Source organism: Streptomyces sp. AV19, assembly GCF_015999245.1.
GTDB lineage: Bacteria > Actinomycetota > Actinomycetes > Streptomycetales > Streptomycetaceae > Streptomyces.
The window spans coordinates 688,331-736,097 of record NZ_JAEAMR010000022.1 but is presented as its reverse complement, the minus strand read 5'-3'; the positions used below and the strand labels follow the sequence as shown (position 1 = coordinate 736,097).

Here is a 47,767-nt window from a genome sequence, read left to right as displayed (position 1 = left end):
TGGTACTGCATGGGGGACCGTGTGGGAGAGTAGGACGCCGCCGAACTATCATTCAAAAAAGCTCTGGTGTTTGAACTACGGTTCAGACGCCGGGGCTTTTTTGTTTTTGTTATGCAGTACGGAGCGTTACGTCGGGTTAACCTTTCGCGTCCACCATCCGCAGATATGGGGACACAGGAACTGCTGTTGGCGGCCGGCGTCGGCCTCGGTGACGAGGTCGTCGTGCCGTCGTACGCAACGGCCGCTGCCGCGGAGGCCGTTCGATCCGTCGGCGCGACACCGGTGTTCGCGGACATCGATGCCGCGAGCTACTGCCTCGCCCCCGCCTCGGTCGCCGCCGTGATCACTGCCCGTACCGCCGTCATCGTCGTCGCCGAGCTCTTCGGGCACCCAGCCGACCTGGCCGCCCTCCGCCTGGTCACCGCTGCCTGTCCCCTGCCTGTCATCAACCACGTCGAGCCGCTCGATGCCGGTTCGACGGCCGATCGCGATGCCGCCCGTCGGCGTCGGGCCAACGCCGCCTACCTCGACGCCCGGTTGACCGGCGTCCTGACACCCGTCGTCCCGGGGGGAGTTGAGCACCGCTATCACTCCTACGTCGTGCGTGTCCCCGGCAACGGGAGGCCCGACCGGGACGCCTTCGCGCGGGCGTTGCGTTCCAGGGGAGTGCGGTGCCACGTGCCCGTGAAGGCCCCGGTGCACCGGATGCCGCCTTACCGGCGGGAGTTGAGGCTGCCCCAGACCGAGCGGGCGGTCGACGAATGCCTCGCCCTGCCGGTGGACGCGGGCATGACGCGGCGTGAACTCCACCGGGTCGTCTCGGCGTGCAATTCCCTGGGCGGGCTCCTGCCGTACGGCGCTGCGGCCTAGCGCGGTCCGGCCGGGCAAAAGTACGTCCGAACATCAGGTATGCTTTATCTCGTTGCCGGCCCCAATAGCTCAGTCGGCAGAGCGTCTCCATGGTAAGGAGAAGGTCAACGGTTCGATTCCGTTTTGGGGCTCTGTGAAGAAAGGCCCCCGCCGAATGGCGGGGGCCTTTTTCGTATCTCTACGATCAGTCGTCCCGCGGCTCCGGGACCCGCATGGCGAGGATCGCCATGTCGTCGGAGGCCGGTTCCGCCGCGAAGCGTTCGACGGCGCGGAGGATGCGGGCGGAGACGGCGCCGGCCGTCAGGCCCGTGCACGTGGTGAGGACGTCGGCCAGGCCGTCGTCCCCCAGCATGCGGGTGCCCTCGCGGCGCTCGGTGACGCCGTCCGTGACGCAGAGCAGGACGTCGCCGGGGTTCAGGGTGACCGTCTGCTCGTACAGTTCGAGGTCCTCCATGACGCCCAGCAGCGGCTGGGGGTCGGCGGCCGCCTCCACCGTGCCGTTCTGGCGCAGTCGCAGCGGGAGCGGGTGCCCGGCGCAGACGACCTTGAGCAGGGCGCTGCCGTTCTCCTGGGGCCAGAGCTCTCCGTAGAGGAGGGTGAGGAAGCGGCTGCGGGCACCCTCGTCGAGGATCGCCGCGTTGAGCCGCTCCAGCACCGCCGGGCCGCCGAAGCCCTCGCGGGCGAGCAGGCGCAGGGCGTGCCGGGCGAGGCCGGTGACGGCGGCGGCCTCCGGGCCCGTGCCGCAGACGTCGCCGATGGCGAAGCCGTAGGCGCCGTCGCGGATGGGGAAGAGGTCGTAGAAGTCACCGCCGACCTCGTTGCCCTCGCCGGCCGCCCGGTAGATGACGTCGACCTCCACGCCGGGCACGTCCGGCAGGCCGGGCGGGAGCAGGCTGCGCTGGAGGCTCTGGCTGATGGCGGTGCGCTCGCTGTAGAGGCGGGCGTTGTCCAGGGCGAGGGCGGCGCGGCGGGAGAGGTCCTCGGCGAGTTCGAGGATCTCCTGGCGGAAGTGGTCGTCGGTGGGCTTGCCGAGGGTCAGCATGCCGATGACGCGGTTGCGGGCGACGAGGGGCAGGACGACCGTCTCGCCGCCCACCGCGGCCGCCGTCGCCAGCGAGATGCCGGGCCCGGGGGAGTGCTCCGCGTCGCCGGCCAGGCCGACGGTGCGCAGGGAGGTGCGCAGTGCGCCCCGGTGCGCGGCCTGGGAGGGGGCGGGCCAGGGGCGCGCGCCCGGGGTGGGGACGGGGTCCGGCGGGGCGACCTTGACCAGGAGCGCCTTGAGGCCGTCGATCAGGTCCTCGTCCTCGTGCAGCACATAGGAGAGCTCGGGCTCGGAGGACTGGTCGGCGATCGTGTAGACGGCGCACCAGGTGGCGAGGGTGGGGACGGTCATCTGGGCCATGAGGGCCAGCGTCTGGTCCCGGTCGAGGGTGCCGGCCAGCAGGTCGGAGGCCTCGACGAGGAAGGAGAGGGAGCCGCGGCGCAGCCGTTCCAGCTCGCCGAGGCGGGCGGACTCGACGGCGAGGGCGATGCGGTCGGCGGCGAACTGGAGGCGCAGGGCCTCCTCGTTGCCGTACCGGTGCGGGGCCTCTGCGGCGACGCCGAGCGAGCCGGTGAGGCGGCCCTCCACCTTGAGGGGGACGGTGACGACGGAGCGCATCCCGGTGTCGGTCAGCAGGGGAACGGCGCCGGGAACCGCGTTGAGGTCGTCGTGGACCGAGGGCATGCGGGCGGAGCCGTAGCGGCCGGTGCCGGCCTCGACGGGGACGCGGGCGAAGCGCTGGCGGGCGGAGGGCAGGCCGGTGGAGGCGCGGACCTCCAGTTCGGTCTCGTCGTCGGTGGCGAGGAGGAGGTAGGCGGAGTCGCCGTCGAGCATGTCGCGGGCGCGTTCGACGGTGCGCTGGAGGAGGCCGTCGAGGTCGTCGGGGGCGGGGGAGCCGATGAAGACCTCGAAGGGGTCGGCCGAGCCGGCGCGGTCGGTGCCGGAGTCGCCGCCGGTGGTGCGCGGCGGGCTCTGCAGCACGGCGCGCTCGGCGTCGCGTACCAGCAGGCAGACGGTCGAGGGGGCGCCGCCGGTGTCGCGGACGCGCAGGTGGGAGGCGTAGACGGGGATGACGCGGCCGTCGGCGCCCCTTATACCGTACGACCCCTCCCAGCGGGAGAGCCGCAGGGCCTCCGCGATGCCGGTGGAGGTGCCGGGGGTGTGCGGCCAGGCGGCGAGGTCGGCGAGGGGCTTGCCGGTGACCTGCTCCGCGCCGTAGCCGAAGATATGCTCCGCGTCCTCGTTCCAGACGCTGATGTGTCCGGTGCCGTCGATCTGGATGACGGCGACGCGCACCCGGGGGTCGGCGAGCGGGAGGGCGGCCACGGGGAGGGCCGGGCCGGCCGAGCGGGTGCCGGCGGGGCGGTCGTCGAGGTCGAGTCGGAACCACACCTTCTTGTGGGTGGAGCCGTACTCGACGCCCCAGCGGGCGGCGAGGGCCGTGCAGAGCATCAGTCCCCGGCCGCCCTCGCGGTCGATGCCGCCGAACTGCCGGGCCGGGGACTGGAGCGGCAGCTCCCGCTCGGGATAGCGGTCGCTGACCTCGATGCGGACCCCGGAGTCGGTGCGGACGCAGAGCACCTCGGCGGAGGTGCCGGCGTGGACGACGGCGTTGGTGACCAGTTCGCTGGTCAGGACGACGGCGTCGTCGATGATGTCGGGAAATCCCCACCCCTGCAGTGTGTCGCGGACGAAGGCACGGGCCGCGGCGACGGATCGCCCGACCGGCTCGAAGGTGGCGGTTGCCCGCGCGGTGATCACAGCACTCCCCATTGGCCTCTCATCGCTCCCCCGAGTCCTGTGCCCGATTCTCATGACGGCGATTCGTCCGCCAGGCTAAACCGTCGGCAGGGGCGATGGGGAACGGAGCCGGGTACTGCATTTCCCTGGGGGACACCGCACCCATAGCAACTGTGCTGCGGGCACGTACCCCGGCCGGGAGTGAATGCGGGGACACGGCCGTACGCGCTTTCCGCCCGTAATGCCGGGGGAGAAGGGGGCCGCCGGGGTCCGAGGAAGCCGGCGGATGTGGGGTGGTCCGCGGTGTCGTGTCCTGTGGGTCCGGGGAGTGCCGCCGGGATGTGCGGCTCATGGAGGGGCGCCGGGCAGGTTATCTGTTCGGCTTTAACGAGTCGCCTGCCAGCTGGTTACGCTCTGACGGGCAGCCGCTCCGGTGCGCTCGGGTGAAACACTGGGAAAGCTGGAAGCGAAAACCCGACGAGGATCAGCGACCCTGCGGGAGGGACACGGTGGAGTCTGGCGGAGCGACGCGGGGCACGAGCGCGCGCGCGAAGGGCGGACGGTCCCGGCCCAATGGGACGACCGAGGTGGACACGGCGGCCCTGCACCGGCTGCTGTCGGCACTGGAGGCGATGCGGGACGGAAACTTCCGCAAGCGGCTGACGGTCTCGGGTGACGGGGTGTTGTCGGAGGTCGCGGCGGTCTTCAACGAGGTCGCCGACCGCAACCTCCAGCTGACCGGGGAGCTGGCGCGGGTGCGCCGGGTCGTCGGGCGGGAGGGCAAGCTCACCGAGCGGCTGGAGGTCGGCGGGTGCGAAGGGGCCTGGGCGGCGGCGATCGACGCGTCGAACGCCCTGGTCGACGACCTGGTGCGGCCGGTCTCCGAGGTCGGCCGGGTGCTGTCGGCGGTTGCCGAGGGCGACCTGGAGCAGCGGATGGACCTGCGCTCCCAGGCGGCGGACGGGACGGCGCACCCGCTGCGCGGTGAGTTCCTCAAGGTGGGGCGGACGGTCAACGGGCTGGTGGACCAGCTCTCGGCGTTCACCGACGAGGTGACGCGGGTGGCCAGCGAGGTCGGCACCGAGGGGAAGCTCGGCGGGCAGGCCCGAGTACGTGGAATGTCGGGTTCGTGGAAGGATCTCACGGACTCCGTCAACACGATGGCCTCGCGACTCACCGCTCAGGTGCGTGATATCGCGTTGGTGACGACGGCGGTGGCGAAGGGTGATCTGTCCCGGAAGGTCACGGTTCATGTGGCCGGGGAGATGCTGGAGCTGAAGAACACCGTCAACACGATGGTCGACCAGCTCTCCTCCTTCGCCTCGGAAGTGACACGGGTGGCCCGGGAGGTCGGTACCGAGGGCGAGCTCGGCGGGCAGGCCCGGGTGCCGGGTGTGGCCGGCGTCTGGAAGGACCTCACCGATTCCGTCAATCTCATGGCCGGGAACCTCACCGCCCAGGTGCGGGGGATCGCGGAGGTGACGACGGCGGTCGCCAACGGAGATCTGTCGCGGAAGGTCACGGTGAGCGCGCGGGGCGAGATCGCCCAGCTCGCCGAGACGATCAACCAGATGACCGAGACGCTGCGTACCTTCGCCGACGAGGTGACGCGGGTGGCCAGCGAGATCGGCGCCGAGGGGCGGCTGGGCGAGCAGGCGCAGGTGCCGGGCGCGGCGGGGACGTGGAAGGACCTCACGGATTCGGTCAACAACGCGTTCCGCAACCTCACCGCCCAGGTGCGGGACATCGCCCAGGTGACCACGGCCGTCGCCAATGGCGATCTGGGGCAGAAGGTCACCGTCGATGTCTCCGGCGAAATGCTGGAGTTGAAGAACACCGTCAACTCGATGGTGGACCAGCTCCAGTCGTTCAGCGCCGAAGTGACGCGGGTGGCACGGGAGATCGGCGTCGAGGGCGAACTCGGCGGCCAGGCCGCGGTGGCGGGCGCGGCGGGCACGTGGAAGGACCTCACCGATTCCGTCAACACGGCCTTCCGCAACCTCACCGGGCAGGTGCGCAACATCGCCCAGGTGACGACGGCGGTGGCCAACGGTGATCTGGGGCAGAAGGTCACCGTCGAAGTGTCCGGCGAGATGCTCCAGTTGAAGAACACCGTCAACACCATGGTCGATCAGCTGTCGGCCTTCGCCGACCAGGTCACGCGCATGGCACGGGACGTGGGCACGGAGGGCCGACTGGGCGGGCAGGCCCGGGTGCCCGGCGTCAGCGGCACCTGGAAGGAGCTGACCGACTCGGTCAACTTCATGGCGGGCAACCTCACCTCGCAGGTGCGGCAGATCGCCCAGGTGACGACCGCGGTGGCGCGCGGTGACCTGTCGCAGAAGATCGACGTGGATGCCCGGGGCGAGATCCTGGAGCTGAAGAACACCATCAACACGATGGTCGACCAGCTGTCGGCCTTCGCCGAGCAGGTCACCCGCGTGGCCCGGGAGGTCGGCACCGACGGCCGGCTGGGCGGCCAGGCGCAGGTACCCGGCGTCGCGGGCGTCTGGCGCGACCTGACCGATTCCGTCAACGGCATGGCGGGCAACCTGACGGCCCAGGTCCGCAACATCGCGCAAGTCGCCACGGCGGTGGCGCGGGGCGATCTGTCGCAGAAGATCGACGTGGATGCCCGGGGCGAGATCCTGGAGCTGAAGAACACCCTCAACACCATGGTCGACCAGTTGTCCTCGTTCGCCGAGCAGGTCACGCGGGTGGCCCGCGAGGTGGGCACCGAGGGCATCCTGGGCGGTCAGGCGGAGGTGCAGGGTGTCTCGGGCACCTGGAAGGACCTCACCCAGTCCGTCAACTTCATGGCGAACAACCTGACTTCCCAGGTGCGCAACATCGCCGAGGTCACCACCGCGGTCGCCATGGGCGACCTCTCCAAGAAGATCACGGTGGACGCCAAGGGCGAGATCCTCGAACTGGTCACCACCGTGAACACGATGGTCGACCAGCTCTCGGACTTCGCGGAACAGGTGACCCGGGTGGCCCGCGAGGTGGGCACCGAGGGGCAGCTGGGCGGCCAGGCGCGGGTGCGCGACGCCACCGGCATCTGGAAGGACCTCAGCGACAACGTCAACCTGATGGCCACCAACTTGACCAGCCAGGTGCGGAGCATCTCCCAGGTGGCCGGCGCGGTCGCCAACGGCGACCTGACCAAGAAGGTCACCGTCGAGGCCAGGGGCGAGGTCGCGCAGCTCGCCGACACCGTCAACACCATGGTGACCACGCTGTCGTCGTTCGCCGACGAGGTCACGCGGGTGGCCCGGGAGGTCGGCACCGACGGCATCCTGGGCGGCCAGGCCCGGGTGCCCGGGGCCAGCGGCACCTGGAAGGACCTCACCGAGTCGGTGAACTCGATGGCGTCCAACCTGACCGGCCAGGTCCGCAACATCGCGATGGTCACCACCGCCATCGCGCAGGGCGACCTCACCAAGAAGATCGACATCGATGCCCGCGGTGAGATCCTCCAGCTCAAGACGACCATCAACACGATGGTGGACCAGCTGTCCTCCTTCGCCGACCAAGTGACGCGGGTGGCCCGCGAGGTGGGGACGGAGGGCCAGCTGGGCGGCCAGGCGCGGGTGCGCGACGTGGACGGCGTCTGGCGCGACCTGACCGAGTCCGTCAACGAGATGGCCGGCAACCTCACCCGTCAGGTGCGGGCCATCGCCGAGGTCGCCACGGCGGTGACCCGCGGCGACCTCAACCTGCGGATCGACGTCGCCGCGGCCGGCGAGATCCTGGAACTCCAGGACAACATCAACACGATGATCGCCAACCTGCGCGAGACCACGCTCGCCAACAAGGAACAGGACTGGCTCAAGGGCAACCTGGCCCGCATCTCCGGACTGATGCAGGGCCGCCGCGACCTGGAGGACGTCGCCCAGCTCATCATGAGCGAGCTGACCCCGGTCGTCTCGGCGCAGCACGGGGCGTTCTTCCTGGCCATGCCGACCGCGGGGCAGGACGGCGGCAGCGGGGAGGACGCGTACGAGCTGCGGATGCTCGGTTCGTACGGCTACTCCATGGGCTCGATGCCCACCTCCTTCCGGCCGGGCGAGTCGCTGATCGGCACGGCGGCCAAGGAGAAGCGCACGATCCTCGTGGAGAACGTGCCCACCGGCTACCTGAAGATCGCCTCCGGGCTGGGGGAGGCGCCGCCGGCGCACGTCATCGTGCTGCCGGTGCTGTTCGAGGGGCAGGTGCTCGGCGTCATCGAGCTGGCGTCCTTCCAGCAGTTCGCGCAGATCCAGAAGGACTTCCTCAGCCAGATCGCCGAGATGATCGGCACCAGCGTCAACACCATCAGCGTCAACACCAAGACGGAGATGCTGCTCAAGCAGTCGCAGGAGCTGACCGAGCAGTTGCGGGAGCGGTCGGCCGAGCTGGAGAACCGGCAGAAGGCACTGGAGATCTCCAACGCCGAGCTGGAGGAGAAGTCCGAGCGGCTGGCCCGGCAGAACCGGGACATCGAGGTCAAGAACACCGAGATCGAAGAGGCCCGGCAGGTGCTGGAGGAGCGCGCCGAGCAGCTCGCCGTCTCGATGCGCTACAAGTCCGAGTTCCTGGCCAACATGTCGCACGAGCTGCGCACGCCGCTCAACTCGCTGCTGATCCTGGCGAAGTTGCTCGCGGACAACGCGGACGGCAACCTCTCGCCGAAGCAGGTCGAGTTCGCCGAGACGATCCACGGGGCCGGCTCCGACCTGCTCCAGCTGATCAACGACATCCTGGACCTGTCGAAGGTCGAGGCGGGCAAGATGGACGTCAGCCCGACCCGCATCGCCCTGGTGCAGCTGGTCGACTACGTGGAGGCCACGTTCCGGCCGCTGACCGCGGAGAAGGGCCTGGACTTCTCCGTCCGGGTCTCGCCGGAGCTGCCCGCCACCCTGCACACCGACGAGCAGCGGCTGCTCCAGGTGCTGCGCAACCTGCTGTCGAACGCGGTGAAGTTCACCGACTCCGGCGCCGTCGAACTGGTCATCCGGCCGGCGGGCGCGGACGTCCCGGACTCCATCCGCGAGCAGTTGCTGGAGGCGGGCGCGCTGCGCGACGCCGACGGCGAGCTGATCGCCTTCTCGGTCACGGACACCGGCATCGGCATCGCGGCCAGCAAGATGCGGGTCATCTTCGAGGCGTTCAAGCAGGCCGACGGGACGACGAGCCGCAAGTACGGCGGGACGGGGCTCGGTCTGTCGATCAGCCGGGAGATCGCCCGGCTGCTGGGCGGCGAGATCCACGCGGCGAGCGAGCCGGGCCGGGGCTCGACCTTCACCCTCTACCTGCCGCTCAACGCGGCCGAACTGCCGCTGGAGGGCTACCCGCAGCAGCTGCCCGAGGCCGGCACGAGCGACCTGCGGGCGCTTCCGGCGGGCGCGCCCGTGGCGGACGAGGAGCAGGGGCCCGAGGTGCCGGCGCGCGGTGCGGCCGGGCTGTTCCTGCGCCGCCGGAGGGCCGCGCAGCAGCAGGCCGCCGCGCCCGCGCAGGACCCCGCGGACCGTCCGGGCGCGGGCCGGGGCGCGGCCGCGGCGCCGGCGGCGCCGCAGGAGTCCTGGGTGGAGGTCGGCGAGGGCAGTGCCGCGGGGGCCGTCGGCTTCCACGGGGAGAAGGTCCTGATCGTCGACGACGACATCCGCAATGTGTTCGCGCTCACCAGCGTGCTGGAACAGCACGGACTGACGGTGCTCTACGCGGAGAACGGGCGCGAGGGGATCGAGGTGCTGGAGCAGCACGACGACGTGGTGGTGGTCCTGATGGACATCATGATGCCGGAGATGGACGGCTACGCCACGACGGCCGCGATCCGCAAGATGCCGCAGTTCGCCGCACTGCCGATCATCGCGCTCACCGCGAAGGCGATGAAGGGCGACCGGGAGAAGAGCATCGACGCCGGGGCTTCCGACTATGTCACCAAGCCGGTTGACACTGATCAACTGCTGGCGGTGATGAAGCAGTGGATGCGCGCAGAGTGACAACTGGCCGACCGGTCAACGATGGTTTGCCGACCGACTGTGGTCGATGACGTGTGGGACCGCGGCATTCCGGGAACTTTCACGTCCCCTGCCGCGTTTCCTCTCCGTGCGCAGTGACATCGTGGTGACAGGGTGTGGTGACGGGCGGGGTGCGGCTACCATGACCGGCACAAGGACGGGCGGCGCAAGGGAGTCGTCCCCTGGGGCGGCGCCCGGTGCACTTCCGGGGCGAGGAGGACGGGCCATGGTGCAGAAGGCCAAGATCCTCCTGGTCGATGACCGGCCGGAAAATCTGCTCGCGCTGGAGGCCATCCTCTCGGCGCTCGATCAGACACTGGTGCGGGCATCGTCAGGGGAGGAGGCGCTCAAGGCGCTGCTGACGGACGACTTCGCGGTGATCCTGCTGGACGTCCAGATGCCTGGCATGGACGGCTTCGAGACCGCGGCGCACATCAAGCGGCGGGAGAGGACCCGGGACATCCCGATCATCTTCCTCACCGCGATCAACCACGGCCCGCACCACACCTTCCGCGGCTACGCGGCCGGCGCGGTGGACTACATCTCCAAGCCCTTCGACCCCTGGGTGCTGCGCGCCAAGGTCTCGGTCTTCGTCGAGCTCTACATGAAGAACTGCCAGCTGCGCGAGCAGGCGTCGCTGCTGCGGCTGCAGATGGAGAGCGGCCAGGGCGGCCGCGCAGCGTCCGGCGAGCCGCCGGAGACCGCGGGGCTGCTCGCCGAGCTGTCGGCCCGGCTGGCCGCGGTCGAGGAGCAGGCCGAGGCGCTGTCCAAACAGCTGGACGAGTCCGCCGACGCCGCGGCCGTCGCCACCGCCGCCCATCTGGAGCGCAAGCTCAACGGGCTGCGGCGGGCGCTGGACGCCCTGGAGCCGGGCGCGGGCAGCAGCGTTCCCCCGGTGGCGTCACAGAGCTGACGAGCCGTCCCATGGGTGATGCGGCGTCAGTCCATGCGCTGAGGCAGCGTCACACACATGGGTGAACGCCTGGGCCCACGTGTCCCCTCCGGCGGACGACGGTAATCTCGGCACCATGGCCTCACGTACGTCCGGCAAGGGTTCCCAGAGCACGGCGGGCACCTCCAAGCAGCGCGCCGGACGCGCCGGGAGCCCCGCGAAGAAGGCGCCTGCCAAGAAGGCACCCGCGAAGAAGGCCGCCGCCCGGCCGCCCGCCAAGAAGGCACCGGCCAGGAAGGCCGCCGCCAAGGCGGCGCCCAGGCCGTCCGTCGCGGGCCGCGCCGGACGCGGGGTGGCGCACGGCGTCGGCGCGCTGTTCCGGGGCATGGGACGCGGCGCCCGCAACCTGGACCCCGCCCACCGCAAGGACGGGCTCGCGCTGCTGCTGCTCGCCCTCGCCCTGGTCGTCGCGGCCGGCACCTGGTCCAGCCTCGAAGGCCCGGTGGGCGACCTGGTGAAGCTGCTCGTCACCGGTGCCTTCGGCCGCCTCGACCTGGTCGTGCCGATACTCCTCGGCATCATCGCGATGCGGCTCTTCCGCCACCCCGAGCGCCCCGAGGCCAACGGACGCATCGTCATTGGCCTGTCCGCGCTGGTCCTCGGCGTCCTGGGCCAGGTCCACATCGCCTGCGGGGCACCCGGCCGAGGCGAGGGGACGCAGGCGCTCCAGGACGCCGGCGGCCTGATCGGCTGGGCCGCCTCGAAACCGCTGCTGTTCACGGTCGGCCAGGTCCTGGCCGTACCGCTGCTGGTGCTGCTCACGGTCTTCGGGCTGCTGGTCGTCACGGCCACTCCGGTCAACGCGATCCCCCGGCGGCTGCGGCAGCTGGGGATCCGGCTCGGGGTGATCGAGCCGCTGCCCGGCGAGTACGAGGACGAGGACGCGCACCGTTACGCGGGGGAGTACGACGCCGACTGGCGCGAGACCCCGGCCAGGCCCAAGCGCCCCCGGCGCACGCCGGCGGCGCAGGCCGATGCGGAGAGCGCCGAGGAGGAGGCGCTCGCCAAGCGGCGCCGGCCCAGGAAGCCGTCGTCGGACGCTGTGGATGTGGCGGCCGCCGCCGCGGCCTCGCTGGACGGGGCCGTGCTGCACGGGGTGCAGCCCTCGCCGCTCCTCGCCGGGCTCAGCAACGGCATCACCCAGGAGGACGAGCGCACCGTCCCGGTGCCGGCGCGCGGTGCCCGGACGGACGGCTCCGTACCGGACCTCACCAAGCCCGCCCCGGAGCCCCCGGCCGGACTGCCGCCGCGGGCCGAGCAGCTCCAGCTCGCGGGGGACATCACCTACGCCCTGCCCTCCCTCGACCTGCTGGAGCGCGGCGGACCGGGCAAGGCCCGCAGTGCCGCCAACGACGCCATAGTGGCCTCGCTGACCACGGTGTTCGCGGAGTTCAAGGTGGACGCGGCCGTCACCGGCTTCACCCGCGGCCCGACGGTCACCCGCTACGAGGTCGAGCTGGGCCCGGCGGTCAAGGTCGAGCGCATCACCGCGCTCACCAAGAACATCGCCTACGCCGTGGCCAGCCCGGACGTCCGCATCATCAGCCCCATCCCCGGCAAGTCCGCCGTCGGCATCGAGATCCCCAACACCGACCGGGAAATGGTCAACCTGGGCGACGTGCTGCGGCTCGCGGACGCCGCCGGCGACGACCACCCCATGCTCGTGGCGCTGGGCAAGGACGTCGAGGGCGGCTACGTCATGGCCAACCTGGCGAAGATGCCGCACATCCTCGTCGCGGGCGCCACCGGCTCCGGCAAGTCCTCGTGCATCAACTGCCTGATCACCTCGCTGATGATCCGGGCCACCCCCGAGGACGTACGGATGGTGCTGGTCGACCCCAAGCGCGTCGAACTGACCGCGTACGAGGGCATCCCGCACCTGATCACGCCGATCATCACCAACCCCAAGCGGGCCGCCGAGGCCCTCCAGTGGGTGGTGCGTGAGATGGACCTGCGCTACGACGACCTGGCGGCCTACGGCTACCGGCACATCGACGACTTCAACGCGGCGGTGCGCGAGGGCAAGGTCAAGCCCCCCGAGGGCAGCGGCCGCGAGCTGGCGCCCTATCCGTACCTGCTGGTCATCGTGGACGAGCTCGCCGACCTGATGATGGTCGCCCCGCGCGACGTCGAGGACTCGATCGTGCGCATCACCCAGCTCGCCCGGGCCGCCGGCATCCACCTGGTGCTGGCCACCCAGCGGCCGTCCGTGGACGTCGTCACCGGCCTCATCAAGGCCAACGTGCCCTCCCGGCTCGCCTTCGCCACGTCCTCGCTCGCCGACAGCCGCGTCATCCTGGACCAGCCCGGCGCCGAGAAGCTGATCGGCAAGGGCGACGGCCTGTTCCTGCCGATGGGCGCGAACAAGCCGATCCGCATGCAGGGCGCCTTCGTGACCGAGGCCGAGGTCTCCACCGTCGTCCAGCACTGCAAGGACCAGATGGCGCCCGTCTTCCGGGACGACGTCACGGTCGGCACGGCGCAGAAGAAGGAGATCGACGAGGACATCGGTGACGACCTCGATCTGTTGTGCCAGGCGGCCGAGCTGGTCGTCTCCACCCAGTTCGGCTCGACGTCGATGCTCCAGCGCAAACTGCGTGTGGGATTCGCCAAGGCGGGCAGGCTCATGGACCTGATGGAGTCGCGCAACATCGTGGGTCCGAGCGAGGGCTCCAAGGCCCGCGACGTGCTCGTCAAGCCGGACGAACTGGACGGGGCGCTCGCACTCATCCGCGGGGACGCCGGAGCCTGACGGCGGGTGGACGCCCTGGTCAACCGTTTCTCCCGGGCGGGCGCGCAGGGGTGAGGAGGGAGGGGAGCAGCGATGTGCCGCAGCCGGTACCGCAGAGCCTTCTGATGGCCTACAAAGTCGGCCTTCCCGCTTGCCGGACGCTTTTGCGTCCCCCCTAGACTGAACTTCCAGCAGGTGGCTGCACGCTCGAAAGGCGCCCACGTGTCCATCGGCAACTCACCCCCGGAGGACGAACGGCCCTCCATCGGCCGCGCTCTCCAACAGGCCCGCATCAACGCCGGACTGACCGTCGACGAGATCAGTTCGACCACTCGCGTACGCGTTCCGATCGTGCATGCGATCGAACAGGACGACTTCTCCCGTTGTGGTGGGGACGTCTACGCCCGAGGACATATCCGCACGCTGGCGCGCGCCGCCGGCCTCGATCCCACGCGGCTCATCGAGCAGTACGACGCCGAGCACGGCGGGCGTCCCCGGCCGAGCCGGGCGGCGCCGGTCTTCGACGCCGAGCGCATCCGGCCCGAGCCCCGGCGGCCCAACTGGACCGCCGCCATGGTCGCGGCGATCGTCGCGGTCGTCGGCTTCGTCGGATTCACGCTCTTCAACGGCGGGGCCAAGAGCCAGGACAACGCCGCCGAGGCGGGCCAGGCGTCGGCCAAGCCGTCGAAGGCCCCCGCCAAGGCGCCCCCGGGCAAGGCCGACGCCAAGAAGCCCGAGCCGTCCGACAGCGCGGTCGCCGGTGCCCCGGCCAACAAGGTCACGGTCAAGCTCACCGCCGAGCGGGACCAGACCTGGATGTCGGCCAAGGACCACAACGGCAAGCTGCTCGACGAGGGCGTGCTCAGGCGTGGGGCCTCCAAGACCTTCACCGACAGCAACCGGATCGACCTGGTGCTCGGCAACGCCGGCGCCGTCCAGCTGTTCGTGAACGGCAAGGAGATCAAGAACGTCGGCGACGACGGGCAGGTCCAGCGCCTCAGCTACACCCGGGGCGACCCCGCCGCCGGCTGAGCGGCGGCGGAACGGGACCCTCCGGCCGACGGAGGGCCGCCGGGTGACCAGGCTCTCCGCACCCGGCGGCCACTCGGCAACGGAAGCGGCGTCCGGACAAAGTAGGCTGAGCCCTATGCCCGAACGCCGTACCGTCGCTCTTGTCACACTTGGCTGCGCCCGTAACGAGGTGGACTCGGAGGAGCTGGCAGGCCGCTTGGCGGCGGACGGCTGGGACCTCGTCGAGGACGCCGCCGACGCCGATGTCGCCGTCGTGAATACCTGCGGCTTCGTCGAAGCCGCGAAGAAGGACTCCGTCGACGCCCTCCTGGAGGCCAACGACCTCAAGGACCAGGGCCGCACCCAGGCCGTGGTCGCCGTCGGCTGCATGGCCGAGAGGTACGGCAAGGAGCTGGCGGACGCGCTGCCGGAGGCGGACGGCGTCCTGGGCTTTGACGACTACGCCGACATCTCCGACCGCCTGCAGACGATCCTCTCCGGCGGCATCCACGCCGCCCACACCCCGCGCGACCGGCGCAAGCTGCTGCCGATCAGCCCCGCCGAGCGTCAGGGCGCCACCGCCGTGGCCCTGCCCGGCCACGCCCAGGACACCTCCCCCGAGGACCTGCCGGAGGGCGTCGCCCCCGCCTCCGGGCCCCGGGCCCCGCTGCGCCGCCGGCTCGGCGCCAGCCCGGTGGCCTCCGTCAAGCTGGCCTCCGGCTGCGACCGGCGCTGCTCGTTCTGCGCGATCCCCTCCTTCCGCGGCTCGTTCATCTCCCGCCGCCCCTCCGACGTGCTCGGCGAGGCCCGCTGGCTGGCGGAGCAGGGTGTGAAGGAGATCATGCTGGTCTCCGAGAACAACACCTCCTACGGCAAGGACCTCGGCGACATCCGGCTGCTGGAGACCCTGCTGCCGGAGCTGGCGGCGGTGGACGGCCTGGAGCGGATCCGGGTCAGCTACCTCCAGCCGGCCGAGCTGCGGCCCGGCCTGATCGACGCGCTGACCTCGACCGAGAAGGTCGTCCCGTACTTCGACCTCTCCTTCCAGCACTCGGCGCCCGCCGTGCTGCGCGCGATGCGCCGCTTCGGCGACACCGACCGCTTCCTGGAGCTGCTGGACACGATCCGCGCCAAGGCCCCCCAGGCGGGCGCCCGTTCCAACTTCATCGTCGGCTTCCCCGGCGAGACCGAGGAGGACGTCGCCGAGCTGGAGCGCTTCCTCACGGGCGCCCGGCTGGACGCCATCGGCGTCTTCGGCTACTCCGACGAGGACGGCACCGAGGCCGCGACCTACGAGGACAAGGTGGACCCCGACGTCGTCGCCGAGCGGCTGGCGCGCGTCTCGCGGCTGGCGGAGGAGCTGACCGCGCAGCGCGCCGAGGACCGGATCGGAGAGACAATCGAGGTACTGGTCGATCGCGTGGACGACGAGGACGGCGTCATCGGCCGGGCCGCCCACCAGGCGCCCGAGACCGACGGCCAGGTCCGGCTCGTCACCGAGGGCCTCGCGGACGTGCCCGGTCCCGGTCGCATGGTCGTCGCGAAGGTCGTCGCGAGCGAGGGGGTCGACCTCGTCGCCGAGCCCGTCGGGGACGGCGGGTGTACCGAGGAGGCGGGCAGATGAGCGGAGTCCCGGCATCGGCCGCGGGCCGTCCCGCCCCGGCGCCGGGCGTACGGCCGGTCCGGCTGTGGAACATCGCCAACATCCTCACCATGGTCCGGCTGTTCCTGGTGCCCGGATTCGTCCTGCTGATGCTCCACAACGGCGGGCACGACCCGGTCTGGCGCTCGTTCGCCTGGGCCGCCTTCGCCATCGCCATGATCACCGATCTCTTCGACGGGCATCTGGCGCGGACGTACAACCTGGTCACCGACTTCGGCAAGATCGCCGACCCCATCGCCGACAAGGCGATCATGGGCGCGGCGCTGATCTGCCTCTCCGGCCTGGGCCTCCTGCACTGGTGGGTCACCGGCGTGATCCTCGCCCGCGAGGTGGGCATCACGCTGATGCGGTTCTGGGTGATCAAGCACGGTGTCATCCCGGCCAGCCGGGGCGGCAAGCTGAAGACGCTCGCCCAGGGGGTGGCCACGGGGATGTACATCCTCGCCCTGGAGGGGCCGCTGGCCACGGTGCGCTTCTGGGTGATGGCGGTGGCCGTGGTCTTGACGGTCCTGACCGGCCTGGACTACATCCGGCAGGCCGTCGTCCTGCGCAGGAGGGCGGCGACCGCGGAGTCCGGGCGGTGAGCGCGGACGCGGCCGGCGTCCTGGCCGCGCTGATCACCGGGGGCCGGACGGTGGCCGTCGCCGAGTCGCTGACCGGCGGTCTGGTCGCGGCGGCCCTCACCGCCGTTCCGGGGGCCTCCCGGGCGGTGCGCGGCTCGGTGACCGCCTACGCGACCGAGGTCAAGCGCGACGTCCTGGGAGTGGACGGACACCTGCTGGCCGACCGCGGAGCGGTGGACGCCGAGGTCGCGCGGCAGATGGCCCGGGGCGTGCGCGGCCTGCTGGGCGCCGACTGGGGCCTGGCCACCACCGGCGTCGCCGGGCCCGGGCCCCAGGACGGCCGGCCGGTCGGGACGGTCTTCGTCGCCGCGGCCGGTCCGCACGGCGACTGCGCCGTGCGGAGGCTGTCATTGGACGGCGACAGGGAATCGATTCGGACAGAAAGTGTCCGAGCGGTCCTCGCGCTCCTGCGGGACGAATTGACGGCGAACGCGGGGGCAAAGGATACGGAACACAAGGGGGGAATGGATGTTTGCAGCCCTGAGTGAACACGACATAGCTCCCCGCACGGCCGCACCCCGAGGCGGTACGGTGGGGCGTGAAGGATCCGGATTCGCGGTCCAAGGAGGGAGCCACCGATGATTCTGCTCCGTCGCCTGCTCGGTGACGTGCTGCGTCGGCAGCGCCAACGCCAGGGCCGCACTCTGCGCGAGGTCTCCTCATCGGCCCGGGTCTCGCTCGGTTACCTCTCCGAGGTCGAGCGGGGGCAGAAAGAGGCGTCCTCCGAGCTTCTCTCCGCAATCTGCGACGCTCTGGACGTACGGATGTCCGAGGTCATGCGCGAGGTGAGTGACGAGCTGTCGCTCGCCGAGCTGGCGCAGTCGGCGGCGGCGAGCGAGCCGGTACCCGCGCCGATGCGGCCGATGTTCAACCCGGTGTCGGTGACGTCCGTGACCGGCGTCCCGGGCGAGCGCGTGACCATCAAGGCGCCCGCGGAGGCCGTCGACGTGGTCGCGGCCTGAAGCCCAGCCGGTCAACTGCTGTTCCCGGTCCCCGCCGGTCCGTTGAGGACCTGCGGGGACCGGTGTTTTCCGGGGACGTATCGAGGGGCGTATTCGGGGCGTATGTCCGGGCGTGCAGCGGCATTTCCGGTCGGTTTTCTCCACTCCGGCCCGATTCCGGGTGCTGTGCGATGGTGGTGGAACGGACGAAAGCGAAATCCGGGACCGACGGCAAAGGAGAAGCACATGTCTGTCGTGAAGAGCCCGTTGCCGGAACAGGACCGCAAGACCGTCGGTGAGGCCCTCCAAGGCGCGCTCGTCGATCTCGTGGACCTCTCGCTCGTCGCCAAGCAGGTCCACTGGACGATCGTGGGCCCGCGCTTCCGCTCGGTGCACCTGCAGCTCGACGACGTCGTGGCCAGCGCGCGGCAGCACGCCGACACCGTCGCCGAGCGCGCCTCGGCCATCGGCGTCGCCCCCGACGGACGGGCCGACACCGTGGCCGGAACCAGTGGCATCGCCCCGCTCGGCGGCGGCTGGACCAAGGACGTGGACGTGGTGCGGCTCCTGGTCGACGCGCTCGACGCCGTCATCACCCGGATGCGTCGGCGCATCCGCGACACCGGCGACCCCGACCCGGTCAGTCAGGACATCCTCATCGGGCTCACCGCGGACCTCGAGAAGCACCACTGGATGTTCCAGGCGGAGAACGCCTGAGCGGGCCCCGGGTGGCGGACCCGGGGGCGGCGCGGTCTCCTGGGGGCATGGACGAGCACCCGGTGATCCGCTTCACGAACGAGCTCATGTTGGTCTCCGAGCTCGACCGGCGGGCGGCCGGCGCCTTCGTGCGCAGCGTCTTCCAGGAGGGCGCGCGCGAGGGCGAGCAGCGGGTGATCGTCGAACTCCACCGGCGCGACCGCACGATCGCGGAACTGGAGGCCGAACTGGCGCGGCTGCGCGGCGAGGACGCCGGAGCGTCCGGCTGACGCGGCACCCGGTGGGCACTTCGTCGCGCGGGCGCGGAGCGGTGCGCCCCTCCGGGCTCCGGCGGGGCGGTGCGCGGCGGGCGGCCGTCCGGCTGGCCGCCCTCGTGACGGCCGGGGTGTGGTCCTGGACGGCGTACCGGCTGGGCACCGGGCCCGCGGGCGCGGGGCCGGTGGAGGCGCTGGCGGCCGCCGGGTGGGGGCTGAGCCTGCTGCCGGTGCACTGCGTGCCGTGGACCCGGCCGCGCGGGCGGCGGCGCGGGACCCGGTGAGGCGCGCGGCGGGTCAGGGGGCGCGCAGCCGCAGCCCCCGGGGCGTGGCGTGGAAGCCGGCCGACTCCAGGAGGGATCCCAGCGGCGCGGTGAGGGCCGGGGCGCCGTTGATCCGCTCGACGGTGACCGTGCCCAGGGCGCCCGCGCGGGCCGCCGAGGCCAGGGCCTCCACGGCGGCGCGGAGCCCGGCGTCGTCGGGGGGCGCCTCCTCGTCGGGGCGGTGCCAGGCCAGCAGGGTCTTGCCGCCGCGCTCCACATAGAGCGCCAGCTCCCCGTCCACGAGCACCACCAGGGAGCCCGCCTTGCGGCCGGGCTTGTGGGCGGCGCCCGCCGGGGGATCGGGCCAGGGCAGGGCCGCCCCGTAGGCGTTCGCCGGGTCGGCGGCGGCCAGGACCACGGCGCGGGCATCGGCCGGACGGGAGCCGTGGGGGCCGGAGTCGCCGGCCCGCTCGCGGGCGGTGCTGATGGCGCGGAGGCGGTCGACGGCTCCGTCCATGGCGAACTGGGCGGCGCCCAGCCCCTCGACGACGTAACCGCGGCGGGCCCGGCCGCTCTCCTCGAAGGCGGAGAGCACCCGGTACGCGGCGGAGAAGCCGCCTTCCACGCCTTCGGCGGCGACGGCGCCGCGGGTCACCACTCCGTGCCGGTCGAGGAGCGTCCGGGCCAGGGCGTGGGCCCGGTGGGTGGGGTCGGGCTCCGGCGGGGGCAGCAGCGACCAGCGGCCGGCGACCGTCGGCGGACCGCCGCGCGAGGCGGTGGGGCGGAGCGGGCCCGCCTGCCCCGCGAAGGAGCCGTAACGCCCGCGCGGGACGCGGCGCTTGGCGCGGTGCGCCGTGGCGCCCGCCGTCCGGCCCGAGCCCAGGAGGGAGCGCAGCGGGGCCAGGGTGTCGTCCGTGATCCGGCCGGACCAGGCGAGGTCCCACACGGCGTCGGCGATCTGCGCGTCGGTGGTCAGGGGGCCGTCCGGCTCGGGGAGCGCGGCGCGGACGCGGTCGGTGATCTGGCGGAAGAACAGCCCGTAGCCGCCGGAGAGCGCGTCCAGCACGGCCCGGTGCAGGGGCGTCGGCTCCAGTGGGTGCGGGGCGGGCAGCAGGAGCGGGGCCGTGTCGGCCGGCAGCAGCGAGACCCAGCCGTCCTTGCCGGGCAGGGCGCCGGCGCCGGCCCAGACGACCTCGCCCGCCGCGGTGAGCTCGTCGAGCATCGCCGGGGAGTAGTCCGCGACGCGGGCCGGAAGGACGAGCTTTTCCAGGGCCGAGGCGGGGACCGGCGCGCCCTGCAACTGCTCGACGGCGCGCAGGAGTCCGTCGACGCCGCGCAGGCCGTGGCCGCCGCCGACGTGCTGCCACTGGGGGAGGAAGGCGGCGAGGGCGGCGGGCGGCACCGGCTCCAGCTCCTGGCGCAGCGCCGCCAGGGAGCGGCGGCGCAGCCGGCGCAGCACGGTGGCGTCGCACCACTCCTGGTCCGTGCCGGAGGGGTGGAACTCGCCCTGGACGATGCGGCCGTTGGCGGCCAGGCGGTGCAGGGCGCCGTCGGTCACCGCCGTGCCCAGGCCGAAGCGGGCCGCGGCCTGGGCCGAGGTGAACGGGCCGTGGGTGCGGGCGTAGCGGGCCAGGAGATCGCCGAGCGGGTCCTTGACGGGCTCGGTGAACGCCTCGGGGACGCCCACGGGCAGGGCCGTGCCCAGGGCGTCCCGCAGCCGTCCGGCGTCCTCGACGGCGCACCAGTGCTCGCGGCCGGCGACGCGCACGCGCAGTGCGCGGCGGGCCTCGGCGAGATCGCGCGCCCAGCCCGGCTCGGCGCCGCGCTCCGCCAACTCCTCGTCGGTGAGCGGCCCGAGGAGGCGCAGCAGGTCGGCCACGCCCTCGGCGTCCTTGACGCGGCGGTCCTCGGTGCGCCACTGGAGCTCGCGCTCCAGCTCGGCCAGCACGTCCGCGTCGAGGAGCTCGCGCAGCTCGGCCTGGCCCAGCAGCTCGGCCAGCAGCCGCGAGTCCAGCGAGAGCGCGGCGGCGCGGCGCTCCGCGAGCGGGGAGTCGCCCTCGTAGAGGAACTGGGCGACGTAGCCGAAGAGCAGCGAGCGGGCGAACGGCGACGGCTCGGGGGTGGTGACCTCGACCAGGCGCACGCGGCGCGCCTCGATGTCGCCCATGAGCTCGGTCAGGCCGGGGACGTCGAAGACGTCCTGGAGGCATTCGCGGACGGCCTCCAGGACGATCGGGAACGAACCGAACTCGCTGGCGACCTCCAGCAGTTGGGAGGCGCGCTGGCGCTGCTGCCACAGCGGGGTGCGCTTGCCGGGGTGGCGCCGCGGCAGCAGGAGGGCGCGGGCGGCGCACTCGCGGAAGCGGGCGGCGAACAGGGCCGATCCGCCCACCTGGTCGGTGACGACCTGGCCGATCTCGCCCCGGTCGAAGACGACGTCGGCGGCGTCGACGGGGGACTGCTCCCCGTCGTGCCCGGGGCCCTGCCGGGCCGGGTCGGCGTCGAGCAGGTCCAGGCCCAGGAGCTCGGCGTCGGGCAGGCGCAGCACGATGCCGTCGTCCGCGTGCATCACCTGGGCGTCCATGCCGTACCGCTCGGTGAGGCGGGCACTGAGGGCCAGGGCCCAGGGCGCGTGCACCTGGGCGCCGAAGGGGGAGTGGACGACCACCCGCCAGTCGCCCAGCTCGTCGCGGAAGCGCTCGACGACGATCGTCCGGTCGTCGGGCACGTGGCCGCAGGCGCGGCGCTGTTCGTCCAGGTATGCCAGGACGTTGTCGGCGGCCCAGGTGTCGAGGCCGGCGGCGGTGAGGCGGGCGCGGGCGGACGCCGGCTGCGCGCCGGCGATCTCGCGGAGGAACGCGCCCAGCGCACGGCCGAGTTCGAGCGGGCGGCCCAGCTGGTCGCCCTTCCAGAACGGCAGCCGCCCGGGGACGCCCGGGGCGGGGGTGACGAGGACGCGGTCGCGGGTGATGTCCTCGATCCGCCAGGACGTCGTCCCCAGGGTGAACACGTCGCCCACCCGGGACTCGTAGACCATCTCCTCGTCCAGCTCGCCCACCCGTCGCCCGCCACCACCCCGAGTGGAAGCGCTTCGCGCTGCTGTGTCCGATGGGCCGCCGCCCCTCTTGGGGTCCGCGCCGGCGAGGAAGACGCCGAACAGGCCGCGGTCGGGGATCGTGCCGCCGGAGGTGACCGCGAGGCGCTGGGCGCCGGGGCGGCCGGTGAGCGTGCCGGCGACCCGGTCCCACACCAGGCGGGGGCGCAGCTCGGCGAAGGCGTCGGACGGATAGCGCCCGGCGAGCATGTCGAGCACGCCGTGGTAGGCGGACTCGGGCAGCGCGGCGAAGGGTGCCGCGCGGCGCACCAGGGCCAGCAGCTCCTCGACGTCCCAGGGATCCATGGCCGTCATGGCGACGATCTGCTGGGCCAGCACGTCCAGCGGATTGGCGGGCACCCGCAGGGCCTCGATGGCGCCCTGGCGCATCCGCTCCGTCACGACCGCCGCCTGCACCAGGTCGCCCCGGTACTTGGGGAAGACGACGCCGGTGGAGACGGCGCCCACCTGGTGGCCGGCGCGGCCGACGCGCTGGAGGCCGGAGGCGACCGACGGCGGCGACTCGACCTGGACGACCAGGTCGACCGCGCCCATGTCGATGCCCAGCTCCAGGCTGGAGGTGGCCACCACGGCGGGCAGGCGGCCGGCCTTGAGATCCTCCTCGACCTGGGCGCGCTGCTCCTTGGAGACCGAGCCGTGATGCGCGCGGGCCAGCACCGGGGGCGCGCCCCGGGCCACGCCGGACTGGGCCATCAGCTCGGCGGGCGAGTGGTGTTCGGCCGGCGGCTCGCCGGCCGTCCGCTCGTGGGCGATCTCGTTGAGCCGGTTGCACAGGCGCTCCGCCAGGCGGCGGGAGTTGGCGAAGACGATCGTCGAACGGTGGGCCAGGACGAGATCGGCGATGCGCTCCTCGACGTGGGGCCAGACCGAGGGCCGCTCCCGCTCGTCCCCCTCCTGCACGGGGGCGGCGCCCAGCTCGCCGAGATCCTCCACCGGGACGACCACGGACAGGTCGAACTCCTTGTCCGACGGCGGCTGGACGATCTCGACCCGGCGGTGCGGCGACAGATAGCGCGCGACCTCCTCCACCGGGCGCACGGTGGCGGACAGGCCGATGCGCTGGGCGGGGCGGGGGAGCAGCGCGTCCAGCCGCTCCAGGGACAGGGCCAGGTGCGCGCCGCGCTTCGTCCCGGCGACGGCGTGCACCTCGTCGAGGATGACCGTCTCCACGCCCGTGAGCGCCTGCCTCGCCGCGGAGGTGAGCATCAGGAACAGCGACTCGGGGGTGGTGATGAGGATGTCCGGCGGGCGGGTGACCAGGGCGCGGCGCTCGGTGGCCGGGGTGTCGCCGGAGCGGATGCCGACGCGGATCTCCGGCTCGGGCAGGCCGAGCCGGACGGCCTCCTGGCGGATCCCGGTGAGTGGGCTGCGCAGGTTGCGCTCGACGTCCACCGCGAGGGCTTTGAGCGGGGAGACGTAGAGCACGCGGCAGCGCTTGGCGCGCTCGGCCGGCGGCGGGGCGCTCGCCAGCCGGTCCAGCGAGGCGAGGAAGGCGGCGAGTGTCTTGCCGGAGCCGGTGGGCGCGACGACCAGGACGTCCGCCCCCTCGGCGATGGCCCGCCAGGCGCCGGCCTGCGCGGCCGTGGGCGCGGTGAAGGCGCCCGTGAACCAGGAGCGGGTCGCGGGGGAGAAGCCGCCGAGGGCCGGGTGACCGTCCCCCGCCGAGGCCCGTGCGGGGCCGGTCGCCGAGTCGTCCGTCATGCCCCCCATCGTGCACCGGGGCACTGACAACGCCCCGTCCGCGCAGGTCAGCCCGGGTGCGGGGGGTGTGCGGGCGGGCTGCCGCGGCCGTGCGCGCGCAGGGTCAGGAGCGCCTCGACGGTGGCCACCGGGCGGCTCTCCAGGGCGGTGCCCGGCGCCCAGGCGCCCCGGCGCAGCGGCCAGCCGCCGTCCTCCTGCTGCGCCCCGGCCAGGTGGTCCAGCGAGCGGTCGAACTCGGTGTCGGTGAACCAGGCGCGGGCCAGCGAGTCGGGGGTCCGGGCGAAGTCGTGCGGGAAGTGCGGGAAGGAGCTGTGCGCGGCGGACCCGGCGGGCGGGGACGCGGCCGCGCGCTCCGGGTCCAGCACGGCCAGCCGCTGCTCGCGCACCACCCGGCCGAGCCGGTCGGCGGCGGCCTCGGCCCGGGCGCGGTCCGGGGCCCCGTCGAGGAAGGCGACGGCCGCCTCGACCTCGTAGGGGTGCGGCCGCCCGGCGAGCACCAGCGCGTCGATCGCGGCCCAGCAGAAGTCGGTGGCCCGGAACAGCCAGGCGTGCCACACCGCGTTGCGGTGCAGCAGGCCCACGACCGGGCCGGTGGTCAGCAGGGAGCCGGCGGCCGGGGCGCCGCGGCCGCCCGGCGGGGCGGGGAACCAGGGCGCCGCCGGCCAGGTCCCCGACGCGGGGTGCAGGGCGGGCAGCGCGCCCTCGGGGGTGGAGACCGCCGTCAGGTAACGGCACACGAGTTCGGCGCGGCGGTCCGCGCAGCGGCCGATCTCGTCGAGGACGCGCAGGGCGTGCGCGGTGTGGTGCGGCTGGCTCACCGGGCCGCGCAGGTCGGGGTCCAGAGCGTGCCCGTAGCCGCCGTCCTCGCCGCGGTAGGCCGTCAGCGCCGCCTCCACGGCGTCCGGGCTGCCGTCGAGGAAGTGGTAGGCGAATCTGCGCTGTTCGAGGACGCGGGCGGTCAGCCAGACGAAGGCTTCGGCACGGGCTACGGGGGATGCTCCGGATGGGGCCATGGACAAGACCGTAGGGCGGAAAACGCCGCCGGTCAGCGGCTCGCGCCCGGCTGCACCCGCAGGGGCGGGGGGCGGGACGTACGGGGTTGACGGAGGACGGGCCGGGGGTTCCCGGAGGGGCGGCGCGGGAGCGTTCCGTAGGATCGGCCGGTCTTGAAGATCGACTGGGGGGCGACGGTGGCGACGGTGGACGCATCCATATCCGTCCTGGCGGCGGCCGGTGCCGCCGGGGACGGGCAGGCGGCACGGCTGATCGGCGGGGCGAACGTGCTCCTGGTCCTGGGGATCATGGCGCTCGTCCTGGTGCTCCAGTTCCGGGCCCGCAGGGTGCGGGCCGTCGCGTTCGTCTGGGTGGTCCTGCTCGTCGGCCGCGGCCTCGTCCCGCCGGGTCCGTCGCGCGCGACGGCGGCGGGCCTGGCGTTCCTGGTCCTGGGGCTGGCCGTCTCGGCGGTGTTCGGCGTGCTGAGGGGCCGGGCCATGCCGCTGTGGCGGGACGCGGACGGGACGGTGCGGCGCAGGGGCGACCCGGCCGTCCTGCGGCTTTGGCTGCTGACGGTCGGCGCGCGCTGCGCGGTCTCGGCCGCCGAGTACCTGCTGACCGACGAGCCGTTCAACGGCAACGCGTTCCTGCTCGGGCTCGGGGTCACGCTGGGCGTCCAGCACGCCGTGCTGCTGTCCCGGCGTGCCGTGCTGCGCCGGGACGGGCGGGGGACGACCGTGTCCGTGCCCGGCGCGTGACGGCTTACGCTGCGTACATGCGGTTGACGGTTTTCTGGCAGCGAATGGCGGACCAATTCGGGGCGGCGTACGCCGACTCCTTCGCGCGCGACCACGTGATGTCCGAGCTCGGCGGCAGGACGGTGCACCAGGCGCTGGACGCCGGCTGGGAGGCGAAGGACGTGTGGCGCGCGGTCTGCCGGGCGATGGAGATTCCCGCCGACAGACGCTGATGCGGGGGGTCGTCACGGTTGCCGCCGCGCCCGCGCGGCGCGTTTGACACAAAAATCGAACATCCATTCTCATGGGTGGTCCGGGCCCTCCCGGAAATGTCCACAACATGGCGTTTCCGCAGGTCGGAGCGGTGTCCGGGCCCGTTGTCAGTGGCAGGCGCTAGCGTCATGGACGTGAAGCGATCGACTCAAGCAAACCGGGTGGAACCCATGGCAGGCACGGACCGTGAGAAGGCGCTCGACGCCGCACTCGCGCAGATTGAACGGCAATTCGGCAAGGGCGCCGTGATGCGCCTCGGTGAGCGGCCCAACGAGCCCATCGAGGTCATCTCCACCGGGTCGACCGCTCTCGACGTCGCGCTCGGTGTCGGCGGGCTGCCGCGCGGCCGCGTGGTGGAGATCTACGGGCCGGAGTCCTCCGGCAAGACGACGCTCACCCTGCACGCGGTGGCCAACGCACAGCGGGCCGGTGGCACGGTGGCGTTCGTCGACGCCGAGCACGCGCTCGACCCCGAGTACGCCCGCAAGCTGGGCGTCGACATCGACAACCTGATCCTGTCCCAGCCGGACAACGGCGAACAGGCGCTGGAGATCGTCGACATGCTGGTCCGCTCCGGCGCGCTCGACCTGATCGTCATCGACTCCGTGGCGGCCCTGGTGCCCCGTGCGGAGATCGAGGGCGAGATGGGCGACTCGCACGTGGGCCTCCAGGCCCGCCTGATGAGCCAGGCGCTCCGGAAGATCACCAGCGCGCTCAACCAGTCCAAGACCACCGCGATCTTCATCAACCAGCTCCGCGAGAAGATCGGCGTGATGTTCGGTTCCCCCGAGACCACGACCGGTGGCCGGGCGCTGAAGTTCTACGCCTCGGTGCGCATCGACATCCGCCGCATCGAGACACTCAAGGACGGCACGGAGGCGGTCGGCAACCGCACCCGCTGCAAGGTCGTCAAGAACAAGGTCGCGCCGCCCTTCAAGCAGGCCGAGTTCGACATCCTCTACGGCCAGGGCATCAGCCGCGAGGGCGGCCTGATCGACATGGGCGTGGAGCACGGCTTCGTCCGCAAGGCCGGCGCCTGGTACACCTACGAGGGCGACCAGCTCGGCCAGGGCAAGGAGAACGCCCGCAACTTCCTCAAGGACAACCCCGACCTCGCCGACGAGATCGAGAAGAAGATCAAGGAGAAGCTGGGCGTGGGACAGCGGGGCGCCGCCCCGGCCGAGGACGGCGTCGCCGACGCGGCGGGCGAGCCCGTCAAGTCCGTGCCCGCCCCGGCCACGGCCACCAAGGCCACGGGGAAGGCCGTCAAGGCCGCGGCCAAGGGCTAACCGCCCATGGTGCGACGGAGCGACTGGCCGGCCGGGGCGGCGCCGTCCTCGGCCGGGCGGGTCGCGGGTGATCGTGGCGGTGACGGTCGTGACGGTCGTGGCGGTGACGGCCGCGGCCGACGGACCGGCAGCGGCGCCGAGCCCCCGTCGAGGGCCGGGGGATCGGCGCCACTGCCGCCCGAGGAGCAGGCGCGGGCCATTTGCCTGCGCCTGCTCACCGGATCCCCGCGCACCCGCAAGCAGTTGGCGGAAGCGCTGGCGCAGCGGGGCATTCCCGACGACGCGGCGGAGGCGGTGCTCTCCCGCTTCGAGGAAGTGGGGCTGATCGACGACGCGGCCTTCGCCGGTGCCTGGGTGGACTCCCGGCACCGGGGACGGGGGCTGGCCCGCCGTGCCCTCGCCCGCGAACTGCGCACCAAGGGTGTGGAGTCGGCGGTGATCGACGAGGCGGTCGGGCGGCTCGACGCGGAGCAGGAGGAGCTCACCGCGCGCGAGTTGGTGGAGCGCAAGCTCCGGGTCACGCGGGGGATGGACCGGGAGAAGCGGTTGCGGCGCCTTGTGGGGATGCTGGCGCGCAAGGGGTATTCGGAGGGGGTTGCGTTGCGGGTGGTGCGGCGGGCGTTGGAGGAGGAGGGGGATGATCCGGAGGTGCTTGACGGGTATTTGCCCGGTGAGTGATGGGGTGGTGTGGGGTGGTGGGCTGGGCTGGGCTTGTTGAGCCCGGGCGTGGGGTGGTCGGGTGAGGGGTGAGGCCCAGTCCCGCCCTTTCACCGTTTCTTCCGGGCTCCGCCCGGGCCCGGCACCGCGCTCCGCTCGGTGAGCGGGGACTTCGCCCCCTGCACCCCCACTGGGGCTCCGCCTCCAGCTCTCAAGGCTTCGCCCCGGAGCCCGCGTTGTGGCTCCGCCCCGAATACAACGCGGCTCCGCCACGTTCGTCCTCAGGCTCCCCGGAGGGGTACCCGCCCGGACTGGCCGAACGGCGCTCCCGCGCCGCCGGCGCCCTTGCGTCCGCGAGCCCGGTCGCGTCAGCGCGTCACCGGCAGCCCCGCCGCCCGCCACGCCTGGAAGCCGCCCACCACATCCGTGGCCCGGTGCAGGCCCAGCCTCCGTAGCGAGACGGCCGCCAGCGACGACGCGTAGCCCTCGTCGCAGATCACCACCACCCGCAGGTCGTGTCCGGTCGCCTCCTCGGCGTGGTGGGGGCATGCCGGATCCAGCCGCCATTCCAGTTCGTTGCGCTCCACTACCAGCGCACCGGGGATCGTTCCGTCCCGCTCCCGCAGCGCGGCGTAGCGGATGTCCACCAGCAGGCCGCCCTCGGCCTGTGCCCCGGCGGCCTCGGCGGGGGCCAGCCGGGCCAGTTCGGCGCGGGCGGTGGCCAGTAGTTCCTCGACCGTCACGTCCACTCCTCCGGCCACTCGACCTCCTCCAGGCGCAGCACCCGGCCCGTGCGGCCGTACCGGCGCATCAGCGGCAGTGGCGGGTAGTAGGCGTGCACCGACACCGCGTGCTCCTCCTGCGAAGGGTTGAACACCTGGTGCACATGGTGCGGGCCGAAGGCCCGGCCGTCCTGGGCGGCGAGCTGCCGTTCGCGGTCGACGCCGTCCGCGAGCTCCAGCAATGTCCAGCCCTCCGTGGGCAGTTGGGCGGCGAGTGACTGTTCGGTCAGCCGGCCCCCGGCGGTGACGAAGGCGCCGTGCGAGCCGCCGTGGTCGTGCCAGCCGGTGTCGGTGCCCGGCGGCCAGCCGATCAGCCACGCCTGGCTCCCGCCCGGCCCCTCCAGCCGGATCCAGGTGCGGCCCTCGGGATCGAGCGGGAGGGAGGAGACGAGCGACGCGTCGGCGGCCACACCGCGTGCGAAGCGGAGCAGGTCGGCCGCCGAGGGCGCGCCGACGCCGGTGGAAAGGGCAGAAGGGACAGGAAGGGATGACAACGGAACCGCCCTGAATGATCGCGGGAAGGGGCGCGGAAACCGCGCGGGAACGTGCGGATCAGCAGGACGGACGACAGACACAGCCCGCGTAGCGGAGCAGGTCCACATGGACCCTCCGCCAGAAACGCGTGCCGTTGTCCTTCACGGGCCGGAGTCAACCACGGCCCGCCGGGCCGGTCAACGCTTGGCCGAAGCCTCACGGGGAGCCGGATCGGCCTTCTCCGACGGCTCCTTGACGAGATCCGTGCCCGCCTCCCGGGCCGGTTCCGGGGACCCGCCGCGGATCGCGTCCGCGCAGGCGTACAGCTCCGCCGGCCGCACCCCGGACATCGCCGCCACCAGATGTCCGTCCGGCCGCACCACGAGCACCGTGTGCGCCGCGGCCCCCGGATAGCCCTCGGCGACGAGCAGTTCGGCCCGCACGGGCAGGGCGCCGACGGCCGCCGCCAGCCCGGGCATCAGCCCCGCGCCCAGCCAGTGCCGCCGCTCCCACACCCCCGTGCCGGGGGCGACCAGCACGACCAGCAGCGGCCCGTCCAGCCGGTCGCGCAGCCGGACGGCCGAACCGTCCGGCGCCGTCACCGGCACGTCCGCCGCGGGCGCCCCGACCGGGGTGCCCACCGGCACCGAACTCGCGGGCGGCGCCGCCGGGGCCAGGGGCGTGCGGGCGTGCACCGCGGGCTCGCCCAGTGCCCCGCGCCCCACGTGGGCGTCCGTCAGCAGCGCGTCGTGTCCCCGCACGGCGCCCGGGATCACCGTGCGCCGGACCGTGCGCCAGCCGCCCGCGCCCCGTACGGCGGGCAGCGCCCGGTCTGCGGCCCGCAGCCTGGCCCCCACGGCCTCCCGCCGCTCGGCCTCGTAGCTGTCGAGCAGCGCCTCGGACGCCCCGTGGTGCCACGCCTGGGCCAGCTTCCAGGCGAGGTTCCCGGCGTCCCGCAGGCCCTCGTCGAGGCCCTGGGTGCCGAGCGCGCCCAGCAGATGGGCGGCGTCACCGGCCAGGAAGGCGCGCCCGCTGCGCCAGCGGCGCGCGAGGCGGTGGTGCACGGCGTGCACGCCGGTGTCCAGGAGCTCGTACCGCGGCACGTTCCCGCACCAGGCGCCGAGGGTGTCGTGGATGTGGCCGACGAGGTCCTCGGGCGTGACCAGCCCGCCGTCCGGCGGCAGCAGCCAGTCCAGCCGCCACACCCCGTCCGGCAGCGGCCGGGCCGTCACCTCCGCGCCCCGCAGGGGCGACCGCTGGAGAACGGCCTCGCCCGGCCAGGGCAGTTCGGTGCGCAGGGCCGCGACCGCGTACCGCTCGACCGCGGTGCGGCCCGGGAAGCGGGCGCCGAGCAGCTTGCGGACGACGGACCGGGGGCCGTCGCAGCCGACCAGGTAACCGGCCCGCCAGGTGGACCCGTTCTCGCCCCGGGTGTGCAGGGTGATCCCGTCGGCGTCCTGCTGGAGCACGGTGACCCGGCTGCCGGGGACGATCCGCACGTCCTCCCGGCCGGCGAGGGCGGCGCGCAGCTCGCGCACCAGTGCGTGCTGGGGCAGGTGCAGCGGGGACGGTTCCCCCGGCACGTCCTCCGACGCGGCCTCGGGGGATTCGGAATCGTCCAACACGCCATCGTCCAACACGCCGTCGTCCGGGGCGGGTTCGTCCGGCTCCTTGCCGGGGTCCGGCTCGCCGAAGGGCACACGCGTCACCAGCGTGCGCCGACGCATCGTGCGCCACCCGGACCACCGCGCGCCCTCCGCCGTCGTGCAGCCGAGCCGCTCCAGCATGCCCACCGTGCCGGGCCGCAGGACGGCGGTGCGGGCGAGGCGCCGGTCGCGGAGGTCCGCGTCGTCGGCCGGCCTCTCGTCGAGGACGACGACGGGTACCTCGTACCGGGCGAGGGACAGGGCGAGCGCGAGACCGACGGGGCCGGCCCCGACGACGGTCACCGGGTCCACGGGGCGGGGCGGGTGAGGAGACGGAGCGCGATCACAGAACGTATGCAACCCATTGCCGCTGCTTGCGTCAAGTGATCAGTGGCCTCCCGGCGGCGCGCCGGTGGCGTGCGCCCCCGTGGCCCGGAGCGGACCACCGGTGCCGCACGCCACGCGTGCCCCGAGGCGCGTCAGGGATTCGTGCCGGTCCCGAGGTCGAGTGTCACGGGGGGAGCGGGAGGGGCGCCCTTGCGGGAGCGCTTCGTGCGCCGTTCGACCCAGGTCGCCGTGCCGGACAGGGCCATGCACAGCAGGATGTAGATCGAGCCGAAGACGATGACCATGGGGATGAAGGCGTAGACGCCGTTCACCGGCTCGGTCTGCGAGGCGAATTCCTTGCCCACGAAGAGGAGTTCCTCGTAGAGGATGATGAAGCCCAGCGCCGTGTCCTTCAGCGTCACCACCAGCTGGCTGATGATCGAGGGCAGCATCGACCGCACGGCCTGCGGGACGAGGACGTACGCCATCACCTGCGTCTTGCGCAGCCCGAGGGCCTGGGCCGCCTCGCCCTGCCCCTTGGCCACCGCGTTGATGCCGGAGCGGAAGACCTCCGCCTGCACCGACCCGTTGTAGAGCGTCAGCCCGATGACCAGGGCCCACATGGGGTCGTTGGTGAAGAACGCCGCGTACAGCAGGAAGATCATGATGAGCAGCGGCATGGCGCGGAAGAACTCCACCACCACGGTCGCCGCCCAGCGCACCGGCCGGTGGTCGGAGAGCCGGCCGGTGGCCAGCAGGGCACCCAGCGCGAGTGAGAGCAGTGCCGCGATCGCGAAGGTCTTGAGCGTGGTCAGCAGGCCGTCGAGGATCCGGTGCTGGGTGTCGGTGTACTCGTACGCCTCCCACAGTCCCGCCTGGAACTGGCCGGTGTCGTCGAGCCGGTAGAGGACGAAGGCCAGGAGGCCGACGATGGCCAGGACGGAGGCCGCGCCGTAGATCCGGTTGCGGATCCGGGCCTTGGGCCCGGGGGCGTCGTACAGGACGCTCGCGCTCATCGGGCCACCGCCAGCCTGCTCTCCAGCAGCCGGAAGATGCCGCTGATGGCGAAGGTGATGATGAGGTAGCAGATGGCGATCCAGAGGAAGATCACATAGATGTTGTAGCCCTCGTCCGCGTTCAACTGCTTCTGCAGCGCGGCCAGTTCCGCCACGTTGAAACCGGAGGCGATCGCGGTGTTCTTGGCGAGGGCGATCATCAGGCTGCCCAGCGGGGGTATCGCGGTGCGGGCCGCCTGGGGCAGCACGATCTGGCCGAGGGTCTGCGTGAAGGTCATCCCGATCGAGCGGGCGGCCTCGGCCTGGCCGACCGGCACGGTGTTGATGCCGGAGCGCACCGCCTCGCAGACGAAGGCCGAGGTGTAGCAGCCCAGGGCGAGCACGGCGAGCCAGAACGAGTCCCAGCCCTTGAGGCCGAGCGCCGGCAGGCCCAGGGTGACGGCCAGGAAGAGCAGCACGAGCGGGGTGTTGCGCAGCAGCGTCACCCACGCCGTGCCGAACGCGCGCAGGGCGGGCACCGGCGAGACGCGGAACCCGGCGATCAGGATGCCCAGGACGAGGGCGAGCAGGGCGCTGGACGCCGTCAGCTCGACGGTGCCCAGGAAGCCTTCGCGGAATTCCGCGAAGTGGTCCGACAGAACGTTCACATCACTTCTCCGGGGTCACGGGGCCGCGGCGGCCGGGCCCGGTCGGGCCCGGAACCGCCTCAGTAGCGCTCGACGGCGGGCGGGGCGGGGGCCTCGCTGCCGGACTGGCCGAGGGTGGCGTCGTACGCCTTCTTCCAGTCGCCGTTCTTGACGTGCGACTCCAGGGCCTTGTTGACCGCCTCGCGCAGCGCCTTGTCGTCCTTCTTCAGGCCGATGCCGTACGGCTCCTTGGAGAACGGCTGCCCGACGACCTTGAGCTTGCCCTTGTTCTGGGCCGCGTAGCCCTTGAGGATCGCGTCGTCCGTGGTGACGATGTCGACGGTGCCGTTGGCCAGCTCCTGGACGCAGAGCTGGTAGCCCTGCTGGGCCTTGACCTCGGCGGCGCCGTACTTGGCCTCCTTGATCCGCTTGAGCGGCGTGGAACCCGTGACGGAACAGACCTTCTTGCCCTTGACGTCGTCCGGGCCCTTGATCGAGCTGTCGGACTTCACCAGCAGGGACTGGCCGGCGATGTAGTACGGTCCGGCGAAGCCGATCTGCTTCTTGCGCTCGTCGTTGATGGTGTACGTGCCGACGTACAGGTCCACGCCGCCGGCGGCGATCTGGGTCTCGCGCGCTTCCGAGGGCACCGTCACGAACTCGATGTGCTGCTCGTCGAAGCCGAGGTCGGCCGCCACCATCTTGGCGATCTCCACGTCGAAGCCCGAACGCTTCCCCGTGCTGGGGTTCTTGAACCCGAGGTTGGGCTGGTCGGCCTTGGTCCCGATGGTGATCTTCTTGCCCTTGATCTTCTCGAAGACCGGTGAATCCTTCACCTCCGCGGAGGTGTTGACCTGGTACTTCGGCGGCGCGGGTGCGGAGGATCCGCCGGTCGCCCCGTCCTTCCCGTCGCTCGGGCTGCCCTCCTTCCCGCAGGCGGTCGCGGTCACGGACAGTGCCACCAGCACGGCGGCCGCTGCGGCGGTCTTGCGGAGCTTCATCTGGGCATCCTTTTCACGGAGAAGCGGAGAGCCGGCGGTGCGGATCGACGGATCGTGGATCAACGGGTCGTGGATCGACGGATCGACGGATCAGTGATGCAGGATCTTGGACAGGAAGTCCTTGGCCCGGTCGCTGCGCGGGTTGCTGAAGAACTGGTCCGGTGTGGCCTCCTCGACGATGCGGCCGTCGGCCATGAAGACCACGCGGTCGGCGGCGGAGCGGGCGAAGCCCATCTCGTGGGTGACGACGACCATCGTCATGCCGTCCCGGGCGAGTTGCTGCATGACCTCCAGCACCTCGTTGATCATCTCCGGGTCCAGGGCCGAGGTCGGCTCGTCGAAGAGCATCACCTTCGGATCCATGGCCAGCGCGCGGGCGATGGCCACGCGCTGCTGCTGGCCGCCGGAGAGCTGCGCGGGGTACTTGTCCGCCTGCGCGCCCACCCCGACGCGGTCGAGGAGCGTACGGGCGGTGGCCTCGGCCGTGGCGCGGTCCTTCCCGCGCACCTTGGTCTGGCCCAGCGTCACATTGGCCAGCACGGTCTTGTGCGCGAAGAGGTTGAAGGACTGGAAGACCATCCCCACGTCCGCGCGCAGCCGGGCCAGTTCCCGGCCCTCCTGGGGCAGCGGTCTGCCGTCGATGGCGATCGAGCCGGAGTCGGTGGTCTCCAGCCGGTTGATCGTCCGGCACAGCGTGGACTTGCCGGAGCCCGACGGCCCGATGACGACCACGACTTCGCCGCGTGCGATGGACAGGTCGATGTCCTGCAGCACGTGCAGCGCGCCGAAGTGCTTGTTGACCTTGTTCAGGACGACCAGGGGGTCCGCCGCGGGGCCCGCGCTGTCGTTCACCGGTGCTTGGCTCATCGGCGTTCCACGCTCCGTCCTCCTCGGTTGAGAGGACAGTAGTGAGCCGTCACGACCAGCGTCATTACATCTGAGCGGAAATTGAGCATAACGAAACGGCCGCACGCGGCCACGGTCCGTGAACGGGCGCGCGGGGCGCCCGGGGGCGTACCGACCGCATAACGGAAGCCGTCCTGCTGCCCGGGCCCCCTTGACGTACGCCGCGTCCATCGGCGTGGATGCGGGGGTGCCGCACCGAGCCGGCCGACCGGACGGAGGACGATGAGACTGCTGCTCGTCGAGGACGACGACCACGTGGCCGCGGCCCTGTCGGCCGTCCTGGCCCGGCACGGCTTCGCCGTCACCCACGCGCGCAGCGGCGAGGAGGCCCTGCGGGCGCTCCTGCCGGGCGACGGCGCCCCGTTCGGGGTGGTCCTGCTCGACCTCGGCCTGCCGGACCAGGACGGGTTCGAGGTCTGCGGCAGGATCCGGCGGTCGTCCGGCACCCCCGTCATCATGGTCACCGCCCGCGCCGACACCCGTTCCAAGATCCACGGGCTGAACCTGGGGGCCGACGACTACGTCGTCAAGCCGTACGACACCGGTGAACTGCTCGCCCGCATCCACGCCGTCGCCCGGCGCACTCCACCCGCCGAGGGGCGCGTACGCCCGACCGCAAGCTCCCCGGGGAGTGAACTGCGCCTGGGGCCGCTCACCATCGAACTGCCCACCCGCCGCGTGTCCGTGGACGGCGTCGTCGTCCCCCTCACCCGCAAGGAGTTCGACCTGCTGGCCCTGCTCGCCCGGCGGCCGGGCGTCGTCTTCCGCCGGGAACAGATCATCAGCGAGGTGTGGCGCACCAGTTGGGAGGGGACGGGACGGACCCTGGAGGTGCACATCGCCTCGCTGCGCGCCAAGCTGCGCCTGCCCGCGCTCATCGAGACCGTCAGGGGCGTCGGTTACAAAATCGTCGTCCCCGCGGCCTGACGGCCCCGCCCGTGCGCGCCCGCCTCCTCCCGCTGCTCATCGTCCTCATGGCCGGTGTGCTGCTCGCCCTCGGCCTCCCGCTCGGCGCCGGCATGGCCGCCGTGCAGCAGCAGCGCGTCGTCGTGGACCGGATCGACGACACCGCCCGCTTCGCCGCCCTGGCCCAGTTCGTCGTCCTCCAGCCGTCCGGGGCGGACGAGCGGACGGCCACCCTGAGCGCCGAACTCGTCCGCTACGAGGAGCTGTACGGCATACGGGCCGGGGTCTTCCGGCGCGACGGGAGCGCCGTGGCCGTCGCCCCGGCCGGGTGGGGGGTGCCGGAGCACGGGGAGGGCCGGCGGGCGTTCGAGGAGGCCCTCGCCGGGCGGCGCAGCCGCGACCCCGCCCAGGTCTGGCCCTGGCACCACGGCCGGCTCACCGTCGCCTCGCCCGTCATCCGGGACGGCGACGTGGTCGCGGTCGTCGTCACCGAATCGCCCACCGGCGCGCTGCGTTCGCGCATCCTGCACCGGTGGCTGCTGCTGGCCGCGGGCGAGACGGCCGCCATGCTGCTGGCCGTCGGCGCCGCCTTCCGGCTCACCGGCTGGGTGCTGCGGCCCGTGCGGACCCTGGACGCCGCCGCCCACGGCATGGCCAAGGGCCGGCTGAAGGCACGCGTCGCCGCCGACAGCGGACCACCGGAACTCCGGCGCCTGGCCCGCTCGTTCAACGAGATGGCGGACAACGTCGAGGAGTCGCTGGAACAGCAGCGCGCCTTCGTCGCCGACGCCTCGCACCAACTGCGCAATCCGCTCGCGGCCCTGCTGCTGAGGATCGACCTGCTGGCCCTGGACCTCCCCGAGGGGCACCCGGAGGTCGCCTCGGTGCGCGCCGAGGGAATGCGGCTGGCCCGGGTCCTGGACGACCTCCTGGACCTGGCGCTGGCCGAACACAGCGCCGCCGACCTGAAGCTCACCGACATCGCCGAGCTCGTCGCCGGCCGGGTGGGCGCCTGGAGCCCGGTGGCCGGCCGCGAGGAGGTCGCCCTCGGCTACGCGGGACCGGCCGCCGTGACCGGCTGGGCCGACCCGGTCGCGCTGTCCAGCGCGCTGGACGCCGTCGTGGACAACGCGCTGAAGTTCACGCCCGCCGGGGCCCGCGTCGAGGTCTCCCTGGCCGTCGTCGGGGACCGGGTGACCGTCACCGTGGCCGACGAGGGCCCCGGGCTGACCGAGGAGGAACTCACCCGCGTCGGCGACCGCTTCTGGCGCAGCGGCCGGCACCAGAACGTCTCCGGCTCGGGGCTGGGCCTGTCCATCTCCCGCGCCCTGCTGGCCGCGGGCGGCGCCACCCTCTCGTACGCGCCGAACGCGCCGCACGGGCTGCGCGTGACGATCCGGGTGCCGCGCGAACGGCCCCCGGACGCCCCGGATCAGGGCTTGCCGGACACGTAGTAGCGGCGCGCCCCCGCGTGCAGGGGGAGGGGATCGGTGAAGACCGCGGTGCGCAGGTCCACCAGCTGCGCCGCGTGCACCTCCTGGCCGATGCGGTCCCGGCTGCGGATCACCGTGCGGGTGACGCCCTCCGTGAGCTCCGCGGCGGCCCGGTCCGTGGTGATGAGGAGGTTCGCGACCGCGATGGTCTTCACGGCCTCCGTGGCGTTCGCCTTCGGATAGGCGTCCACCGGCATCATGGCCGCCCGGTAGTGGCGGGCCTCGTCGCCGCCGAGGCGGCGCAGCGGGGCGATCATGTCGTCGAGTGGGACGAGGCGGACCGGGAGCCGCTCGCTGAGCGCGCGCAGGCTGACGGTGGGCAGTCCGCCGGACCAGAAGAAGGCGTCGACGCCGCCGTCGCGCAGCAGTTGGGGAAGGGTGTTGATGCCGGCCCGGACCGGCGTGATGTCCCGCTCGAAGTCCACCTCCCCGGCCCTCAGCAGCCGCCTGGCGATCAGCTGCACCCCGGACCCGTCCGCCCCCACGCCCACCTTGAGCCCCTTGAGGTCGCGTACGGACCGCACGCGCGCGTCCTCGCGCACCACCAGGTGGATGTAGTCGTCGTACAGCCGCGCGCAGGCGCGCAGCCGGCCCGCGCCCGGCCGCCCTCCGTCGAGGTACGTGGCGACCGCGTCCGCCGTCGCGATCGCGAAGTCGGCCTCGCCTGAGGCGACTTGGCGCAGATTGTCCAGCGAGCCCTGGCTGTGCCGCACCCGCACGTCCAGCGCGGGCAGGTCGCGGGCCAGGTCGTCCTTGAGCATCGCGCCGTACTTGGCATAGACCCCCGACGGGGTCCCGGTAGCGATCGACATCCGCCCGGAGGGGGACGGCGTCCCCTCCGGCGCCGCCAGCCACCACGTCAGCAGCGCGCACAGCACGGCGGCCACGGCACCCGCCTGGACGGCGCGGTGCCTGCCGAGGCGCGGGATCCGGGGGGCCATGGGCGGATCCTGCCAGCCCCGGAGCCGGGCGGCCAGGGGCAGGACGTGTCCGGCAATGATCGGAAACGACCGGAGTGTTGGCGGGCCCTGCGACGAGGGGCCGCGGGCGTCAGCGGTACGCCGACGGAACGCCCCTGCGCGGCCCCGGCCGGATGGGCTTCCGGCGACCAGCCCTGTCGTCGCGACGGCCGCGACGCCCGCCGGCCGGAGGGCACCGTGGTACCGGCCGTGCCGCCACAGCACAGGCGCCAGGAAGGCCGTCAGGACCGTTCCGGCGAGGCCGCCGCAGATCATGGGCGAGGTGGCGGACGCGACGCGGACGAGGAGATTCCGCGGCGAGGCCGGCAATCCTCCCGCCGCGAACGCGGCGAGGAAGAGATGCCGGTGCGCCGATCCCGGCCCGGCGTCCGGAGCGTACTCGGCGGTACGGCCCGCGACATGCCGTACGCCGGAAAATCACGCACGACCCGAGGCCGGCCCCGGCGGCAGGGCGGCCTGGCGGCGGTGACCGCTCCGGCGCCCCTTTACCCTTGAGGGATGACCAGCAGCAGCGACCGGAGCCAGGCAGTGGACGTCAAGGGAACGTACGAGGTGCGCACCTACGGGTGCCAGATGAACGTCCACGATTCCGAACGGCTCTCCGGCCTGCTGGAGGACGCCGGTTACGTGCGCGCGCCCGAGGGCACCGCGGAGGGCGAGGCCGACGTCGTCGTCTTCAACACCTGCGCCGTGCGCGAGAACGCCGACAACAAGCTCTACGGCAACCTGGGCCGGCTCGCGCCGATGAAGGCGCGGCGCCCCGGGATGCGGATCGCCGTCGGCGGCTGCCTGGCCCAGAAGGACCGGGACACCATCGTCAAGAAGGCCCCCTGGGTCGACGTCGTCTTCGGCACGCACAACATCGGCAAGCTGCCCGTGCTGCTGGAGCGCGCCCGCGTCCAGGAGGAGGCCCAGGTCGAGATCGCCGAGTCGCTGGAGGCGTTCCCCTCCACGCTGCCCACCCGCCGCGAGAGCGCCTACGCGGCCTGGGTCTCGATCTCCGTCGGCTGCAACAACACCTGCACCTTCTGCATCGTGCCCGCGCTGCGCGGCAAGGAGAAGGACCGCCGGCCCGGCGAGATCCTGGCCGAGGTCGAGGCGCTCGTCGCCGAAGGCGTCACCGAGATCACCCTGCTCGGGCAGAACGTCAACGCCTACGGCTCCGACATGGGCGACCGCGAGGCCTTCTCCAAGCTGCTGCGCGCCTGCGGCAAGATCGAGGGCCTGGAGCGCGTCCGCTTCACCTCGCCGCACCCGCGCGACTTCACCGACGACGTGATCGCCGCCATGGCCGAGACGCCGAACGTGATGCCGCAGCTGCACATGCCGCTCCAGTCCGGCTCGGACACCGTCCTGCGGGCCATGCGCCGCTCGTACCGCCAGGAGCGCTTCCTCGGCATCATCGAGAAGGTCCGCGCCGCCATGCCGGACGCCGCCATCTCCACCGACATCATCGTGGGCTTCCCCGGCGAGACCGAGGAGGACTTCGAGCAGACGATGCACGTCGTCCGCGAGGCCCGCTTCGCCCAGGCCTTCACCTTCCAGTACTCCAAGCGCCCCGGCACCCCGGCGGCCGACATGGAGGGCCAGATCCCCAAGGAGGTCGTGCAGGCCCGCTACGAGCGCCTGGTCGCCCTCCAGGAGGAGACCTCCTGGGAGGAGAACAAGAAGCAGGTCGGCCGCACCCTGGAGGTCATGGTCGCCGAGGGCGAGGGCCGCAAGGACGACGCCACGCGGCGGCTGTCCGGCCGCGCCCCCGACAACCGGCTCGTCCACTTCACCAGGCCCGAGGAGCCCGTGCGCCCCGGCGACATGGTGACCGTCGAGATCACCTACGCCGCTCCGCACCACCTGCTGGCCGAGGGCCCGGCCCTGGGCGTGCGCCGCACGCGGGCCGGCGACGCGTGGGAGAAGCGCAACGCCGCGGGGGCGGAGAAGCCCAAGGGCGTGATGCTCGGCATTCCGGCGATCGGCGCGCCCGCCCCGCTGCCGGCGCCCGCCGCCTCGGGGTGCAGCCTCGCCTGACCCCGGGTCCGCCGCGGCGGCGGGCGCCGCGCGGGGCGTATCGTTCCCGCATGCTCGTCGCCGCCGCCGTATGTCCCTGTCCGCCGCTGCTCGTCCCCGAACTGGCCGCCGGGGCCGCCCGGGAGCTCGACGCCCTGCGGGCCGCCTGCCTGGACGCGGTGGCCGTGGCGGCCGCCGCCCGGCCCGACCGGCTCGTCGTGGTGGGGCCCGCCGAGCCGCCGCGCGACGGCCGCTATCCGCAGGGCGCCGTCGGCTCGTTCCGCGGCTTCGGGGTGGACCTCGACGTCCGCCTCGGCCGGGACGGCACCGTGGGCGCGCGGCCGCTGCCGCTGTCCCTGGCCGTCGGCGCCTGGCTGCTGGAACGCACCGGCTGGTCCGCCGCGCCCGTCGAGGGCCTGGCGGTGGCCGAATCGTCCGAACCCGAGGACTGCCTGGCCGCGGGCCGCGAACTGGCCGCCGGGCAGGACCGCGTCGCCCTCCTGGTGACGGGCGACGGCAGCGCCTGCCGCACCCTGAAGGCGCCCGGCTACCTGGACGACCGCGCCGAGCCCTTCGACGCCGCCACGGCGGCCGCCCTGGGCTCCGCCGACACCGCCGCCCTGGCCGGCACCGACCCCGTGCTCGCCCGGGAGCTGCAGGCGGCCGGACGGGCGCCCTGGCAGGTCCTCGCGGGCGCCGCGGAGGGCGCCGGCCTGTGCGGCGGGCTGCTGTACGACGAGGCCCCGTACGGGGTCGGCTACCACGTGGCCGCCTGGTCCTGAACGTCCCCGCACACGGCGACGGCCGCGGAGCGCGTGCTCCGCGGCCGTTCGCCGGTACGGACCGTCAGGAGGTGCCCTTGTCGCCCCGGGCGGAGCCGCCGTCCTGCTCGGCGAGCTTCTCCAGGGCTTCCTTGGCCTTGCCCGTCCCGGTCCGGATCTGGCTGCTGTACTTGCCGTCGGTCTTGGCGTCGACCACCCGCGCGGCCTTGTCCAGCCCCTGCTCGATCTTGTCCCCGTGCTGCTGCACGAGGTCGCCGACCTTGTCCTTCACCGGACCGATCCTGGCCTTGAGATCGTCGAACAGGCCCATGGGCACCTCGTTTCCTTCCGCGCGCTGTGCGCTACTTGCGGGCGCCCTCACCGGCCTCGCTGTCGGCCGCCTCCTCGGCGGACTGCTGCTTGGGGATCTCGACGCCCTCTCCCCCCTCAGCGGCACCGTCGGTGGCAGCGGCCTCCTCCGTCGCGGCCGCCTCCTCGGAACCGGCCGCCTCCGGAGCGGCGGCGGTGTCGGAATCCGCCGTACGGGTGTCCGCCGTGGCCTCCTCCGTTGACGCCTGCGACGGCTTACGGCGAAGCCATGAAAACACGCCCATATCTACTCCATTACCTTACTGGTGTGAGCGAAATCCCGGGTCGCCCGGTGCGTCCCCTTGCGCCGCTCCCGGGCTCCGGCCCGTTAACCGGCGGTCGGAACCTCGCAACAGGCAACGAGGCCGGGGGCGTCCCGTCACGTCGCTCGTTCGAGCGGCGGGCTGAGGTTTGCGAGACTGGTGCGGTGAGAAAAGCAGCCCCCGCACCGCAGGTCATCGCCGTCGTCGGCCCCACGGCGGCCGGTAAGTCGGACCTCGGTGTCGCGCTCGCGCGGCACCTGGACGGCGAGGTCGTCAACGCGGACTCGATGCAGCTCTACCGGGGCATGGACATCGGGACCGCCAAGCTGACCGTGGAGGAGCGGCAGGGGGTGCCGCACCGCCTGCTCGACATCTGGGACGTCACCGAGGCCGCGAGCGTGGCGGAGTACCAGCGCCTCGCCCGCGCCGAGATCGACCGGCTGCTGGCCGAGGGGCGCACCCCGGTGCTGGTGGGCGGCTCCGGGCTCTACATCAAGGGCGCCATCGACGCCCTGGAGTTCCCCGGCACGGACCCGGCCGTCCGCGCCCGCCTGGAGGACGAACTGGCCGAGCACGGACCCGGCCCGCTGCACGCCCGGCTCGCCGCCGCCGACCCGGAGGCCGCCCGCGCCATCCTCGCGGGCAACGGCCGGCGCATCGTCCGCGCCCTGGAGGTCATCGAGATCACCGGCAAGCCCTTCACCGCCAACCTGCCCGGCGAGACGGCCGTCTACGACACCCTCCAGATCGGCGTCGACGTCGAGCGCCCCGAACTCGACGAGCGCATCACCACCCGGGTCGACCGGATGTGGGAGGCGGGGCTCGTGGACGAGGTCCGCGCGCTGGAGCGCGCGGGGCTGCGCGAGGGGCGCACCGCCTCGCGCGCGCTGGGCTACCAGCAGGTGCTCGCCTTCCTCGCCGGCGAGTGCGACGAACAGGCCGCGCGGGACGAGACCGTCCGCGCCACGAAACGTTTCGCGCGCCGCCAGGACTCCTGGTTCCGGCGGGATTCCCGGGTCCAGTGGCTCAGCGGAGCCGCCGGGGACCGGGCGGAACTCCCGGGGCGCGCGCTGGCGTTGGTCGAACGAGCGGTCACAGCCTGATCACGTGATGGCATCGGGACGCGCCAGGTGTCATCGCGGCCTTCCCGGGCGTGCCATCATCAAACTTCGATCGAGCCGTGAAGTCCGGTTGGGAGGGCGCGTGGCGATGGAGGCCGGCCCCCGCGACAGACCGCAGCAGCCGCCCCGCGGCGAGACCGGGGCGCTCTCCCCGGACGGCCCCGAGGACACCGAGGCACCCGCCCCGGAGGCGGCCGAGCCCGCCTCCTTCCGCGAGCTGCGCCCCCCGCGCCGGCTCCGCGCCTGGCAGCTCGCGCCGATCGTCGTCCTAGCCGCCGTCGGCTCGCTGATGTTCGCCTTCCCGCTGGCCTTCGAGTTCGGTGACGGCGGGCCGGTCGTCGCCATGCTCGGCCTGCTCATCAGCGGCTGCGCCGCCGGCTGGGGCGTGATGGCGGCCCGCCGCGTCGGCTACACCTGGCCCGGCCTGCCGCAGCGCGGCTCGGGACGGCGGCCCGACTGGCGCTACGTGGCCCTCTACACCGTCCTCGTCCTGGTGGTCGCCGTCCTGGCGGTCTGGCGCGTCGCCCGGCTGCGCTGAGCCGCCGCCCGGCTGGGAGCCGCGGCCCGGCGGCCCGTACCATCGAACCGTGAGCACCGCACAGACCGCCTTCCTCAAGGGCCACGGCACCGAGAACGACTTCGTGATCCTCCCCGATCACGACGGGCTGCTGGAGCTGTCCCCGGCCGTCGTCGCGCGCCTGTGCGACCGGCGCGCCGGCCTCGGCGCGGACGGCGTGCTGCGGGTGGTGCGCTCCGCCGCGCACCCCGAGGCGCGGGTGATGGCCGACGAGGCCGAGTGGTTCATGGATTACCGCAACAGCGACGGCAGCGTCGCCGAGATGTGCGGCAACGGCGTCCGCGTCTTCGCCCGTTACCTCCAGCGGGCCGGTCTGGCCGGCGAGGGCGACGTGGCCGTCGCGACCCGGGCGGGCGTGCGCCGGGCGCACATCGCCAAGGCGGGCCCCGACGGGACGCCCGGCGACATCACCGTCGCCATGGGCCGGGCCGCGCTCCCCGAGGGCGACGTCACCGTCACCGTCGGCCCGCGCAGCTGGCCCGCGCGCAATGTGAACATGGGCAACCCGCACGCCGTCCTCTTCGTCGACGACCTCGACGAGGCCGGCGACCTGTACGCCGCCCCGGCGGTGGCCCCCGCGGCCGCCTATCCGGACGGCACCAACGTCGAGTTCGTCGCCGACCGCGGGCCGCACCACGTGGCGATGCGGGTGCACGAGCGCGGCTCCGGCGAGACCCGGTCCTGCGGCACCGGCGCCTGCGCGGTGATGGTGGCCACGGCCCGCCGGGACGGGCTGGACCCCGCGGTCGCCGGGCACCCCGTCACGTACACCGTGGACCTCCCCGGCGGCCGGCTGGTCATCAGCGAGCTCCCGGACGGCACGGTCGAGATGACCGGCCCCGCCGTGATCGTCGCCGAAGGGCACTTCGACGCCTCCTGGCTGAGCGCCTCCTGACGGTCCGCAGCCAACGTCTCCGGTCCTATCGCCGGATTTCCGGACACGCGACTCGCTCGAATGGGTGATCCGTTTCACTCTGGGCGAGAGGGGGTGAGCGGTGCGTGATGGGGTCGGTAGCATCAAGCACCGGTCCGGAGGCGTGAGCCCACCGCCGGTCGAGGCTGCCGGAGGTGCCCATGAGCGCAGAGGCCGCGAACGAACGTGCTCCCCGCCGCAGGCGCGGCCGCCGGATCGACCTGAGACGCCTCGGGCGCGCGGCCCTCGGCGGTTCCGGCGCCCGCGACCGCCTTCCCGATGCCATCGAGCACGTGGCGAAGGTGCACCGGGCCCACCACCCCGGCGCCGACCTGGACCTCCTGCGCCGCGCCTACGTGTTCGCCGAGACCTCCCACCGCGGCCAGACCCGCAAGAGCGGCGGCCCGTTCATCACCCACCCGCTGGCCGTCACCCTGATCCTCGCCGAACTGGGCGCCGAGACCACGACGTTGACGGCCTCGCTGCTGCACGACACCGTCGAGGACACCGAGGTGACGCTCGATCAGGTGGGCCGGGAGTTCGGCGCGGAGGTGCGCTTCCTCGTCGACGGGGTCACCAAGCTGGAGAAGGTCGACTACGGCGCCGCCGCCGAGCCGGAGACCTTCCGCAAGATGCTCGTGGCCACCGGCAACGACGTCCGCGTGATGTCGATCAAACTCGCCGACCGCCTGCACAACATGCGCACCCTCGGCGTCATGCGCCCCGAGAAGCAGGCCCGCATCGCCAAGGTCACCCGCGACGTGCTGATCCCGCTCGCCGAGCGGCTGGGCGTCCAGGTGCTCAAGGCCGAGCTGGAGGACCTGGTCTTCGCCATCCTCCACCCCGAGGAGTACGCCCGCACGCGGGACGTCGTCCGCGCCCACGCCGGCCGCCCCGACCCGCTGCAGGGCACGGCCGCCCGGGTGCGCGCCGTGCTCCGCGAGGCCGGTGTCGGCGCCGAAGTCCTCGTCCGCCCACGGCACTTCGTCTCCGTGCACCGGGTGCGGCTCAAGCGCGGCGAGGTGACCGGGTCGGACCTGGGGCGCCTGCTCGTCCTCGTCGCGGAGGACGCCGACTGCTACGCGGTCCTCGGTGAACTGCACACCTGCTTCACGCCGTTCATCTCGGAGTTCAAGGACTTCATCGCCGTCCCCAAGTTCAACCTCTACCAGTCGCTGCACACCGCGATCGCGGGGGAGGGCGGAGAAGTGGCCGAAGTCATCGTCCGCACCCACCAGATGCACCGGGTCGCCGAGGCGGGGGTGATCGCGCTCGGCAATCCGTACGCCGCCGCGGAGCCGCCGGACGCGGGGGAGGAGGAGCGCGACCCCACCCGTCCCGGCTGGCTCTCCCGGCTGCTGGAGTGGCAGCGCGCCGCCCCCGACCCGGACACCTTCTGGACCTCCCTGCGCGACGAGCTGGCCCAGGACCGGGAGATCACCGTCTTCCGCGCCGACGGCGGCACCGTGGGCCTCCCGGCCGGCTCCAGCTGCGTCGACGCGGCGTACGCGCAGTACGGCCAGGGCGGCCACAGCTGCATCGGCGCCCGGGTCAACGGACGGCTGGTGACGCTCAGCACGGTCCTGCGCGACGGGGACACCCTGCACCTGCTGATGTCCCCGGACACCGCCTCCGGCCCGTCCCCCGACTGGCTGGGGCACGCCCGCACGCCCGCGGCCCGGATCGCCATCGGCCGCTGGCTCGCCACCCACCCGGCACCCGAGCCCGCCGCCCGCGCGGCCGAGGACCGGCCCCCCGCCGCGCGGGCCGCGCCGCGCCCCCCGGTCCCCGTCTCCCGCACCCCCGTCGCCGTCGTCTGCGACGAGGAGGGGCTCGCCGCCGCGCACGTCCGGCTGGCCGGCTGCTGCACCCCCGTCCCGCCGGACGAGGTCACCGGCTTCGCCGTGCGCGGCCACGCGGTGACGGTGCACCGCGCCGAGTGTCCGGTGGTGGCCCGCATGGACGCCGCCGGGCGGCGGCGGACGCGCGTCCACTGGCGCGACCCCGCCGGGCCGGGGTCGGGGGACTGCCGGGTGACGCTGCGGGCCGAGTCGTTCAGCAGGCCGCACCTGCTCGCCGACCTGACGGAGGTCATCGCGGCCCAGGGCGCCGCCGTGGTCTCCGCGGCCGTCGAGCCGCCGCACGAGCAGCGCGTCCGGCACACCTACACCCTCCAACTGCCGGACGCCGCCCACCTGCCCGAGCTCATGCGGGCGATGCGGCGCGTCCCCGGGGTCTACGACGTCGGCCGGGCGGGCCGGCCCGCCGCCGCGTCCCTCTGACCCGTCGTGTCCCACCGGCGCCCGCGTCCCCCTAACACACCGGGCGGGAGTTCCCCGCCTTCCGGGACGCCCGTACGGGTGGGGTCCTGCGCGCCGCGCACCACCGGCCCCGGCGCGCTGGTAGCGGTGGACGCATGCCGCACTCTCCCGGGGAGCGATCCCCGCGGCGGCGCAGGCCCCTCCGCCCCTGCGCCGCCCTCGCCGCCACCGCGTCCCTGCTCCTGCTGGCGGGAGCCGCCCCGCCGCCCGCCCCCCTGGGCATCGGCGACCGGCTCTTCCCGTACCTCGGCAACCCCGGCTACCACGTCACCGAGTACGACGTCTCCCTCGACTACCACGGCAACACCGCCCCGCTGGAGGCGGTGACCCGGATCGGCGCCCGGTCCACCGCGCGGCTGGCGCGGTTCAACCTCGACTTCGCCCGGGGAACGGTGCGTTCGGTCGAGGTCAACGGGGCGCGGGCGAGCTTCGCGCCGGCCGAGGAGGACCTCGTCGTCACTCCCGCCCGTCCCGTCCGCCGCGGCACTCCGTTCACGGTCACCGTCCACCACACCAGCGATCCGCGGGGCTCCAAGGAGGGCGGCTGGGTCCCGACCAAGGACGGCCTGGTGATGGCCAACCAGGCGGACGCGGCGCACCGCGTCTTCCCCGGCAGCGACCACCCCTCCGAGAAGGCGCCCTTCACCTTCCGCGTGCGGGCCCCCAAGGACCTGACGGTGGTCGCCAACGGCCTGCTCGTCGGCAAGGTCACCCGGGGCTCCGGCACCACCTGGGTCTACCGCACCCGGCACCCCATGGCCACCGAGGTCGCCCAGGTCGCCATCGGCCGCTCCGTGGTCCCCGAGGGCGTCGGCCCGCGCGGCCTGCACCTGCGCAACGTCCTGCCGGCGGGCGGGCGGGAGAAGCTGGAGACCTGGACGGCGAAGACGCCCGAGCACCTGGCGTGGCTGGAGGGGAAGGTGGGGAAGTACCCCTTCGAGAACTACGGGGTGCTGATCGCCGAGGCGTCCACCGGGTTCGAGCTGGAGACCCAGACCCTGTCGCTCTTCGAGCACGACCTGTTCACCCGCACCGACCTGCCCGCCTGGTACGTGGAGTCGGTGATGGTCCACGAGCTGGCGCACCAGTGGTTCGGCGACAGCGTCACCCCCCGCACCTGGTCCGACGTCTGGCTCAACGAGGCCCACGCCACCTGGTACGAGTCGCTGTACGCCGAGCTCAAGGGCGGGCGGAAGCTGGAGGACCGGGTCCGCCGGGCGTACGAGTACTCCGACCTCATGCGGACCGACGGCGGGCCGCCCGCGGTCCTCAAGCCCGCGGCCCCGGGGAAGAAGGTCGGCATCTTCCGGCCGGTCGTCTACGACGGCAGCCTGCTGGTGCTCTACGCCCTCCGCCAGAAGATCGGCACCGCCGCCTTCGAGGAGCTGGAGCGGGAGTGGGTCACCGCGCACCGCGACTCCACCGCGTCCACGGCCGACTTCGTCCGCCTCGCCTCCCGGACCGCCCGCCAGGACCTGACGGAGTTCCTGCGCGCCTGGCTGTACGAGCCGACGACCCCGCCGATGCCCGGCCACCCCGACTGGAAGCCCACCCGGAAACCCGCGTGACGCCCCCGGCGGCGCATGGGAACATCGTTCCTGTCGGCAGGCGCGGCCGGCCGCCGGGAATCCCGGGGCGCCGCGGGACGTTGTCGACATCGGGACCCCGGTCCCCGCATCCGCACCACCCGACGAGCAAAGGATCACA

40 protein-coding genes and 1 tRNA gene (1 of these 41 only partly in view) are annotated in these 47,767 nt (G+C 73.0%); 27 read left to right on the top strand and 14 right to left on the bottom strand.

Translation table 11 applies throughout. The annotated features are described in order from the left end of the window. The first annotated feature begins 165 nt into the window (after positions 1-165). Positions 166-870 (top strand): DegT/DnrJ/EryC1/StrS family aminotransferase, encoded by a 705-nt coding sequence (locus I5Q34_RS31365; RefSeq protein WP_199895836.1) that lies wholly within the window; start codon positions 166-168, stop codon positions 868-870. Positions 871-928: 58 nt separating this feature from the next. Next, a tRNA-Thr gene (locus I5Q34_RS31360) sits at positions 929-1,001 on the top strand. 53 nt (positions 1,002-1,054) lie between these two features. Here the strand turns inward: I5Q34_RS31360 and I5Q34_RS31355 are convergent. Then, positions 1,055-3,685: a SpoIIE family protein phosphatase gene (locus I5Q34_RS31355; protein WP_234429710.1), complete on the bottom strand. Its 2,631-nt coding sequence runs from the start codon at positions 3,683-3,685 to the stop codon at positions 1,055-1,057. Positions 3,686-4,161: 476 nt separating this feature from the next. On the opposite strand from I5Q34_RS31355, the gene I5Q34_RS31350 reads away from it, so the two are divergent. From I5Q34_RS31350 to I5Q34_RS31300, 11 genes are all read left to right on the top strand, one after another. Continuing rightward, the gene (locus tag I5Q34_RS31350) at positions 4,162-9,636 is read left to right on the top strand and encodes a HAMP domain-containing protein (protein ID WP_199895835.1); all 5,475 of its coding nucleotides are present in this window, start codon (positions 4,162-4,164) and stop codon (positions 9,634-9,636) included. A 244-nt stretch (positions 9,637-9,880) separates the two neighbouring features. Beyond that, positions 9,881-10,567, top strand: a complete 687-nt coding sequence (locus I5Q34_RS31345; protein ID WP_199895834.1) for a two-component system response regulator — start codon at positions 9,881-9,883, stop codon at positions 10,565-10,567. Between the two features lie 115 nt (positions 10,568-10,682). Then, entirely contained in the window at positions 10,683-13,358 is a 2,676-nt protein-coding gene (locus I5Q34_RS31340) for a DNA translocase FtsK (protein WP_199895833.1), read from the top strand. A 201-nt stretch (positions 13,359-13,559) separates the two neighbouring features. Continuing rightward, on the top strand, positions 13,560-14,369 hold the full coding sequence (locus tag I5Q34_RS31335) for a helix-turn-helix domain-containing protein (protein WP_199895832.1): 810 nt from the start codon (positions 13,560-13,562) through the stop codon (positions 14,367-14,369). Between the two features lie 115 nt (positions 14,370-14,484). After that, entirely contained in the window at positions 14,485-15,972 is a 1,488-nt protein-coding gene (gene rimO, locus I5Q34_RS31330) for a 30S ribosomal protein S12 methylthiotransferase RimO (protein ID WP_199895831.1), read from the top strand. After that, positions 15,969-16,595, top strand: a complete 627-nt coding sequence (gene pgsA, locus I5Q34_RS31325; RefSeq protein WP_199895830.1) for a CDP-diacylglycerol--glycerol-3-phosphate 3-phosphatidyltransferase — start codon at positions 15,969-15,971, stop codon at positions 16,593-16,595. Before rimO ends, pgsA begins: the two co-directional genes overlap by 4 nt. Beyond that, positions 16,592-17,122: a CinA family protein gene (locus I5Q34_RS31320; RefSeq protein ID WP_199895829.1), complete on the top strand. Its 531-nt coding sequence runs from the start codon at positions 16,592-16,594 to the stop codon at positions 17,120-17,122. Before pgsA ends, I5Q34_RS31320 begins: the two co-directional genes overlap by 4 nt. A 90-nt stretch (positions 17,123-17,212) precedes the next feature. Beyond that, complete coding sequence (locus I5Q34_RS31315; RefSeq protein ID WP_004955592.1) at positions 17,213-17,596, top strand: helix-turn-helix domain-containing protein; 384 nt, start codon at positions 17,213-17,215, stop codon at positions 17,594-17,596. A 225-nt stretch (positions 17,597-17,821) separates the two neighbouring features. After that, a complete protein-coding gene (locus I5Q34_RS31310; RefSeq protein WP_199895828.1) occupies positions 17,822-18,292 on the top strand; it encodes a Dps family protein in 471 nt (156 codons plus the stop codon). A gap of 47 nt (positions 18,293-18,339) precedes the next feature. Continuing rightward, positions 18,340-18,561, top strand: coding sequence for a hypothetical protein (locus I5Q34_RS31305; protein ID WP_199895827.1), 222 nt, complete (start codon positions 18,340-18,342; stop codon positions 18,559-18,561). Positions 18,562-18,572: 11 nt separating this feature from the next. Beyond that, a complete protein-coding gene (locus I5Q34_RS31300) occupies positions 18,573-18,830 on the top strand; it encodes a hypothetical protein (protein WP_234429879.1) in 258 nt (85 codons plus the stop codon). Positions 18,831-18,843: 13 nt separating this feature from the next. Here I5Q34_RS31300 and I5Q34_RS31295 read toward each other — a convergent pair whose 3' ends face one another. Continuing rightward, positions 18,844-23,625 carry an ATP-dependent helicase gene (locus I5Q34_RS31295; protein ID WP_199895826.1) on the bottom strand — a complete coding sequence of 1,594 codons (4,782 nt, stop codon included), beginning with the start codon at positions 23,623-23,625 and terminating at the stop codon, positions 18,844-18,846. Positions 23,626-23,672: 47 nt separating this feature from the next. Further along, complete coding sequence (locus tag I5Q34_RS31290; RefSeq protein ID WP_199895825.1) at positions 23,673-24,638, bottom strand: hypothetical protein; 966 nt, start codon at positions 24,636-24,638, stop codon at positions 23,673-23,675. A gap of 153 nt (positions 24,639-24,791) precedes the next feature. Here I5Q34_RS31290 and I5Q34_RS31285 point away from each other — a divergent pair, with 153 nt between their 5' ends. From I5Q34_RS31285 to recX, 4 genes are all read left to right on the top strand, one after another. Beyond that, positions 24,792-25,376 (top strand): hypothetical protein, encoded by a 585-nt coding sequence (locus tag I5Q34_RS31285; protein WP_199895824.1) that lies wholly within the window; start codon positions 24,792-24,794, stop codon positions 25,374-25,376. Positions 25,377-25,393: 17 nt separating this feature from the next. Continuing rightward, a complete protein-coding gene (locus I5Q34_RS31280) occupies positions 25,394-25,588 on the top strand; it encodes a DUF3046 domain-containing protein (protein WP_199895823.1) in 195 nt (64 codons plus the stop codon). Positions 25,589-25,798: 210 nt separating this feature from the next. After that, positions 25,799-26,917, top strand: a complete 1,119-nt coding sequence (recA, locus tag I5Q34_RS31275; protein ID WP_199895822.1) for a recombinase RecA — start codon at positions 25,799-25,801, stop codon at positions 26,915-26,917. Positions 26,918-26,923: 6 nt separating this feature from the next. Further along, positions 26,924-27,595, top strand: a complete 672-nt coding sequence (recX, locus tag I5Q34_RS31270) for a recombination regulator RecX (protein WP_199895821.1) — start codon at positions 26,924-26,926, stop codon at positions 27,593-27,595. 347 nt (positions 27,596-27,942) lie between these two features. Here the strand turns inward: recX and I5Q34_RS31265 are convergent, their stop codons facing one another. The 8 genes from I5Q34_RS31265 to I5Q34_RS31235 all read right to left on the bottom strand — a co-directional run bounded on the left by I5Q34_RS31265 (position 27,943) and on the right by I5Q34_RS31235 (position 34,313). Next, positions 27,943-28,317, bottom strand: a complete 375-nt coding sequence (locus tag I5Q34_RS31265; RefSeq protein WP_199895820.1) for a rhodanese-like domain-containing protein — start codon at positions 28,315-28,317, stop codon at positions 27,943-27,945. After that, complete coding sequence (locus I5Q34_RS31260; protein ID WP_374193076.1) at positions 28,314-28,931, bottom strand: cysteine dioxygenase; 618 nt, start codon at positions 28,929-28,931, stop codon at positions 28,314-28,316. The genes I5Q34_RS31265 and I5Q34_RS31260 overlap by 4 nt, the downstream gene beginning before the upstream one ends. Further along, positions 28,909-28,995 carry a putative leader peptide gene (locus tag I5Q34_RS36195; RefSeq protein WP_374193082.1) on the bottom strand — a complete coding sequence of 29 codons (87 nt, stop codon included), beginning with the start codon at positions 28,993-28,995 and terminating at the stop codon, positions 28,909-28,911. Before I5Q34_RS36195 ends, I5Q34_RS31260 begins: the two co-directional genes overlap by 23 nt. 32 nt (positions 28,996-29,027) lie before the next feature. Continuing rightward, on the bottom strand, positions 29,028-30,788 hold the full coding sequence (locus tag I5Q34_RS31255; protein ID WP_199895818.1) for an FAD-dependent monooxygenase: 1,761 nt from the start codon (positions 30,786-30,788) through the stop codon (positions 29,028-29,030). 167 nt (positions 30,789-30,955) lie between these two features. Next, entirely contained in the window at positions 30,956-31,819 is an 864-nt protein-coding gene (locus I5Q34_RS31250; protein ID WP_199895817.1) for an amino acid ABC transporter permease, read from the bottom strand. Beyond that, positions 31,816-32,466: an amino acid ABC transporter permease gene (locus I5Q34_RS31245; protein ID WP_199895816.1), complete on the bottom strand. Its 651-nt coding sequence runs from the start codon at positions 32,464-32,466 to the stop codon at positions 31,816-31,818. The genes I5Q34_RS31250 and I5Q34_RS31245 overlap by 4 nt, the downstream gene beginning before the upstream one ends. A 59-nt stretch (positions 32,467-32,525) precedes the next feature. Next, complete coding sequence (locus tag I5Q34_RS31240; RefSeq protein ID WP_199895815.1) at positions 32,526-33,446, bottom strand: glutamate ABC transporter substrate-binding protein; 921 nt, start codon at positions 33,444-33,446, stop codon at positions 32,526-32,528. A gap of 90 nt (positions 33,447-33,536) precedes the next feature. Then, a complete protein-coding gene (locus I5Q34_RS31235; protein WP_199895814.1) occupies positions 33,537-34,313 on the bottom strand; it encodes an amino acid ABC transporter ATP-binding protein in 777 nt (258 codons plus the stop codon). A 261-nt stretch (positions 34,314-34,574) separates the two neighbouring features. On the opposite strand from I5Q34_RS31235, the gene I5Q34_RS31230 reads away from it, so the two are divergent. Both I5Q34_RS31230 and I5Q34_RS31225 read left to right on the top strand, forming a co-directional pair. Continuing rightward, entirely contained in the window at positions 34,575-35,279 is a 705-nt protein-coding gene (locus I5Q34_RS31230) for a response regulator transcription factor (protein ID WP_199895813.1), read from the top strand. A gap of 11 nt (positions 35,280-35,290) precedes the next feature. Further along, a complete protein-coding gene (locus I5Q34_RS31225; RefSeq protein ID WP_199895812.1) occupies positions 35,291-36,712 on the top strand; it encodes a HAMP domain-containing sensor histidine kinase in 1,422 nt (473 codons plus the stop codon). Here the strand turns inward: I5Q34_RS31225 and I5Q34_RS31220 are convergent. Next, positions 36,691-37,692, bottom strand: coding sequence for a TAXI family TRAP transporter solute-binding subunit (locus I5Q34_RS31220; RefSeq protein WP_199895811.1), 1,002 nt, complete (start codon positions 37,690-37,692; stop codon positions 36,691-36,693). The two genes, I5Q34_RS31225 and I5Q34_RS31220, sit on opposite strands and share 22 nt — an antisense overlap. Before the next feature lie 537 nt (positions 37,693-38,229). On the opposite strand from I5Q34_RS31220, the gene miaB reads away from it, so the two are divergent. Together miaB and I5Q34_RS31210 are read left to right on the top strand one after the other, a co-directional pair. Next, positions 38,230-39,756: a tRNA (N6-isopentenyl adenosine(37)-C2)-methylthiotransferase MiaB gene (gene miaB, locus I5Q34_RS31215; RefSeq protein WP_199895810.1), complete on the top strand. Its 1,527-nt coding sequence runs from the start codon at positions 38,230-38,232 to the stop codon at positions 39,754-39,756. 50 nt (positions 39,757-39,806) lie between these two features. Further along, positions 39,807-40,517 (top strand): class III extradiol dioxygenase subunit B-like domain-containing protein, encoded by a 711-nt coding sequence (locus tag I5Q34_RS31210; RefSeq protein WP_199895809.1) that lies wholly within the window; start codon positions 39,807-39,809, stop codon positions 40,515-40,517. Between the two features lie 64 nt (positions 40,518-40,581). On the opposite strand, the gene I5Q34_RS31205 is transcribed toward I5Q34_RS31210, so the two are convergent. Then, complete coding sequence (locus I5Q34_RS31205; RefSeq protein ID WP_199895808.1) at positions 40,582-40,827, bottom strand: antitoxin; 246 nt, start codon at positions 40,825-40,827, stop codon at positions 40,582-40,584. Positions 40,828-40,858: 31 nt separating this feature from the next. Next, positions 40,859-41,110, bottom strand: coding sequence for a hypothetical protein (locus I5Q34_RS31200; RefSeq protein ID WP_199895807.1), 252 nt, complete (start codon positions 41,108-41,110; stop codon positions 40,859-40,861). 182 nt (positions 41,111-41,292) lie between these two features. On the opposite strand from I5Q34_RS31200, the gene miaA reads away from it, so the two are divergent. The 6 genes from miaA to hflX form a co-directional block, all read left to right on the top strand. After that, a complete protein-coding gene (miaA, locus tag I5Q34_RS31195) occupies positions 41,293-42,231 on the top strand; it encodes a tRNA (adenosine(37)-N6)-dimethylallyltransferase MiaA (protein WP_199895806.1) in 939 nt (312 codons plus the stop codon). 106 nt (positions 42,232-42,337) lie between these two features. After that, the gene (locus I5Q34_RS31190; RefSeq protein WP_199896063.1) at positions 42,338-42,787 is read left to right on the top strand and encodes a hypothetical protein; all 450 of its coding nucleotides are present in this window, start codon (positions 42,338-42,340) and stop codon (positions 42,785-42,787) included. 49 nt (positions 42,788-42,836) lie between these two features. Beyond that, entirely contained in the window at positions 42,837-43,721 is an 885-nt protein-coding gene (gene dapF / locus I5Q34_RS31185; RefSeq protein WP_199895805.1) for a diaminopimelate epimerase, read from the top strand. Between the two features lie 179 nt (positions 43,722-43,900). Continuing rightward, positions 43,901-46,021 carry a bifunctional (p)ppGpp synthetase/guanosine-3',5'-bis(diphosphate) 3'-pyrophosphohydrolase gene (locus tag I5Q34_RS31180; protein WP_199895804.1) on the top strand — a complete coding sequence of 707 codons (2,121 nt, stop codon included), beginning with the start codon at positions 43,901-43,903 and terminating at the stop codon, positions 46,019-46,021. A 134-nt stretch (positions 46,022-46,155) separates the two neighbouring features. After that, positions 46,156-47,628: a M1 family metallopeptidase gene (locus I5Q34_RS31175; RefSeq protein ID WP_199895803.1), complete on the top strand. Its 1,473-nt coding sequence runs from the start codon at positions 46,156-46,158 to the stop codon at positions 47,626-47,628. Between the two features lie 138 nt (positions 47,629-47,766). Then, position 47,767, top strand: partial view of a GTPase HflX gene (gene hflX / locus I5Q34_RS31170; protein ID WP_199895802.1) — a 1-nt sliver only. The gene runs 1,487 nt beyond the window's last position; only 1 of the gene's 1,488 nt is visible here; its start codon straddles the right edge of the window (only 1 of its three bases is visible, at position 47,767); its stop codon lies beyond the right edge, outside the window.

What these genes read in the sequence shown, in the direction of transcription:
- I5Q34_RS31280 (WP_199895823.1), top strand. Translation starts at nt 25,394, where the DNA reads ATGCGGTTGACGGTTTTCTGGCAGCGAATGGCGGACCAATTCGGGGCG.
- I5Q34_RS31345 (WP_199895834.1), top strand. Translation starts at nt 9,881, where the DNA reads ATGGTGCAGAAGGCCAAGATCCTCCTGGTCGATGACCGGCCGGAAAAT.
- I5Q34_RS31315 (WP_004955592.1), top strand. Translation starts at nt 17,213, where the DNA reads ATGATTCTGCTCCGTCGCCTGCTCGGTGACGTGCTGCGTCGGCAGCGC.
- I5Q34_RS31175 (WP_199895803.1), top strand. Translation starts at nt 46,156, where the DNA reads ATGCCGCACTCTCCCGGGGAGCGATCCCCGCGGCGGCGCAGGCCCCTC.
- I5Q34_RS31230 (WP_199895813.1), top strand. Translation starts at nt 34,575, where the DNA reads ATGAGACTGCTGCTCGTCGAGGACGACGACCACGTGGCCGCGGCCCTG.
- I5Q34_RS31365 (WP_199895836.1), top strand. Translation starts at nt 166, where the DNA reads ATGGGGACACAGGAACTGCTGTTGGCGGCCGGCGTCGGCCTCGGTGAC.
- I5Q34_RS31190 (WP_199896063.1), top strand. Translation starts at nt 42,338, where the DNA reads ATGGAGGCCGGCCCCCGCGACAGACCGCAGCAGCCGCCCCGCGGCGAG.
- I5Q34_RS31310 (WP_199895828.1), top strand. Translation starts at nt 17,822, where the DNA reads ATGTCTGTCGTGAAGAGCCCGTTGCCGGAACAGGACCGCAAGACCGTC.
- I5Q34_RS31240 (WP_199895815.1), bottom strand. Translation starts at nt 33,446, where the DNA reads ATGAAGCTCCGCAAGACCGCCGCAGCGGCCGCCGTGCTGGTGGCACTG.
- I5Q34_RS31295 (WP_199895826.1), bottom strand. Translation starts at nt 23,625, where the DNA reads ATGACGGACGACTCGGCGACCGGCCCCGCACGGGCCTCGGCGGGGGAC.
- miaB (WP_199895810.1), top strand. Translation starts at nt 38,230, where the DNA reads ATGACCAGCAGCAGCGACCGGAGCCAGGCAGTGGACGTCAAGGGAACG.
- I5Q34_RS31220 (WP_199895811.1), bottom strand. Translation starts at nt 37,692, where the DNA reads ATGGCCCCCCGGATCCCGCGCCTCGGCAGGCACCGCGCCGTCCAGGCG.
- I5Q34_RS31355 (WP_234429710.1), bottom strand. Translation starts at nt 3,685, where the DNA reads ATGGGGAGTGCTGTGATCACCGCGCGGGCAACCGCCACCTTCGAGCCG.
- recX (WP_199895821.1), top strand. Translation starts at nt 26,924, where the DNA reads ATGGTGCGACGGAGCGACTGGCCGGCCGGGGCGGCGCCGTCCTCGGCC.
- I5Q34_RS31290 (WP_199895825.1), bottom strand. Translation starts at nt 24,638, where the DNA reads ATGGCCCCATCCGGAGCATCCCCCGTAGCCCGTGCCGAAGCCTTCGTC.
- I5Q34_RS31180 (WP_199895804.1), top strand. Translation starts at nt 43,901, where the DNA reads ATGAGCGCAGAGGCCGCGAACGAACGTGCTCCCCGCCGCAGGCGCGGC.
- I5Q34_RS31340 (WP_199895833.1), top strand. Translation starts at nt 10,683, where the DNA reads ATGGCCTCACGTACGTCCGGCAAGGGTTCCCAGAGCACGGCGGGCACC.
- I5Q34_RS31200 (WP_199895807.1), bottom strand. Translation starts at nt 41,110, where the DNA reads ATGGGCGTGTTTTCATGGCTTCGCCGTAAGCCGTCGCAGGCGTCAACG.
- I5Q34_RS31205 (WP_199895808.1), bottom strand. Translation starts at nt 40,827, where the DNA reads ATGGGCCTGTTCGACGATCTCAAGGCCAGGATCGGTCCGGTGAAGGAC.
- rimO (WP_199895831.1), top strand. Translation starts at nt 14,485, where the DNA reads ATGCCCGAACGCCGTACCGTCGCTCTTGTCACACTTGGCTGCGCCCGT.
- I5Q34_RS31235 (WP_199895814.1), bottom strand. Translation starts at nt 34,313, where the DNA reads ATGAGCCAAGCACCGGTGAACGACAGCGCGGGCCCCGCGGCGGACCCC.
- I5Q34_RS31210 (WP_199895809.1), top strand. Translation starts at nt 39,807, where the DNA reads ATGCTCGTCGCCGCCGCCGTATGTCCCTGTCCGCCGCTGCTCGTCCCC.
- I5Q34_RS31250 (WP_199895817.1), bottom strand. Translation starts at nt 31,819, where the DNA reads ATGAGCGCGAGCGTCCTGTACGACGCCCCCGGGCCCAAGGCCCGGATC.
- I5Q34_RS31305 (WP_199895827.1), top strand. Translation starts at nt 18,340, where the DNA reads ATGGACGAGCACCCGGTGATCCGCTTCACGAACGAGCTCATGTTGGTC.
- recA (WP_199895822.1), top strand. Translation starts at nt 25,799, where the DNA reads ATGGCAGGCACGGACCGTGAGAAGGCGCTCGACGCCGCACTCGCGCAG.
- pgsA (WP_199895830.1), top strand. Translation starts at nt 15,969, where the DNA reads ATGAGCGGAGTCCCGGCATCGGCCGCGGGCCGTCCCGCCCCGGCGCCG.